Below are 55,057 nucleotides of genomic sequence, written 5' to 3'. Positions count from 1 at the left end.
CGCGGCAAGCTCAAGCCCGATGAAGCCGCCGCCAATGATGGCGATGCGATTTCCGGCGCTGAGATGGGCGCGAATGGCCAGCGCGTCGTTGAAGGTCCGCAGATAGACGCAGCGCCCGCCAAGGCCCGGCATCGATAGCTTGCGCGGCACCGAACCCGTCGCCAGCAGGAGCTTGTCGTAGGCCAGGACGGAACCGTCCGAGAGGCGCACGACATGCGCCGCGCGGTTGATTGCCACGGCCTGAACCGAATGGACATGCCTGACCGATCTTTCGGCCAGGATCGCCTCACTGGCGATCGCCTTGAGCAGGGGCGCGTCAGCGACCATCGCGTCTTTCGACAGCGGCGGCCGCTCATAGGGCAGGTGCGGCTCGTCGCCGACCAGGGTTACCGGGCCATCATAGCCGAGCTCGCGCAGCGCAAGGGCGGCGCGCCCGCCGCACTCGCCGGCGCCAATGATGACCATTCCTTCCCTCATCATCAACCGATCCGGACAAGGACTTTGCCGGCGTCGACTTTGACCGGATAGGTTCTTAGATCGACGCAGACCGGCGCACCCCTGGCAACCCCAGTCTTGTAATTGAAGCGGCCATTGTGCTTCGGGCATTCGATGATATCGTCCATCACCAGCCCGTCGGCCAGATGCACCTTCTCATGCGTGCAAAGCCCGTCGGTGGCGAAATACTCGTCGTCGGGGCTGCGATAGATGGCAAAGGTGCGACCGCCATGGTCGAAGCGCATCACGTCCTCTTCGTCGATGTCCCCGGCGTCACAGGCCTCGACCCAGTCGCTCATTTGCGCCTTCCCCGATTCTTGGTGCCCCGGCATGGGCTTGTCATTCGGCAGCCATCGCAGCGGCAGCGTTATCGTTGTGGAAATCCTCGCGATAGGGCCTCGCCGTCGGCGGCAGTTCGCGCTTGATGAAATAATCCTCATTGCGCAGCTGGCGCAGGAAGGCCGGTATCATCTCGCGGTAGCCGGCCAGGATGGACGGTGTCGGCGCCGGCAGATCGTGCCTGATCAGTTCGTGCAGCCTGGGCAGCGCGTGATAGGGCACCATGGGAAACATGTGATGCTCGACGTGGTAGTTCATGTTCCAGTAGATGAAGCGGCTGATCGGGTTCATGTAGACGGTGCGGCTGTTGAGCCGGTGATCGGTGACGTTTTCAGCCAGGCCGCCATGCTGCAGCAGGCCGACCATGACATGATGCCAGGCACCGTAAAGCCTGGGCAGACCGACCAGCATCAGCGGCAGGAACGAGCCGGTATAAACCGCCAGCGCGACGGTCGCGGCATAGATTGCCGTCCAGATGCGGGCAATGCGGATTGCCCTCGGCCGCTCCTGCTCGGGAATGAAGGTTCCTTCGGCCGGGCTGATGATGCCGGCTGCATTGCGCAGCATGTCGCCTATCGCATGCCAGGCATCGAGAATACCGACGAAGTTGAGCACCACGCGCAGCAGATCGGGCGGCCGCATGACCGAGATCTCCGGATCGCGGCCGACGATGATGGTATCGGTGTGGTGGCGCGTATGGCTCCAGCGCCAGGTCACCGGGTTCCGCATGATCATGAAGCAGGCGATCTGGTAGACCGCGTCGTTCATCCACTGCGTCCTGAAGGCGGTGCCGTGGCCGCATTCGTGCCAGCGTGAATCGGTGGAGGAACCGTAGAGGACGCCGTAGACGAAGAAGAACGGCACGCACCACCAGCTGCCCCAGAACCAGGCGGCGCCGGCGCCGCTGAGGATCATGGTGCCGAGCCAGATGATGGTATCGCGGATCGCCGGGCCGTCGGAGCGCTGCATCAGCTCCTTCATCTGCTTGCGCGGCACGTCGGTGTGATACCACTCGGCCGCCGCCAGCCCGCTCTCGACGGCGAGCTTCGCGTCGCGGCCGATCAGGCTGTAGTCGCGTCGGGACGCTGCTGCGGGGGTCGTGTTCCCGGTTCGGAGTCCAATATCCACCATGGCGGAGGCCTCGATCATATTCGGTCAGCGTTCAAAATAGCGCCGAGCCCTGATAGGCTCAATATCACAAAGATAGTTTCTATCATTTTCCATCAGAATAGTGTAAAGGGAGTCGGAAAGTAGAGCGAGGCAGCGATGGCGAAACGGCCGACAATCACCGACCTGGCACGCATTTCGGGGGTCAGTGTTGCCACCGTCGACCGGGTGCTGAACAACCGTTTGCCGGTGCGCGAGGAAACCGCACGCCGCGTCTATGAGGCCGCGACCAGCATCGGCTATCACGCAGCCGGATTGATCAAGCAGCGGATGCGCCATGAATTGCCCGAATACCGGCTAGGGTTCCTGCTGTTGCGGCGGGAGGATGTCTTCTACAGTGAATTTGCCCGCGAGCTTGAACTGGCTGTGTCGCAGTCGCCGCGCTTTCGCGGCGTGGCGACCATCGACTTCGCCGCTTCGCTGGCGCCGGACGAGATCGTCGAGCGGATGCGCAAGCTGGCGACCAAGTCCAGGGCGGTCGCCCTGGTCGGGCCTGATCATCCGACGCTGACGGTCGCCGTCGAGGCTCTCAAAGCCAATGGCGTACCGGTGTTCTCCCTGCTTTCCGACTTTGCGTCCGGTATTCGCGAGGGCTATGTCGGCCTGGACAATCGCAAGGTTGGCCGCACCGCTGCCTGGATGATCTCAAAGGCCGCAAAGAGACCTGGCAAGGTCGCCCTCTTCGTCGGCAGCCATCGCTTCCACGGCCATGAGCTTCGCGAGATCGGTTTTCGCTCCTTCTTTCGCGAGCAGGCGCCGGAATTCACTCTCCTCGAGACATTGGTCAATCTGGAAGCGAACCAGATCACGCATGATGCAATGATCGAGCTTCTGGCCCGCCACCCCGATCTCGCCGGCTGCTATGTCGCCGGTGGCGGCATGGAAGGCGCGATCTCGGCGCTGAGGGAAGCAAAGCCGGCTGAGATGCCGGCGGTCGTCTGCAACGAGATCACGCCCGACTCGCGCGCGGCGCTGGCGGATAATTTCCTGACGATGGTGATCTCGACGCCACTGGCGGCGCTTTGCCGCGAGCTTGTCGGGCTGATGGCGCATGCCATCGAGACCGGCGCTGCGAACGCGCCGGGCCAGACCTTTCTGCCCTTCGACATTTATCTGCCGGAAAACATCTGACGTCGCGGTCATCGGCGGCAGACATGATGTAATCTATCAGAACACTTTCAGGCCTGACTTGCCAGAGCGTCGGTCTAAAAGTGCTCGAAATGCCGAAAATCCATTCCTCATGGCGAAATCTCGCTTGACGCCCACGCGAAATGGAATAAATATTTCACCAACTGAGCATTTTGGTTCTTTCGTTCCGGAAGATCTGTTTCAGGCAAATGCCTCCGGAACTAAAAATGGCAATCGGGAGAGAATTCCCTGCGAGATCGGGGATTCCGGGTAGATCGGTGCAGCCGGACACCAATGTGGAGGAGAAATAAAATGAAAAAACTGCTTTTAGGCGTCGCGTTCGCGGCGCTGATGAGTTCGTCCGCCTTTGCTGCCAAGATCGGCGTGTCGATGGCGTTGTTCGATGACAATTTTCTCACCGTGCTGCGCAACGGAATGATTGAGCAGGCCAAGGGCATGGACGGCGTCGAGCTGCAGGTGGAGGATGCGCAGAACGACGTCGCCAAGCAACTCGACCAGATCAAGAACTTCGCCGCCTCGGGCGTCGACGCCATCATCGTCAACCCGGTCGACACCTCGGCCACCCAGGCGATGTCGGACGCAGCCGCCGCTGCCAAGATTCCACTGGTCTATGTCAATCGCGAGCCGGTCAACGTCGACACGCTGCCCGACAACCAGGCCTTCGTCGCCTCGAACGAAGCCGATTCCGGCACGCTCGAGACCAAGGAGGTCTGCCGCCTGTTCAAGGAAGCCGGCAAGAAAGAGGCCAACGTCTATGTGATCATGGGCGAGCTGTCGAACCAGGCCGCGGTGCAGCGCACCAAGGACATTGACGACGTGATCGCCACGCCGGAGTGCAGCTTCATCAAGATCATCGACAAGCAGACGTCGAACTGGAAGCGCGAAGAAGCGCAGAACCTGATGACCAACTGGCTGTCGACCGGCAAGCCGTTCGACGGCGTCATCGCCAATAATGACGAAAGCGCCATCGGCGCCATCCAGGCGATGAAGGCCGCCAACATCGACATGAAGTCGGTTGTCGTCGGCGGCGTCGACGCTACCCAGGATGCGCTTGCGGCGATGCAGGCGGGCGACCTCGATGCGACGGTGTTCCAGGACGCGGCCGGCCAGGGTGCCGGCGCGCTTGACGCAGCGCTCAAGCTGGCGAAGGGCGAAAAGGTCGAGCACAAGGTCTACATCCCGTTCCAGCTGGTCACGCCGGCAAATATCGACAAGTTCCTGAAGAAGAACTGAGGCGGACCTGTCCGATACGGAGCGGCGCGCCAAAGTAAGACAGCGCCGCTCCGCTTTTTCCCTCTCGGCCTGAACAGCGCCGAGTGGAGACCGGGGCTGACGGAGGAAGCACGATTGGCACAGACATCTCACGGCGTTGGCGGACTCAGCTATGATGCGAGGCGGCGCGCATGGCCGGCCGAATTCAACGTCTTCCTGGCGCTCGTCATCCTGGTCGGCGCTTTCGAGCTGATCGGCCGGGTTTTCCTGGGCGACAGCTTCCTGTTCAATACCCGCGACAATATCGATGCGATCTTCAACGAAGCGCGCCTGCAGATCATCATCCTGCAGGTGTCGATCGTCGGCATCATTGCCATCGGCGTGACGCAGGTGATCATTACCGGCGGCATCGACCTGTCCTCAGGTTCGATCGTCGGCGCCACGGCGATGATAGCCATGAGCTTCGCCCAGGTGGCGACGGTCAATGGCAACCCGAACCCCAAGGCGATGTTTATCGCCCAGGGCTGGACCGACCTGCCGGTGATCGTGCCGGTGCTGGTCGCGATCGGCTGCGGCCTGCTGGCCGGCCTGGTCAACGGCGCTTTGATCGCCTACACGCGCATCCCGCCGTTCATCGCCACCCTCGGCATGATGGTCACCGCGCGCGGCATCGCTAAATGGTGGTCGAAGGGGCAGCCGATCTCGTTTCCGACCGAGAGTTTCGCCGCCATCGGCAAGGGGCTGATGCCGGTTATCATTTTCATATCGCTCGCAGTGCTGTTCCAGCTGATCCTCAGCTACACCAAATATGGCAAGCACTGTTATGCAATCGGCTCCAACGAGGACGCCGCGCGCATGTCCGGCATCAACATCGCCAACCACAAGATCCTCGTCTACGTCATTGCCGGCGTCCTCGCCGCGCTCGCCGCCGTGGTGCTGAGCTCGAAAAATCTCACCGCCCAGGCCGGCATGGGTGTAATGTACGAGCTCGATGCGATCGCCATGGCGGTTATCGGCGGCGTGTCGCTGTCGGGCGGCCGCGGTTCGATCATCGGGACAGTAATCGGCTCGCTGATCTTCGGCGTCATCATCTCCGGCTTCACCTTTCTGCGCCTCGACGCCTATTATCAGGAGATGGTCAAGGGCGTGATCATCGTCGGCGCGGTCGTTCTCGACCAGTGGCGCCAACGCCTGCGGGCAATGAGGGCTTGATCATGTCGGACATCGTCCTGAAGACCGAAAACCTGACCAAGTATTATGGCGGCGTCCATGCGCTGGAGGGTGCCAACTTCGAGCTGCGCAAGGGCGAGCATGTCGCCATCATGGGCGACAACGGCGCCGGCAAATCGACCTTCGTGCGCCAGATCACCGGCGTCGAGCAGCGCACCAGCGGCAGGATGTGGTTCGACGGCAAGGAAGTGAATTTCGCCGGGCCGATCGAAGCCCGCGAGGCGGGCATCGAGACGGTGTTCCAGAACCTGGCGTTGGCCGACGACCTCGACGTGCCGTCGAACCTGTTCCTCGGCCGCGAGCGGGTGCTGTTCAATCTCGGGCCCTTCTCGATCCTCGATCGCAAGTTCATGCGCAAGGCGACCGAGGCAGCCTTGGTCCGGACAGCGGTCAAGATTCCCAATCTTTCCAATACCATCCGCCACATGTCGGGCGGCCAGCGCCAGTGCGTGGCGATCGCCAGAACCGCGACCTTTGCCTCCAAGCTCATCATCATGGATGAGCCGACGGCGGCGCTCGGCGTGCAGGAGACGATGCAGGTCGAAAACATCATCCGCACGCTGAAGGAGAATGGCGAGCCGCTGATCCTGATCTCTCACAACATGCGCCAGGTGTTCGACCTGGTCGACCGCATCGTCGTTTTCCGGCGCGGCCGCATCGTCGCCAATTTGCGCAAGCAGGACACCGACGGCAACGATATTGTCTCCTACATCACCGGTGCCAAGACCGGGCAGGCAGAACTTGCGGCGTAACGGCCAACGCCGAGCCACAGGCGCTGACACGCCCTCCCTTCCCATCCTCAAAGGAAAATTCTTCATGCCTCTTCGCTTTGCTCTTCTCGGTGCCGGCCGTATCGGCAAGGTCCATGCTCGCGCCGTCGGTTCCAATCCTGAGGCCAGGCTGGTTGCGGTTGCCGACGCCTTCGAGAAGGCGGCGACCGATCTGGCCTCTGCCTATGGCGCCGAAGTGCGTAGCATCGATGCCATCGAGAAGGCCGGGGATATCGACGCAGTCGTCATCTGCACGCCGACCGACACCCATGCCGATCTGATCGAACGCTTCGCCAAAGCGGGTAAAGCGATTTTCTGCGAAAAGCCGATCGACCTCGACGCCGGCAGGGTGAAACAATGCCTGGCCGTCGTCGACAAGACCGGCGCGACCCTGATGGTCGGCTTCAACCGCCGCTTCGATCCGCATTTTGCCGCCGTGCGCAAGGCTATCGACGACGGTGCGATCGGCACCGTCGAAATGGTGACTATCACCTCGCGCGATCCCGGCCCGCCGCCGCTCGACTATATCGGCCGCTCGGGCGGCATCTTCCGCGACATGACCATTCATGATTTCGACATGGCGCGCTTCCTGCTCGGCGAAGAGCCGGTGGCGGTCAGCGCGCACGCTTCGGTGCTGGTCGACAAGAAGATCGGCGAGGCCGGCGACTTCGACAGCGTCAGCGTCATCCTCGAAACCGCCTCCGGCAAGCAATGCGTCATCTCCAATTCGCGCCGCGCCACCTATGGCTACGACCAGCGCATCGAAGTGCATGGCTCGAAAGGCATGATTGCGGCCGAGAACCAGCGGCCGGTGTCGATCGAACTGGCCAATGAGAAAGGCTATACACGGCCGCCGCTGCACGATTTCTTCATGACCCGTTATCTCGACGCCTATGCCAACGAGATTGCTGCCTTCATCGCGGCAGCGACGTCAGGCAAGAAGGCGTCGCCGAGCGGCAAGGACGGCCTGGTGGCGCTCAGGCTGGCAGATGCGGCGCTGAAATCGGCCAAGGAAGGCAGAACAGTGCGCGTCGACTAGTTCACGGGCGAGTGTTTTGAGGAGTTCAGGTTGTCGGTCTCAGGGTTTGGTGATTAGCCGGAACATCCATCACGTCGTCATCCTATGGCGAAGCAAGGAGCGAAGCGACGCGGCGCAGACCATAGGATCCATGCCGTTACATCCGAGCGATGCTAACGGTGCAGAATTCTGCTCGGCTGCTTTCTTCGGCCGGGGTCACGGCATGGATCCTAGGGTCTTCGCGACGGAGCTTCGCTCCTGCTTCGCCCTAGGATGACGACGTTGAGGGCGCCTCGACCGAGTTCTCAACGTTGCGAAGGCGCAAAGAACCGATCGTGAACTCAATGAATCTTTGGAAATCGTTAGTAACTCAAAACACAGGAGCAAGGCGATGAACGGTTCAGCCGGTCGCAATTCCGAAACACGCGCCATCGTCACCGGCGGCGCACAAGGCATCGGCTTTGCCGTCGCCGAAGCGCTGGCCGATGAGGGCTGCCGGGCGCTGGCGCTGATCGGCCGCTCGCAGGAAAAGGGCGACAAGGCTGTCGCCGCTCTCAAGCGCGCAGGCGTCGATGCCATCTTCATCAGCGCCGACGTTTCAAAGGTGGTCGACTGCAAGCGTGCGGTCGAAACGGCGATTGGCCATTTCGGTACCGTCAACGCGCTGGTCAACGCCGCTGCCACCTCGGCTCGCGGCTCGCTGGTTGAGACCTCCGAGGATCTCTTCGACCAGATATTCCAGACCAATGTGCGCGGCCCGTTTTTCTTGATGCAGGGCGTGGTGGCGCATTTGCTGGCGCGCCAGGCACCGGGCTCGATCGTCAACGTGCTGTCGATGTCGGCGCATTGCGGCCAGTCGTTCCTGGCACCCTATTCGTCCAGCAAGGGAGCGCTGGCGACACTGACCAAGAATGTCGCCAATGCCTATCGCGGCAATCGCATCCGCTGCAACGCGGTGCTGCCCGGCTGGATGGACACCGAAGGCGAGGCGATCGTGCAGAAGAAATGGCACGACGCGCCGGAGGACTGGTTGGAGAAGGCCGAAGCCGCGCAGCCGATGGGTCAATTGGTGAAGCCGGCGCAGCTTGCCCGGTTGATCAGCTATATGATCAGCCCGCAGTCCGGCGTCATGACCGGCTCGCTGGTCGACTACGATCAGAGCATCGCCGGGGCGTCACCGGAATAACGCCGGCGAGTACGGAGCTTCGCTCCTGCTTCGCCCAGGGATGACGAAGTTCGGGGGCTTCAGCCAATCGCGAATGGGCTGGAGTAGACGTCCTCCACCAGACGCGTGACAAACCCCTCCGCATCGACTATATCAGCCCTCATGATCAACCCGACCGCCTCGTTCTGGTATTTTAGCAACTCGCTGGCGGCGGGAGGATTGCGCTCGATCTGAAGATTGCAGCAACAACATCCGAACAGCCGCCAGACCTGGCGGCTTTTTTGTTTTAGCCGGCAGGTCTCCCCAATCAGGAGCAGAAAGCCGTGTTGACCACCACAGACGATCTTCGGGTCAAGGAAATCAGAGAACTGAGTACGCCGGACGAGGTGATGCGGGAGATACCCCGCACACTGACGGCGACGCGGACCGTTGCCGCGTCACGCAATTCGATTCACGCCATGCTGACCGGCACCGACGACCGGCTGGTGGTCGTCGTCGGCCCTTGTTCGATCCACGACCCGACCGCTGCCGTGGACTATGCCAGCCGTTTGGCATCGCTGCGTGAAAGCCTGTCGGACCGGCTGGAGATCGTGATGCGCGTGTATTTCGAGAAGCCGCGCACGACGGTCGGGTGGAAGGGCCTGATCAACGATCCCGACCTCGACGGCAGCTTCAACATCGACAAGGGGCTGCGGATGGCCCGCAATGTGCTCGCCGCCGTCAACAATCTCGGCCTGCCGGCGGCGACCGAATTCCTCGACATGGCCACCCCGCAATATATTGCCGACCTCGTCGCCTGGGGAGCGATCGGCGCGCGCACGACCGAGAGCCAGATCCACCGCGAACTGGCGTCAGGCCTGTCCTGCCCGGTCGGCTTCAAGAACGGAACCGACGGCAATTTGCGCATCGCCGCCGAAGCCGTGAAATCCGCCGCCCAGCCGCACCATTTCATGGCGGTGACGAAGGGCGGGCGCAGCGCCATCGCGACGACCACCGGCAACGAGGACTGCCACGTCATCCTGCGCGGCGGCATTGTGCCGAATTATGACGCGCCCAGCATTGCTGCTGCCTGCGCGGAACTCGGCCGGATCGGCGTGGCGCGGCGGCTGATGATCGATGTCAGCCACGCCAACAGCAGCAAGAAGCCGGAAAACCAGCCAGGGGTGGCGGCTGACGTGGCAGGCCAGGTGGCGGCAGGCGACGAGCGCATCATCGGCGTCATGATCGAGAGCAACCTTGTCGCCGGCCGGCAGGATGTCGTGCCCGGCAAGCCGCTCGTCTATGGGCAGAGCATCACCGATGGCTGCATCGACTGGGCAGCCACCGAGACGGTGCTTTACGGCCTTGCCGACGCCGTCGAGCGGCGCCGGTCGGCGCGCCGCGCCATGATCGCCGGCCGGCCAGGAGCGGCCTGAGCACTTCTCCTTCTCCCCTTGTGGGAGAAGGTGGATCGGCGCGCAGCGCCGAGCCGGATGAGGGGTGTTGGAAGAAAACTCGGCGTAAAAATATTGAGGGATTTTAAGCGCTTATTTCTTCGCTGTAGCGATCCGTCCAACACCCCTCATCCGACCGAGCTTCGCTCGGCCACCTTCTCCCACAAGGGGAGAAGGGAAGACCAGCGCGGGCTTACTACCTAACATCCATCCAGCGCTGTTCCGCGAACGAGCGCGCCATCGCGTGCACGGTGCGCTCGATCTCCAGCCCCTCGTCGAAGTCGATGATCCGCGCCGGCTTGCCGGCAAGCCGCGTCAAAAGTTCCCGGCATTCGATGATCTTGAGGTCGTTGAAGCCGAGGCCGTGGCCGGGCGCCGGCAGGAAGGCGTCATAAGGCTTATGGTGCGGCGCCACCAGGATGGTGCGATAGCCTTGCTCGGTCGGCCGGTCGGCTGTCAGATAGAGCTGGAACTCATTCATCCGCTCCTGGTCATACAGGATCGAGCCCTTCGAGCCAAAAATCTGGATGGCGATCCGGCCTTTGCGGCCCCAGGCTGAACGGTTGACCAGCAGCGTGCCGGCGATGCCGTTTTCGAGATGCATCAGGATGTTGGCGATGTCGTAGGTCTCGACCGCGCGGCGCCCGCCCGAGGCGACGCGGCGGTCGGCATAGGGTTTGGCCATGTCGCACATGACGCGGGCAACGCGGCCGAACAGCACGGCGATGAGCGACAGCGGATGCACGGCGAAATCGTCGAGCGCGCCGTAACCGGACGCCGCCTCGTGCTTCCAGAAGAACAGGGCCTCCGGATCGGCCATGAAGTCTTCGTCCATCTCGATACGCAGATGGTTGACGTCGCCGATGATCTTCTCGTCGAGCAGCGCGCCGATATGACGGATCGCCGGGTTCTGGATGTAGTTATAGCCGAGCGCGGCGACCTTGCCGGACTTTTGGGCCGCCGCAGCCATTGCTTGCGCCTCCGCAAAACTCGGCGCCATCGGTTTTTCACACCACAGATGCTTGCCAGCTTCGAGGATGGCGATAGCCATTTCCGGGTGGAACTGGTTTGGCGTGGTCAGCGAGATGACATCGACATCCGGGTCGTCGACGACGGCGCGCCAGTCGCCGGACGCCTTGGCGAAGCCGAATTCGCTAGCACGGCGTTTGGCAAGGTCCTCGCTGACCTCGCCCAGATGGACCAGCTTTGGCTTAGCCACATCGGGAAAGACGGTGCCGACCGCGTTCCAGGCAATGGCGTGGCACTTGCCCATGAAGCCCGTGCCGATAAGACCTACCCCGACCATCTGTCTTGTCTCCGCTGCGTGCAAATTTTGTGTGGATGAATTAGTCCATTTTGTTTGCGAATGGAACGCTTGTCTCATTTTTTATGGTGTTCTTGCACAGGCCCGCTATGATGGGGCACAGAGGGACCAGACGATGAGCCTGGGCGGAGCGACGATGGACGAACGGGTGCCTCGCGATTTCGAAACGCTGCGGGCGACGATCCTGGAGCGGCGCCAGAGCCTGCCGAAACGCATCGCCCAGATCGCCGCCTATGCGCTCGATAACCCCGACGATATCGCCTTCGGCACCGCTGCCAGCATCGCCGCCTCCGCCGGTGTCCAGCCTTCGACCCTGATCCGCTTTGCCCAGCAGCTTGGTTTTGACGGTTTCACCAGCCTGCAGTTGGTGTTTCGCGAGCGCCTGCGCGAGCGCAACTCATCCTATGATGAAAGGCTGGCGGCATTGCGCGCCAAGGCGGAGGAAGGCGCCGGTCACCGCGCGATTTTCGACGGTTTTGTTGCTGCAGCCAGCACCTCGCTCAACGACATTTCGCGCACGCTGAATGAAGACCATTTCGAAGATGCGATCGCCGTGCTGGCCAAGGCGGAAACCATCTATGTGCTGGCCAAGCGGCGCTCCTACCCGGTTGCCTCCTATATCGCCTATGCATTGGGCAAGCTCAAGATCCGCAACCAGCTGATCGAATCGGCCGCCGGCCTCAATGCAGAGATGATCGGCTTTGCCTCTCCAAGGGACGCCGTGATCGCCATCAGCTTTTCGCCCTATGCCCCGGCCACCATCGAGGAGGCGCGCGTCATTTCGGAGCAAGGCGTGCCGATCGTGGCGATTACCGACAGCTCCTTTTCGCCGCTCGCCCAATTCGCCAGGGTTTGGTTCGAGGTCGCCGAGGCCGATTTCGCCGGCTTCCGCTCGCTGTCGGCGACGATGGCTTTGGCCATGGCGCTGACCGTCGCGGTCGGCGAGAAGCGGCGCGACAGCGGCCGCAAGCGCAAGGGCTAGATCACCTCTATTGCCGTTTCGCCTTCTGCCAAAAGCCGCGCTGCGTCGCGGGCAGGCGGCGACCCGAACTGGCGGGCATATTCCCGGCTGAACTGGGAAGCACTCTCATAGCCGACAGCGAAGGCGACACGCGCCACGTTGCCCGGCTGGGCAATCAGCAGATGGCGGGCTTCCAGCAAGCGGATTTGCTTTTGATACTGGATTGGGCTCATGGCCGTCGCCGCCTTGAAGTGACGATAAAACGCAGCACTGCTCATACGGGCGATCTCGGCCAGATCGCCGACCCGGACCGGCTGATGGGGATGCGAACGGATCCAGGCGATCGCCCGGCCAATCCGGGACAGATGGCCATCGGCGCGCGCAAGTTCACGAAGCTTTCCGCCCTGGGGGCCTTGCAGGAGCCGAAACAGCATCTCCCGCTCGATCATGGTCGCGAGCACGGGAATCTCCGCTGGCCGGTCAAGCAGCCGCATCATTCGACGCAACGCGTCAAGCAGATCGTCATCAGCGGGAGAGGTGGAGAAACTGTCGCCACTGAGGGCCGGCGCGTGCTCGACGAGAAGCGCGGCGACGGCCTGCAGGTCAAGGGTCAAGCCAATGGCCAGGTAAGGACGCGCCGCGCTCGCTTCGACTATCTGGCTGATGGTGGGCGTCTCGACAGTGTAGATGAAATAGCTGGCCGGATCGTAACGAAGAGCCCGGTCGCCGATCAGAACCGTCTTCGCGCCCTGCAATACGAATAAGATCCCCGACCCCCACACCCCTGGCAATGGCGCCGTGGCGACTTCGCTGCGGCCTATCGAAACGCGGGGAACCGCCGTTCTTGTCCGTCGCCCGCGCGCATGGCGGCTGGCGATCTCGATCAGCTCCTGCAGCGTTTCGCTCATTGCGCCAGCATCGCGCATTCGTACCGGCCGCGCAACAGCATGAGAGGATTAGGCAAGAGCCGGAGAATTTCCGGCGCGCGGCGCGCGCCGCCTCGGTGCCATTTGTGGGTCTTCCACAAGAAAAAATGGAGACACCGATTATGAGAGCATCGAAAAGCGCGCTGGTGACCGGCGCCAACAAGGGTATAGGCCGCGAAATCGCCCGGCGACTGGCGACCATGGGCTTCAAGGTCTGGCTCGGAGCCAGGAGCGCCGAACGCGGCATGGCGGCGGCGCAGGCATTGCGTGCCGAAGGCCTCGACGTGGAGTGGCTTGAGCTGGACGTCACGCGCGATGACAGTGTGAAGGCGGCAGCCGAGGCATTCAGGCAGGCCGGCTCCTGCCTCGACGTGCTGGTGAACAACGCCGGCGTCGCCATCAATTACGACTTGCCGCCGAGCCAGCAGCGGATCGCCGACATCCAGGCCACCTACGACGTCAATGTCTTCGGCCCGATCCGCGTAACCCAGGCATTCCTGCCGTTGCTGCTGGCGGCACCTGCTGCCCGGATCGTGATGGTGAGCAGCTCCACCGGGTCCATCGGCCGGGCGCTCGATCCCGCCACCGCCAACCACGCCGTCAATTTGATGGGCTACGGCAGCTCCAAGACAGCCTTGAACGCCATCGCCGTGGCCTTCGCCAGGGAGCTCGCGCCCCAAGGCATCAAGGTCAACGCCGCGGCGCCCGGCTACACCGCCACCGATCTCAACGGGTATAAAGGTCACCGCACGGTGCAGCAGGCGGCCGAAATCGTCATTCACCTGGCGACCTTGGATGCCGATGGCCCGACCGCCGGGTACTTCAACGATGATGGCCCGCTTCCTTGGTAAATCAGCAGGTTTCAGTGGTAGACCCTTGACGTTCGTCTGACTTCAAAGTTTCTGACCGCGCGAGCCTTGCACAGCACTTTTCAGCCTTGGGAATGCTCGTTCCATATTGACTATGGATTGGAATTATTATTTCATATTGCCGGCGCCACGCTGCCGCTCGCGCGTGTTACCCAAGACAACAAAGCCGATGGGAGGTTCGAATGGGCGAAGCCGTGGAAGCGAGACATGCGTCGCTCGACATCATCACGATCGGCCGCGCTTCCGTCGATCTCTATGGTCAGCAGATCGGCTCGCGCCTCGAGGACATTACTTCCTTTGCCAAGTCGGTCGGCGGCTGTCCGGCCAACATCGCAGTCGGCACTGCCAGGCTCGGCCTGCGCTCGGCGCTGCTCACCCGCGTCGGCAATGAGCAGATGGGCCGCTTCATCCGCGAGCAGCTGACCCGCGAGGGCGTTTCGGTCCAAGGCCTCAAGACCGATCCGGAGCGGCTGACCGCCCTGGTGCTGCTGTCGGTCGAGGATGAGGGCGTCTCGCCGATGATCTTCTATCGCAGCGATTGCGCCGACATGGCGCTTTCGGAAGACGACATCGATGAGGCTTTCATCGCTTCGGCACGCGCGGTCGTCGTCACCGGCACGCATTTTTCACGGCCCAACAGCGACGCCGCCCAGCGCAAGGCGATCCGTGCCATGAAGGCCAGGGGCGGCAAAGTGGTGTTCGACATCGACTACCGCCCCAACCTCTGGGGTCTCGCCGGCCACGCCGAGGGCTTTGAGCGCTATGTGAAATCCGACCGCGTCTCGGCGCAGTTGAAGACGGTGCTGCCCGACTGTGACCTCATCGTCGGCACCGAAGAGGAAATCATGATCGCCTCGGGCGCAGACGATTGCCTGAGCGCGCTGAAAACCATCCGCTCGCTGTCGGCGGCAACCATCGTGCTGAAACGCGGCGCCATGGGTTGCATCGTCTATGACGGGCCGATCAGTGACGACCTCGAGGACGGTGTCGTCGGCAAGGGGTTTCCGATCGAGGTCTACAATGTGCTCGGCGCAGGCGACGCCTTCATGTCGGGCTTCCTGCGCGGCTGGCTCGGCGAGGAAAGCCTGGCGACGGCGGCGACCTGGGCCAATGCCTGCGGGGCATTTGCCGTGTCGCGGCTGCTCTGCGCACCTGAATACCCGACTTTCGAGGAATTGCAGTTCTTCCTGAAAAACGGCAGCAAGCATCTGGCGCTGCGCAAGGACGAGGCGATCAACCACATCCATTGGGCGACCACGCGCCGGCGCGACATCCCCTCGCTGATGGCGTTCGCCTGCGACCACCGCGTCCAGCTGGAGGACGTCGCGGCAAAAGCCGGCGCCGATCCGTCGCGAATCCCAGCTTTCAAGGTGCTGACAGTCAAGGCTGCGGCCAAGGTCGCGGCTGGCCGCGCCGGCTACGGCATGCTGCTCGACGAAAAATACGGACGCGAGGCGATGTTCGAATTCGCCCACCATTCCTTCGCCTGGCTCGGCCGGCCGGTCGAGTTGCCGGGTTCGCGGCCGCTTCGCTTCGAGTTCTCGCAAGACATAGGTTCGCAACTGACCGAATGGCCGGTCGACCACTGCATCAAATGCCTGTGCTTCTATCATCCCGACGATCCGGCGGCGCTGAAGAGCGAACAGCAGCAGAAACTGCGCGCTTTGTTCGAGGCCGCGCGGAAAGTGGGCAGAGAACTTCTGGTCGAGATCATCGCCGGCAAGCACGGCAGGCTCGACGACATGACGATACCGCGCGCGCTCGAGGAACTCTACGCACTCGGCATCAAGCCCGATTGGTGGAAACTCGAACCGCAGGCATCGGCCGGCGCATGGGCAAAGATCGAGGCGGTGATCCTGAAGCACGATCCGTGGTGCCGCGGGATTGTACTGCTCGGTTTGGAAGCGCCGCAGGACGAACTGGAAGCGGCCTTTGCCGCCACCGCCAAGGCGCCCATCGTCAAAGGTTTCGCTGTCGGCCGCACCATCTTCATCAACGCAGCCGAACAATGGCTTGCCGGCAAGATGTCGGACGATGAGGCGGTTGCCGACATGGCATCTCGCTTCGAGCGACTGACCGAGGCATGGCTTGCCGCGCGCGGCCGCAAAGCAGCATAAGAAGGCGCGGCATAAGGACTGCGGAGGAACCGACATGACCAAGACAATCCGCCTGACGATGGCGCAGGCGCTGACCCGCTTTCTTGCTCGACAGATGACCGAGATGCACGGGAAGAAAGTGCCGATCTTCGGCGGCGTCTGGGCGATCTTCGGCCACGGCAATGTCGCCGGCGTCGGCGAGGCGCTCTACCAGGTGCGCGACGAGCTGCCGACCTTCCGTGCCCATAACGAGCAAGCAATGGCGCATGCAGCGATCGCCTACGCCAAGGCCAATTTCCGCCGCCGCTTCATGGCCGCGACCAGTTCGATCGGCCCCGGCGCGCTCAACATGGTGACCGCGGCGGCACTTGCGCATGTAAACAGGTTACCTGTCCTGTTTCTGCCCGGCGACGTCTTCGCCAATCGCATTCCCGATCCCGTCCTGCAGCAGGCCGAGGATTTTTCCGACGGCACGGCGACGGTCAATGACTGCCTCCGGCCGGTGTCGCGCTATTTCGATCGCATCACGCGGCCGGAACAGATCATGCCGGCGCTCAGCCGCGCCATGCAGGTGCTGACCGATCCCGCCGAATGCGGCCCGGTGACACTGGCGCTGTGCCAGGACGTGCAGGCCGAGGCTTATGACTACCCCGAGAGTTTCTTTGCCGAGCGGCTCTGGACGCCGCGTCGGCAGCGCCCGGACCGCCAAGAGCTAGCAGCTGCAGTGGCGGCGCTGAAGAGCGCGAAGAAGCCATTGGTGATTGCCGGCGGCGGCGTACTCTATTCGCAGGCGTCCGAGGAACTGGCAAAACTGGTGCAAGGCGCCGGTATTCCTGTCTGCGAGACGCAAGGCGGCAAATCCTCGCTCCCGGACGATCATTCCTTGAACATGGGCGCGGTCGGCGTCACCGGCACTTCGGCGGCCAACAGGCTGGCCGAAGAGGCCGACGTTGTGCTTGCCGTCGGCACCAGACTGCAGGATTTCACCACCGGCTCCTGGGCGCTGTTCAAGCATGCCGGCAGGACCATCATCGGGCTCAACGTGCAACCTTTTGACGCCGGAAAGCACCAGGCGCTGCCGCTGGTCGCCGATGCGGCGGAAGGGCTCGCCGAACTCGGCGAGGCGCTGAAGGGCTGGAAGGCGCCTGCCGCCTGGACCGACAATGCGATCACGGGCAAGAAGGCCTGGCAAGCGGAGGCGGGCAAGGTGACGGCGTCGACCAATGCCGCCTATCCGTCCGACGCGCAGGTGATTGGCGCCGTACAGCGCGCCATGGGCTCCGGCGTGATATTGCTCCATGCCGCCGGCGGCCTGCCAGGCGAATTGCACAAGCTATGGCAGGCAGGCGCCCCCGGCTCCTACCACGCCGAATACGGCTTCTCGACCATGGGCTACGAAATCGCCGGCGGGCTCGGCGTCAAGATGGCCAAGCCGGACGAAGAGGTTGTGGTGATGATCGGCGACGGCTCCTATCTGATGCTCAATTCCGAGATCGCGACCTCGGTGATGCTCGGCCTCAAGCTGACCATCGTGTTGCTCGACAACCGCGGCTATGGCTGCATCAACCGGCTGCAGATGGCGACCGGCGGCGCCAACTTCAACAATCTGCTGAAGGACGCCCGTCACGAGACCTTGCCCGAGATCGACTTCGCCGCGCATGCTGCGAGCATGGGTGCGATTGCCGAAAAAGTGGCGTCGATCGCCGGGCTGGAAACGGCACTGGCGCAAGCCAAGAAGAACACGCGAACGACCGTGCTGGTCATCGACACCGACCCGCTGGTTTCGACCGAGGCCGGTGGAAGCTGGTGGGATGTCGCCGTGCCGGAAGTCTCGGCACGGCCGCAAGTGAACGCGGCGCGCAAGAAATACGAGGAAGCGCTGAGCGGGCGGGTTTTTTAGCCATCCGCGAAAGCGCCTCGAAATGCCTGAAACTGGAGTGACGACTTGAAAGCCAAACTGGGCATGTCCCCCATTGCGTGGTGGAACGACGATCTTGCCGAACTCAGCGATGATGTGTCGCTGGAGGAGTGCCTGCGCCAGTCGCGCTCGGCTGGCTTTACCGGCATGGAAATGGGCCGCCGCTTTCCCAACGATCCGAAAATAATGCTGCCGATCCTCAGGCAGGCCGACGTGACGCTTTGCGGCGGCTGGTTCTCGGGGACGCTGGTCGACGAAGACATGGCGAAGAACAAGGATCGTATCCAGCCGATGATCGATCTGTTCAAGGCGGTGAATGCGCCCTGCATCGTCTATGGTGAAGTCGGCCGCTCCATCCAGGGCGACCGCTCGAAACCGCTTGCCAGCAAGCCCAAGCTTTCGGACGAGGAGATGAAAGCCTATGCGAAGCGGCTCACGCAGTTCGGCGAATGGTGTGCAGAGCAAGGAATGCCGCTCTCCTATCACCATCACATGGCGGCGGTGGTCGAGACCGAGCCAGAGCTCGACGCCTTCATGCGCTATTCGGGAGAAGGCATTCCATTGCTGCTCGACGCGGGTCACCTGGCCTTTGCGGGCGGCGACGTGCTGCGCGCTATTGATAACCACCACCGGCGCATCAACCACGTGCATGTGAAAGACGTGCGCAGGGAGGTGATCGATAAGCTGGATCGTAGCACGCAATCCTTCCTCGATGCGGTGGCGCTTGGTGCCTTCACCGTGCCGGGAGATGGCTCGCTGGACTTTGGCTCCATCGTCCAGAGGTTCGCCGACCATGGTTATGAAGGCTGGTTCGTGGTCGAGGCCGAGCAGGATCCGAAGAAGAACCCGCCGCTCAAGATGGCGCAGGTCGGCTACAAGGAATTGATGCGGGTGATGACGGCGGCCGGCTACACGGTGGAGACACAGGGCTTTCCAAATGCTTGAGGCTCGCGAGGAGACGTGTTGATCCGATGAAAGACTCCGAGCACCCGTTTTTCCGGCAGCTGTGGCGGCGCGTTGCCGTTGTCGCGGTCTGCCTGGTCTGGTCGGTGATCGAATTCGCTACCGGAACGCCGTTCTGGGGCGTGATCGCGCTCGGCTTCGCCGGCTATGCCGTCTGGCAATTCTTCTATCTCTACAAGCCGGCTGACGGGGGCAAGGATTCGGCCGAGCCGAAGGAATGACCGGAAATCCATGGCGCAGAAGTTTTTTGTGGATCGATACCGCGTGACTGACAGATCGCATGCGTCGGCAATTGGCCGGAACACCCCTCGCTTCGTCATCCTAGGGCGGAGCAAGGAGCGCAGCGACGCGGCGCAGACCCTAGGATCCATGCCATGACTTCGAAGTGGCATGACGGTGCAGAATTCTGCTCCGCTGTGCCCTTCGGCCAAGGTTACGGCATGGATCCTAGGGTCTTCGCGACGGAGCTTCGCTCCTGCTTCGCCCTAGGATGACGAAGTTGGAAGGCCTGGCCAATCTCTCCAAGATTTCGCGACAGTCCATCGAAATCTTGGCTGCGCCAATCGAGTGTCGAGGAATAGGAGACCCCAGATGTCTAAGCTGCTCGTCAAAGCCAATAAGGGCCACGGCCGCATCGCCCATGTGACGCCGCAAAACGCCGGCTGGACCTATGTCGGCTTCGATCTGCATCGGCTGCGACCCGGCGAGAGCGCTTCCGGGCAAACCGCGGATCGTGAGGTCTGCCTGGTGTTCGTCACCGGCAAGGGTAAGGCGAAGGCCGGTGGCAAGGAACTCGGGCTGCTGGGTGAGCGCATGTCGCCCTTCGACGGCAAGCCGTGGTCGGTCTATGTGCCGCAGGGGTCGGAGTGGTCGGTGAGCGCCGATACCGATCTCGAACTTGCCGTCTGCTCGGCGCCGGGACTGGGCGGCGGTCTGCCGGTCCGTGTCCTCGGGCCCGACAATCTCGGCCAGGAGGTTCGCGGCAAAGGCACCAACACGCGCTACGTCACCAACATCCTGCCGGAGGGTAAGCCGGCCGATTCCTTGCTGGTGGTCGAGGTCATCACACCCGGCGGCCACACATCGAGCTATCCGCCGCACAAGCACGACCAGGACAATCTGCCGGCTGAATCCTATCTGGAAGAAACCTATTACCACCGCCTCAACCCGCCGCAGGGGTTTGCTTTCCAGCGCGTCTACACCGATGCGGACGAGAGCGGTGCTCGTTCGCTCGACGAGGCGATGGCGATCGAGGACGGCGACGTCGTGCTGGTACCCAGGGGTTATCACCCGTGCGCAGCCTGCCACGGCTATGATCTCTATTACCTCAACGTCATGGCCGGACCGAAGCGGACGTGGAAATTCCACAACGCGCCCGAGCACGAATGGCTGATGAAGGCCTGACAGGTTTCGCTTCGCCTTCATCCGCTGGTCCAAGGCGAAAAAATCGTCGGCTAATGACCCGCCTGGACAACTTTGTTATCAGGAGCGATCACCAGCTTCGTCATTTCGTCATGCAAATCGCCTATGGCAGCGGGGCTGACGAGGACTTTCGATGCGCTACGCTATCTATTTCACCCCCCGACAGGACGAACAGCTGGCACGGATCGCCGCCAACTGGCTCGGCCGCGACCCGTTCGGTGCCGCCACAAAGCCGGTCGAGGCTGCGGGCGAACTGTCGGCGGCAGAAGTTGCCTTCCATACCGCCTCGGCGCGCCGCTATGGCTTTCATGCGACGCTGAAGGCGCCCTTTCGACTGGCCCCCAACGAGACCGAAACGTCGCTTTGCACGACACTCGACGATTTTGCCGAGGCGACGCCGGTGCTGACGATCCCGCGCCTGATCGTCAGCCAGATCGACGGCTTCTTCGCGCTGGTGCCGGAAGCACCGCTGCCGGCGCTCAACCGCTTCGCCGATGATGTGGTGCGCGACTTCGACCGCTTTCGCGCGCCGTTGACGGAAGCCGAGATCGAACGGCGCAGCCCCGATTCGCTGAAGCCCGACGAATTCCGCAATCTCTGCCAGTGGGGCTACCCCTATGTCTTCGAGACGTTTCGCTTCCATATGACGCTGTCCGGCCGGGTCTCGTCACAGGAAAGCCCTCGTCTTCGCCTAGCAATCGACAGCCTGTTTGCGGGCGTGCTGCAACGGCCGGTGCCGGTGGACGCGCTGACGCTGTTTGTGGAAACTGAACCGGGTGCGCCGTTCATGGTGCTGTCGCATCATGCGCTCGGGCGCCGCCCGGCCAGAAGAACTGCCTGACCAGAAGAACTGCCTAAATGACTATTTGCTTCAACCGCATTGTGCGACGCCGATTCATTTTCAGTTGGTTGCAAAATGCTCCGAGGACTGCCTGAAATGACCGCCGAGACCGTTCTTCACAATGCCCGCATCGTACTGGCCGACCAGATCATCGAAGGGTCGATCGTGCTGCGCGATGGCGTGATCGCCGACATCGCCCCCGGCGCTGGCCGCAGCGGCGAGGACATGGGCGGCGACTTCATCATCCCCGGCCTGGTCGAGCTCCACACCGACCATCTCGAAGGCCATTACGCGCCGCGGCCGAAAGTGCGCTGGAACCCGATCGCAGCTGTGCTCGCCCATGACGCGCAGGTGGCGACCGCCGGCATCACCACCGTGCTCGACGCCTTGCGTGTCGGCATGGACGAGGATGCCGACCTGACGGCCGCCGACATACGCAAGCTGGCCGACGCGATCGAAGACAGCGTGCAGCAGGACCGGCTCAGGGCCGACCATTTCCTCCATCTGCGCTGCGAGGTTTCGGCGCCGGACTGCCTCACGGCCTTCGCCAATTTCGACGGCGACGAGCGCGTCAGGCTGGCGTCGCTGATGGACCATGCGCCCGGACAGCGCCAGTTCGTCAATTTGGAAACCTACGCTTATTACTACCAGCGCAAGCTGAAGCTGACCGATCGCGATTTCCAGAAATTCTGCGAAAAGCGGATGGCGGAATCGGCGAGGAACTCAAGCCCGAACCGCAGCTTCATCGCTGCTGCCTGCCAGGAGCGCGGCATCGTGCTCGCCAGCCATGACGACGCAACCGTCGGCCATGTCGATGAAGCGATCGAGCAAGGTGTGCGTGTCGCCGAGTTCCCGACCACCGAGGAGGCGGCGCGGGCTTCAAAAGAGGCAGGGCTCGGCGTATTGATGGGCGCGCCGAACGTCATGCGCGGCGCCTCGCATTCGGGCAATGTCTCGGCCCGCGCGCTGGCCGGCGACGGCCTGCTCGACATATTGTCGTCGGACTACATTCCGTTCAGCCTGATCCAGTCGGCCTTCTTCCTCGGCGACGTGGTCGAGGGCATTTCCTTGCCACAGGCGGTGGCGATGGTCTCGAAGAACCCGGCCGAGGCGGTCGGCCTCACCGATCGCGGCGTCATCGAGCCCGGCCGGCGCGCCGATCTGGTTCGCGTGCGGGTCGACGACCATGTTCCAGTCGTCCGCACGGTCTGGCGGCAGGGACGCCGGGTCGCATGATGGTGTCGGCATCGGTCGAGCGTGAATTGTCAGCCGCGGCCTTTCCGATCCGCGACGGCGTCTTCGTCGCCGTCGTCGGGCCGAGCGGTGCCGGCAAGGACACGGTGATCGGCTATGCGCGCGCCGTGTTTGCCGACGAGAGCCGGCTGGAGTTCGTGCGCCGGGTGATCACCCGGCCGAGCGATGCGGCCACTGAGGATCACGATACGCTCGCCGACGCGGCCTTCGTCGAGGCCGAAGCGGATGGCGCCTTCGCCATTTCCTGGGAGGCGCATGGCCTGCGCTATGGCATCCCGGCCGAAGTCGACTGGTCGGTCGCCAACGGCCGCGTCGCGGTCGCCAACGTCTCGCGCGCGATCATCCCGGCGCTGCGGGGACGCTACGCCAATCTGGCTGTCGTCGAGATCACGGCTACGCCGCAGATCCTGGCCGAGCGGCTGGCATTGCGCGGTCGCGAATCGCGCGGTGAAGTGCTGGCACGGCTGGCGCGCAGCGCCAATGTGGCGCTGTCCGGACCGGGTGTCACCTCGATCGACAATAGCGGTCCTCGTGAAGCCGCCGGCGAGCGCTTCGGCGAGGTGCTGCGCAAGGCCATGGCCTTCTCCGACATGTCGGGTCTTATCTAAAGTAGCGCCCATCCGATGCATTCGGGATGGGCGCTACTTGTCTAACCGATATTTTTTTGGAAACCGGTATCCACTTTTCGGGATATGGCCTCATGCGGCGTGCCGGTCCCGACCAGCGTGATGAGTATCCGTGCTAGTGGTTGTCGTAGGCTTCGCTGGTGCATCCGCCGGTGTATCCAGAACTGCAACGTGATGCCGATACACCATTTCCCAGCCCTTCCAGCCGGTGAACAGCAGTATGCAGACCACTATGAACGACAACAGCGCGCCCCACGGTCGGACCGCGGCCTCGGCGCCTTGAGCATAGCGAAGGTAGAAATTGATCAGTGCCACAACGACCGCGGTCAAGTTGCCCAGCATGTGGTACCAGGCGTCGGACAAGGCGCGAATGCGCGGCTCGTTGAGGAAGTCGATAAAACCGGCTGTCGCGGCGAGAAGGGCCATTACTATGGCTGCCCCGATCAGCCACATCGATGCCCGTGCCCAGAAGGCATCGGCAGTCCCCCAGAAAACCAGGTCGGTGACAAACGCACCGACAAGAAACGCGACAGGAAAAGGTATCAGCATCGGGTGGAGGGGGTGAGTTCCTACCTTGGCGGTACTTATTGGATTCGTGGGCATGGGACGCCTCCGCGTAGCAAAGCTTAAACAAACGCTTAGATACGGGTTTCGTTCCAAATAGAGATCAACCTGAACTGCTGTCGCGAAGCTCAGGCTGACCTTTTCATGCCTGCCAATGGCAGTCGGCGTATTTCATCCAGCTATTTTTGCGTCATTCGGCGGCAGCACCCGCCACGCCCTTGCGGGTAGCTTCCAGCATCCGCCGCCGCGCCCTGAACACGCCCCATTGCTGGTCGACCAGCACGCCGATGAGGATCACCCCGCCCATGACGGCGAAGTTGAGCGAGGACGGGATGCCGAGCAGGTTGACGAGGTTCTGCAGCTCCTGCAGCAGCACCGTGCCGAGGAGGACGCCGATCAGCGAACCTTCGCCACCGCGCAGCGAGAAGCCGCCGAGCACCGCCGCCGCGATGGCATAGAGCTCGTAGAACTGCCCGTGGCTCGCCGGCGAGATCGAGCGTGTGTACATGGCGAAATAGATAGCCGACAGCGCCGTCAGCACGCCGCAGATGACATAGGCGGCCATGACGATGCGGCCGGTGCGGATGCCGGAATATTTTGCCGCTTCCTCGTTCTTGCCGATGGCGTAGAGATAGCGACCGAACACCGACCGGTGCAGCACCACCCACATCACGACGGCGATAACGATCAGCGCGATGAAACTGTTCGGTACGCCCCAGGACCGCCCGGCCGTCAGGAATTCGAGTTCCGGGAAGTTCTGCCCAAAGGCAAAGCCGGCGGTGCCGTCGGCGGTGTAGAAGCGCGCCACGCCGCGATAGATCAACAGGCCGCACAAGGTCACCACGAAAGGCTGCAATTTGAGCCGGGTGATCAGCCAGCCATGCATCAGGCCGATGATGGCGCCGAGCGCGATGATCAGCACGAAGGCCAGTGGCCACTCCATCTCCCGCACGGCGATGAAATCGATGAACAGCGTACCGAGTAGCGCAACCACCGAGCCGACCGACAATTCGATGCCGCCGGTGATGATGACAAAGGCCTGGCCAATCGACAGGATGCCGAACAGCCCGATCAGGTTCGAGGTGTTGGCGAGATTGATCGGCAGCAGGAAGCGCGGGTTGATGATCGCCACCACCGCGCCGACCACCAGGATCAGGATCAGCAGGCCGAGATCTTTCTTGCTCATCGTCTTCTCCCAGTGCCTGCGAATTACTTCGGCTGCTTGCCAACGGCCAGCAGCAGCACGTTTTCCTGGCTGAACCGGTCCTTGTCGAGAATGCCGGAGATCTGGCCCTCATGCATGACGGCAATGCGGTCGGAAACGCCGATCACCTCCTCCATGTCGCTGGAGATCATCAGCACGGCGACGCCGGCATCGGCCAGCGCTCGCATCAGCCCGTAGATCTCGGCCTTGGCGCCGATATCGATACCGCGCGTCGGCTCGTCGAGGATCATCACCTTCGGCTTCATCGCCAGCCATTTGGCCAGCACGACCTTTTGCTGGTTGCCGCCCGACAGCGTGCCGGTACGCGTCTGGACGGAGGGCGCCCTGATGCCGAGATCGGTCTTCTGCTTCTGAGCGGTGGCGGCCTCGGCGCTTGTCGAGACCAGCGAGCGCCGCGAATGCGCCGGCAGATTGGGCAGCGAGATGTTCTGGGCAATCGACAGGTCGAGCAGGATGCCGGTCAGCTTGCGATCCTCGGGGACGAGGAAAATACCGTTGGCCACTGCGTCGGCGGCCGAACCAAGAACCAGATCTTTTCCGTCAAGCTGGAACGAGCCGCCAAAGCTCCTGTCGATGCCGAACAGCACGCGCGCCAGCTCCGTCCGGCCGGAGCCGACGAGGCCGGCGAGGCCGAGGATCTCGCCATGCCTAACGTCGAGGTCGACGGGCCGGTCAGGATAGGCGGCGGTGCGAATGGCCTTGACCGACAGCGCGACAGAGCCCGGCGGGCGCGCCGATTCCGCGGCCTTCTCGCGCTCCTTCAGCATGCGGCCGATCATCAGCTTGACCATCTGGTCGTGATTGATGGCGCTCTTCGGCAAGGTTCCGGCGAGCATTCCGTCCCTGAGCACGACGACGCGGTCGGCGACGCGCTCGACCTCGTGAAGGCGGTGCGAGATGAATATGACACTGATGCCGTCTGCCTTCAGCGCCTTGATGACGCCGAGCAGCTTGTCGGTTTCGGCGATCGGCAAGCTCGAGGTCGGTTCGTCGAGGATAACCAGCCTCGCCTCGATCGACAGCGCCTTGGCGATCTCGACCATTTGCTGCTGCGCCAGCGACAGCGCCGACACCGGCGTATCGGCCGAGAAATTGGCGCCTACGCGTTTGAGCAGCGGCGCCGCCTGCGCTCGCAGCCTGGCGCGGTCGACCAGCTTGAGCGGCCCGGCGCGTAGCGGTTCGCGGCCAAAGAAGATATTGGCGGCCACGTCAAGGTTTTCGAACAGGTTGAGTTCCTGGTGGACGAAAGCGATGCCCGAGCCGATGCTGGCCTCGACAGTCAGCCCGTCATGGGCGACGCCATCGACGGCGATGGTGCCGGTGTCCGGCCTGGTCACGCCCCCGAGGATCTTCATCAGCGTCGATTTGCCGGCGCCGTTTTCGCCGACCAGGCCGATGACCTCGCCTGGCCTTACGTCCATCGAGAATCCGTCCAGCGCGACGACGCCGGGATAGGTCTTGCGCACACCGTCGAGGCTCAGGAACGGAGCGTCCGTAGATGCAACGATGGATGGGTCGGAATAATTCATCACGCCTGACAGCAGCCGGTGAGCCGTTTGGTCTCAGACTGACGGGCCTCGCGAAGCCCGTCAATAGAACGCCGGCTCAAGGCGAACCTTGAGCCGGCGCAACCTAATTCGCTCACTTTCCAGCCATCGCCTTGAGGCTGGCGGCGTAGGCGTCGACATCGTCCTTGCCGATGATCTTGGTCGGGATGATGATCAGGCCATCGGCGGGAATGCCCGACTTGTCGCCCTCGAGATAGGCAGCCATCAGCTTCATGCCCTGATAGGCCCATTCGAAGGGTTGCTGCACGACGGTGGCGGCGACGGTGCCTTCCTTGACGCCGCCCAGCGTGATCGGATCGTCATCGAAACCGACGACGGTGATCTGGCCGAGCTTGCCGGCATCGCGCAGCGCTTCATAGATGCGCGGCGTGTTGTAGGAATAGAAGCCGACCATGCAGGTGACGTCGGGGCTGGCGACCAGCGCGTCCTCGACGTTCTTCTTGGCGCGAGCCTGATCGATGTCGTCGCCACGCACGTCGACCAATTCGATCTTGGTGCCGGCGAGGCCGTCCTTCATGCCCTGGATACGTTCCTTGGCATTGTCGGCACCGAGCAGGCCAACGAAGCCGAGGCACTTGCCACCGTCAGGCATTGCCTTCTTGGCGATCTCTGCCGCCTGCTTGCCGGCATCGACATTGGACGAGCCGATATAGGCGACACGCTTGGTCTGCGGTGCGTCGCTGTCGGTGGTGAACAACGCCGTTTGCGAGGCGATCTTGTTCAGTCCGTCGGTCGACGTCTTGGGATCGACGGCCGAGACCATGATCGCCTTCACGCCGGCCGTCACCAGATCGTCCATCAGGCGCTGCTGGATGGCGACCGAGGACTGCTCCGGATATTTGAGTTCCAGATTGTAGTTGGGCAGTTCGCCTTGAGCCTTCTTGACGCCGGCTTCGGCCGCCTTCCAGAAATCGGAAGCGCCGTTGACGACGAAGGCCAGTGTCGGCTTGTCGTCGGCCCGCGCGATTGCGCTGGCGGACAGCCCGAGCAGCAAGGCCGCAGCGGCGACGGACGCATTTCGTATTACAGATTTCATGTTCAACCTCCCATTTGACTCAGTGATTTTCGCTGATGATGAACGTGCCGACGCGGCTTGGACGCCCTCCTCCTCAGGGTTCCGGCAGCGAGGAACGACGCCATTCCAGCCGCGATCATCGACTTTAGAGACTCATTCGCCGTTCGTAAATAGTCCGATTTGTCTGACATTTCTCCGAAACGGCAGGCGAGCTTCGGCTGACGGGAACCGTCCGATACAAAGCTGGCTGGCGTTCCGAACATGCGCGGTCCGATGTCGTCCGGGCCTGACGGATTGACGTTATAGGGATGCCAGATATTAGTAAAGAGTATTACTTGATCGGGATTCTCGCCACAAAGGAGAGGCCTTCCAGTCGTTGCTGCTTGGGACTGGGCGACTGAATTCGCCGAAGAGGGTGGATTATATCTATTAGTAGCGCTTTGCCTTATAAATGCGAAATTCGAGGGACCAACAACATGAACGAACCACTTCGGGATGCGGTCCTTCAGGGTGCCAGACGGCGCAAGCCGTCCGGGAAAAACTCCAAGGGCCGCGTCACCATGACCGACATCGCCAGGGCTGCAGGCTGTTCGCAGGCGACGGTCTCGTTCGTCCTCAACAACACGCCCGGCATCAGGCTGTCGCAGCAAACCCGAGAGCGGGTGATCGAGACCGCACGAACGCTGGGCTATTCGCCGCCGGTGTTTTCTGCCTTGCGAGCCCCTGTTGCCGCATTCGACGGGCTGGATGGCGTGATCGGCTTCGCCGTCGACCAACTGGCGACCAGCCCGGAGGCGGTCGTCGCCATCGAAGGGGCGCGGCAAGCCTCTTGGAACGCCGGCAATGTGCTTTTGGTGGCGCAGACCATGGGCGACGAGGTGATGGAGCCCCGCGCCATCGCGGCGCTGACCAAGCGGGGCATCTCGGCGCTGATCTACATGACCATCTTCACCCGCGAGATCGTCGCGCCGGACTATCTCTACGGCCTCGACATCCCGGTCATCCTGCTCAATTGCTACACCGCCGACTATGCCTTCCCGGCCGTGGTGCCGAGCGAAATCGCCGGCGGGCAGAGCTCGACCCGGCACCTGATCAGCCATGGCCACAGACGTATCGCCACCATTACCGGCGAGCCCTGGATGCAGGCGGCGCAGGACCGCCTGAAGGGTTACCGCCGGGCGCTGGCGACGGCCGACATCCCGTTCGACCCGGCGCTGGTCGTCGAAGGCGATTGGTCGGCGAGCGCCGGCTATGCCGCGACCGTCAAGCTCTTGGCGCTGAAGGACCGGCCGACCGCCATCTTCTGCCAGAACGACCGCACCGCGATCGGCTGCTATGAGGCGCTGAAGGAGGCCGGCCTGCACATCCCCCAGGATATTTCGGTGGTCGGCTATGACGACGAGGAGATCGCCCGGCATCTGTTCCCGCCGCTGACGACGTCGATCCTGCCGCATATGGCAATGGGACAATGGGCGATCGAGCAGCTCGAAGTCCCCGCTGCTCCCGGTCGCGGCCGCTATCCCATCACCAAGCTCGAATGCCCGCTGGTGGAGCGGGAGTCGGTTGGCGCTGTGGCGGGCTGAGGCGAGAGCGCCGGCGATCGACAATGGCACAGGCTTGACATCGGGCCCGGCATATACCCGATTGATTTCATGAGACTGCAAAGCTGCTACAATTTTCAGGACTTCCGCCGGCTGGCAAAGCAGCGCCTGCCAGGCCCGATCTTCAACTATATCGATGGCGGCGCGGACGACGAGACGACGCTGCGGCGCAACACGGCGGCGTTCGAGGCTTGCGATCTCGTCCCCAACGTCCTTGCCGGCGTCGGACAGGTCGACATGTCGGTCACCGTCATGGGCCAGAAGCTGGCGATGCCGGTCTATTGTTCGCCGACGGCTCTCCAGCGGCTGTTTCACCATAGCGGCGAGCGCGCCGTCGCCGCGGCGGCGGAGAAGTTCGGCACGATGTTCGGCGTCTCATCGCTCGGCACGGTCAGCCTGGAGGAAGTCCGCAAGCACAGGACGCCGCAGGTCTATCAGTTCTATTTCCACAGAGATCGCGGCCTGAACCGCGCCATGATGGAGCGCGCCAAGGCGTCCGGCGTCGAGGTGATGATGCTGACGGTCGACAGCGTCACCGGCGGAAACCGCGAGCGTGACCTGCGGACCGGCTTTTCCATCCCCTTTCGGCTTACGCTCGGCGGCATGATGCAGTTCGCGATCAAGCCGAGATGGGCCATCGACTATTTGACGCACGAAAAGTTCAGCCTGCCGCAGTTGGACGGCCACATCGATCTCGGCGGCGGAGCGCTTTCCATCAGCCGCTATTTCACCGAGATCCTCGATCCATCGCTGGATTGGAAGGACGTCGAAGACATGGTCCGCTTCTGGAACGGGGAGTTTTGCCTGAAGGGGATCATGAGCGTCGCCGATGCCAGAAAGGCCGTCGACATCGGCTGCACCGGCATCGTCCTGTCAAATCATGGAGGCAGGCAGCTGGACGGCTCGCGCAGCCCCTTCGACCAGCTGTCGGAGGTCGTCGACGCGGTGGGCGACAAGATCGACGTGATCATCGACAGCGGCGTCCAGCGCGGCACCCATGTGCTGAAAGCCCTGTCGTTGGGCGCCAAGGCCGTCGGCGTCGGGCGCTACTACCTCTTCCCGCTGGCCGCCGCCGGACAGGCAGGCGTCGAGCGGGCGCTCGGCCTGATGCGAACCGAGATCGAACGCGACATGCGGCTGATGGGATGCAGGTCGGTGGCAGAGCTTTCCAGGGGGAATGTGCGGTTTAGGTAATAGGGCCGGGACGTGGCGCACGGCATAAGCTTTTCGAAGTGCGAACACTATACCGACCGGCCGCCGCTCCTGCCGTCCGTGTCGAAGACGGCCTCGCCGGAAACAGCATCCGTATATCCGCCGTCAAGCTGCTGCAACGTATGCCGGAACCGATCAAGATTGCTTAGCATTTTGGGCCTGGCATCGACCATGTGCTGGAAAGTGTCCCACTCTCCAATCGAGAAGAAGGCGCCATCTCCCGATTTGATGAGAGCCATTTTTCGCAATCCCTCGAAATTGCGCGGAGCGCTGCTGAACAGTTCGACGAATTCGTCTTCACTACCCGGCTTGACCCGGAAGCGGACGCTGTTGAATGCCGTCATGTACGTTCCCCCGTGAAAGAACTGAAAACCTCGAATATGCGAAGCCCTAACGCACCTCGAACCCTTCGAACACGTGTACAGGAAAATCGGAAGGTTGGCTTCAGTCACCTCTGGCTGAAAGCCCGTTTCTGGCGCTATTTGCCAGGAAGAGGACGACGCTCGATCTCAATCAGTATGCCCTTCCGACCGGCAATGAAACGCGCTGTTAACGCCGTTCGCGGGTGACAGGATGTTGGCCGCAGTTCGAAGGTATAATCTGCGTCTCGCTGTCAGTTGCGGAGGCGAAAATGAATTTGCTTCGGATTGCGCTCTTGTGCACGGCCATGATCGACCTTGGAATGCCGGCCGTTCGCGCTGAGGATCGGCCTGTGCCGCCGAACAACGAAGCCGCCACAGCGCAGCCGCCCGTTCATTGTGAAGGCCAAAACTGTCTCCCGCCGGCGAACGATCCTGTGCAGGAATGCACCGGCCAAGATTGCACGCCAGTTCCGCCGACTGAACCAGGTCCGGAGGTTAAGCAGGCCGACTGAGCAGCTTCAGCCGACACCGCTCTTTTGGCAGGATGGCGCTCACTCCTCGCGACCTTCCGGCCACCGGCGGTAGATTCTGTTACCTATGTCCCCAGGGTGGGTATGAGTTTAATGGCGCGCCGCACCGGGCAATGGTGAGAACTATGTCTACTCTATTGCCCTCTAGAACCCTCCCAAATGGGGCGTGAGCCAATCGCGCGGGTTTAGATTCTCTCGCTTCATTCCCGATGGCGTAGCGCGTCGACAATGACCTTGAACGCGGGAAGATTCTGACGGCGGCTCGGATAATAGAGGAAATAGCCATCGAAGAAGGGCGACCAGTCGTCGAGGACCTGCACCAGCAATCCTGAGGCGATGTGCCGCTCCACGATGTTCTCGGGAACATAGGCGATGCCATAGCCACTCACTGCGGCGTCGATCATGGCGTAGGTGTTGTTGAAGGTAAGTTGACCGTCCACACGGACACGCAGCGCCTGTCCATCCTTCTCGAACTCCCATGCGTACAGACCGCCGGCGGTTTCGTGGCGCATGTTGATGCAGATGTACCGGACCAGATCCTGCGGATGCACAGGCACACCGTGCGCCGCGAAGTATCGCGGCGAAGCCACGGCGACCAAGCGCCAGTCCGGGCCGATGCGGACCGCGATCATGTCTTTCTCGACGCTCTCTCCAAGCCGGACACCGGCGTCAAAGCCTTCCTCGACGATGTTTCGGAAGGTGCTGTCTAGGATCAGTTCGACGCCGATGTCGGGATAGGCGCTGAGGACCGGCTTAAGCTTCGGCCAGACCACGCTTTCGAGCGCGTGGTCGGACAGGGTCAACCTGATCGAGCCTGACGGCTTTTCGCGGAACGCCATCAGCGCTGCGATCTCGTCTTCGATTTCACCAATGCGCGGAGCGATCGTCTGTAGCAGCCTTTCGCCTGCAACGGTCGTCGCCACATTACGCGTCGTGCGGGTCAGAAGGCGTATGCCCATGCGTGCTTCGAGCTGCTTGATCGTGTGACTGAGCGTCGATTGCGCGACGCCGAGTTTTGCCGCTGCCTTGGTGAAGCTGCGCTCCTCGGCGACGGCCTGAAACCACGTCAGTTGATTGAGATCGGTTCTGGCCATGAGCTTCCTTCGTTTGCCATCTCGCAACAGATTATTCGATGTAGTCGATTAGTTCATGCCAATTTCGACGGGTAATCGTTTTATGTCAAAACCATTAGGTTTGCACTGCAACAACGCATTACCGCGATGTCGGTGATTTGGATGACATGGATGTCGCAAAATGCGGACGATGCGCCCGAGGCCGCCGGCAGCCTGATGGTCGTGGCGATCCAGCTTCGATCCTTCTGGGCGCGATAGTCGGAGGGGTGCTGCTGGATGGCCTGACGATCTCCGCGACCTTTATCGGCAGCTTGGTTCTGGCCGGCTTTGCAATCGCGCTGATCGGCACCGGCCGGCGTCTGATGACGGAGAGAGGACTGGCCAAGGCGGCGAGTGGCTCAATTCAACCCAAACCTACAGGAGATCGGAAATGCCTATGAATACCCCTGATACGAAAACATCAGAGCGTGAAATCCACCGGCGCGAGCTTTTGAAGCTGACCGGTGCCGGCGCAGCCGCTTTCAGTGCGGCGTCACTCTTCAACATTCACTTCGCAAAGGCTCAAGACATGTCGAACGGTGCAAACAATTTCTACACGAGCGATCAGGTGACGCTCGAAAAGGTCGCCTTCAAAAGCCAATACCAGATGAATGTCGCGGGGAATCTGCTCGTTCCCAAGAACCTTGACCGCAATGCACGTCATCCGGCCATCGTCGTCGGCCATCCAATGGGCGCGGTGAAAGAGCAAAGCGCGACCCTCTATGCCACCAAGATGGCCGAGCAGGGCTTCATCGCCATGGCGATCGATCTGCCATTCTGGGGCGAGAGCGAGGGCGAAGCCCGACAGATCGTTTCACCGGATGTCTATGCCGAGGCGTTCAGCGCGGCGGTGGACTTCCTCGGGACACGCGCGTTCGTCGACCGCAACCGTATTGGCGCGATTGGTGTCTGCGGCAGCGGCAGCTTCGTCATCAGCGCCGCCAAGATCGACCCACGCATGCGCGCCATCGCCACGGTAAGCATGTATGACATGGGCGCGGCGAACCGAAACGCACTCAATCACTCGCTAAGCGTCGAGCAACGGAAGCAGATCATCGCGGCGGCCGCCGAGCAGCGCTACTCCGAATTCGAAGGCGGCCAGATCCAGTATACGGGCGGAACCGATCTCGAACTGACCGCGTCGACGCATCCCATCCAGCGTGAGTTCTACGATTTCTATCGGACACCCCGCGGAGAGTTTACCCCGGCGGGTGTCTCCGACCAGATAACGACCAAGCCGACGCTGACCAGCAACGTCAAGTTCATGAACTTCTACCCGTTCAACGACATCGAGACGATCTCGCCGCGCCCGATGCTGTTCATCAGCGGCGATCAGGCGCATTCGAAGGAATTCAGCGAGGAAGCCTACAGACTGGCAGCCGAGCCGAAGGAAATGGTTTGGGTCCAGGGCGCCGGTCACGTCGATCTCTACGACCGTGTGGACCTGATTCCGTTCGACAGGCTTACCAGCTTCTTCGGTCAGCATCTGGCTGCATAACAGGGCCGTAGCATCGAAGGGTGCGGCCGTGTGCCGGAACAATGGGCATGGCCGCACCGATTGGGAGACCTTAAATGACACGCGACGCATGGCTTTCAAGCCGCACCTTGCTGGCAAGCGCTGCCGGCTTCGCGCTTCCCTCGTCGGTGCGCTCTCAGACCTCCACAACCCAGGGTACGAAAGGAGCCCCGATGCGCCTGAGATTTGTTTTTGCAGATCAGGATTTCACGGCGACGCTGGAGAACAATCCTTCCGCGCACGATCTGGTCTCGATGCTGCCGCTGGACCTGACGATCGACGACTATTCGTCCAACGAGAAGATCGCCTATCTGCCGCGCAAGCTCACCGAGGAAGGCAGCGGTCGCTTCGGGAACGAGGCAGCTGGCGATCTTTGCTACTACGCCCCCTTGGGCAATCTTGCGATGTTTCATGGTCCCTATCGCTGGTCGCGCGGCCTGATCCGGCTTGGGCGACTAGACCAGGGACCGGCGCCGCTTCTGATGCGCGGAGAACATCCGCTGCGCGTCGAAATGCTGTCCTGAACCTGGAAGGCCGCTGCGCATCAGGACAATGCCGCAGGTGTAGGAAAAACCCGCATCATTCATCGTGAACAGCAAGAAAGCTGAAACGCAGAAGGAGACGAATATCAAGAAGATTCTCGCTGCCGCTGCAATCAGCACGGCCGGCCTAACGCCGGCCGAGGCCGAGACCATCGAAATCCGCACGAACGGCAGCACGCCGGCCGTGATCGGAACGGCGGACAACTTCACCGGGCAGGCGGTCATCAGCCCGCTCTATCCGCCTACCGACATTACGCGGGCGAGCACCGGACTGGTGAACTTCGCGCCCCGGGGCGCGGACGGTCTGGCACACCCATCCGGCAGGCCAGATGCTTATCATCACGAGCGGTCAAGGCTGGGTGCAGGAAGAGGGCAAGGAGCGGCGCGGCATCAATCCTGGCGATGTGGTCTGGATTCCGGCCGGCGTGAAGCACTGGCATGGAGCGACCGCGATCAGCCCCATGGCGCATATCGCCTTGAGCTACATGGACGACGGCAAGAACGTCGACTGGCACGAACCTGTTTCCGACGAGCAATACCGCTGACGGGATAACTGAACGAAAGGCTTCATCATGAAAACCTCCACCGTTCTGGCTCTCGCTCTTTCCATGGGAGCCGTCGACACCGCCGCGCAAACCGGATCGCAGACCGGCAGCCTGTCCCGCGAAGACGTGCGAACCGTTTCGCCCGCGCTTGAGCGCTACGCCGATGAGAAGCTTGCAAATGGCCTCTGGAAGAGGCCGGGCCTGTCGCTGCGGGATCGCAGCATCGTCACCGTCGCTGCCGTGATCACGCGCGACCAGGGCATTCTCCTGCCGGAGCAGGTGAATCTCGCACTCGACAATAGGGTGAAGCCGGCCGAAATCTCAGAGATTATCACGCATCTCGCCTTCTATGCCGGCTGGGGCGGTGCGCTTGCCGCGACGGGCATCACGAAGGAGGTGTTCGCGGCGCGCGGTGTCGGACCCGACCAGCTCCCCAAGGCCATGGTTGATTTCCTGCCGCTGGACGAAAAAGCCGAGGCCGATCGCGCCGCCCGCGTCGCGCAAGGCACGGGACCGGCATCGCCGGGTCTGGTGAGGGATACGACCGACGTATTGTTTCGCGACCTGTGGCTGCGGCCCGATCTCGCCCCGCGCGATCGCAGTCTGGTGACGGTCAGCGCCCTGATCTCGGCCGGCCAGGTCGAGCAGATTCCCTACCATCTCAACCGGGCGATGGATAACGGACTGATGCGCATGGAAGCCTCCGAAGCCATCAGCCATCTCGCGTACTACGCCGGATGGCCGAACGCTTTCTCGGCGGCCGCTGTTGCGCGCTCCGTGTTCGAGAAACGGTCCGCCAACTGAACGCTGCTGGTCGCAATGACTCCTTTGCCCTCATCGTCCAGACCGCCGCCCTCGGCCGCCGTGACGTTGCTGCCGATCATGGCGGCCGTGTTGGCCGGCTTTCTCGTCATCGGCGCGGCCCTGCCGGTGCTGCCGCTGCATGTGAATCAGGATCTCGGCTTCGGAACTTTCGTCGTCGGCCTGGTTGCGGGCTAGCAATTTGCCGCGTCTCTGGTCACGCGCATATGGTCCGGCACCTATTCGGATGCGAATGGCGGCAAACGCAGCGTCGTGCTCGGCCTGATCGCCGCCGCCGGTGCTGGATTGCTGTATCTCCTGTCCTTGACCTTCGTGAGTTCGCCAACCCTCTCGGTTGCGATTCTTCTGGTGGGACGTGCGGTGCTCGGTGGAGCCGAAAGCTTCATCATCACCGGGGGCGTGAGCTGGGGATTGGCAATGGTCGATTCCGGCCATGCGGGGAAGGTCATCGCCTGGGTCGGCACGGCCATGTTCGCGGCGCTCGCCTTCGGCGGTCCGCTCGGCACGATGCTCTTTGTACCGTACGGCTTTGCGGCGATCGGTCTTATCACGACCTTGGCACCACTCCCGCTCTTTGCGCGGGCGTAGTCTGATGGGAATCGGGCTATATCGTGCGATCGGTGGGTATTTGGCGCGCCCGAAGAGATTCGAACTCCTGACCCCCAGATTCGTAGTCTGGTGCTCTATCCAGCTGAGCTACGGGCGCGCAACAGGCCATGCTTTGCATAGCCCCCGCGATCCGATCCTGGCGACCGGCCGCGATGTGACGTGTTCCCTAGCGACTGAATTTGCGAAAAGCAAGCCGATCCTGGCCAAAAGTTTTTCAGTCATGCTTTGCCGTCATGCGCCGGCCGGCGAAGGCAAGATCGCGTCACGCGGCGGCCGAGCCCGATAGCCCGTAGTCTCGGACCAACCATTTGCGAATTGAAACGATCCGTAACGAAACGGTTCGTTACGCCGGCCGGCGCAGGCCGTTGCGGGCCTGGTCGAGCCGGACCGGCTGGTCGGGAATGGTGACGGCGAATGTGGTGCGGCCGCCGATGCTTTCGACCAGCTCCACCGTGCCGCCATGGGCGCGGATCAATTCGTGGGCGATCGCCAGGCCAAGGCCGGTGCCGCCGCTGCGGGCGGAGCCGCGAAATGCCGCGAACAGGTTTTCTCGCGCCTTCGGCGGCAGGCCGGGGCCGGTGTCGGTGACGACGATGCGGCTGACGCTGCCGATGCGCTCGGCCGATATGGTCAGGCGGCGCACCACCGCGCTCTCGGTGTCCGCCGCCATCGCCTGCACGGCGTTGCGGCTAAGATTGGTGAGCACGCGGAACAGCTGGTCGGAATCGGCGTCGACCTCGAGCACCGGGTCGACGGCGTTGACGAATTCGATACCGCATTCGATGTCGAGCAGGCCCTGGACGTCTTCGACCAGCTGGCGCAGCCGCAGCCTGCGGCGCGACGGCGGCGGCTCCTGGGTGCGGCCATAGGCCAGCACGCCCTCCGAATAGGACACCGCACGGTCGAGCGCGCGCAGCAGTTTTGGCGCGAAGGCCTGCACGGTCGGGTCCTTGACCTGGCGCAGGCGGTCCGACATCAGCTGCGCCGAGGCGAGGATGTTGCGCATGTCGTGGTTGATCTTCGACACGGCCAGGCCGAGATCGGCCAGGTGCTTCTGCTCGGTCAGCATCTTTTGCAGCCGCTCCTGCATCTGCGACAGCTCGCGTTCGGCGACGCCGATCTCGTCGCCCCGCGCGGCGGGGTGAATGATGCGACCGGGATCGTCGGGCGCCTCGGAAAAGGACAGCATCGAGCGTGTCATCGTCCTGATCGGGCCGATCATGATCAGGTCTATCGCGGCGTAGACCAGCATGGCGGTGAACAGCGAGATCAGCAACGAGACGAAGGCGACGTTGCGCGAATAGATCAGCATGGCATTGCGCAGGCGGTGGTCGGGCATGATCAGCTCGAATTCCTTGTCGCTGTCGCCGACCGGGCCGAAAACGCGCAGCATGCGCTTGCCGCCGAAAAACAGCGTGTCCAGCGCGCCGGTCATGCCCTTGATCATGCCGACATTGGCGATATCGATATGCTCGTCGACCTGCGGCGGCATTTCGGCCACGACCAGAAGCCGCGAGACGCCGCCGTCGCGCACGGCGATCGCCTTGGCGCCGATCGCCATCAGCACGTCGTTCTGGGCGGCACGCGACAGCGAGGCAGGTTCGCCCTGCACCAGGACGATTGAAACCGCGGCGGCCGTGCTCAGCCTCTCCTTCAGCCAGCTCAGCCTGTAGCTGGCAATCCAGGGCACGAAGATGAGGATTTCGGCCAAGAGCACGAAGACGATGGTGAGCAGCAGCAGCTTGGTCGACAGGCCGCGCGCCAGCGGCACCCTGCGGGTCGCCGCCTTCGCCTGGGCGATGCTTTCCTCGGTTGCTGGGACTTCACTCATGCTCGTCGTCACGGCTGCCTGTCATCACGGCTGCTTGTCTTAAGGACTGCTCGTCTTCACGATCGCTTGATCGGGTGAGATTAGGCGATTGCGGCTTTTTTGCCAAATTCATCCTTGGTCGAAGCCGGACAAAGGGCCGCAAGGCTTCCCTGCCGGGTCCGACAATGCCGGCCCGACGCTGGATTGACTTCCAAAACCCTTCTTTCTATAAGCCCGCTCACGCTCGGGCCATTCGTCCCGGCGCGGTTTCGATCGCGCCAAAACCGGCCCGGCAAAGCTCCTGTTACAAAGTGACAGAATCAAGAAGGGCCGCACCCCGCGGTATTTAAACAAATGAAGCGTACTTACCAGCCGTCCAAACTCGTCCGCAAACGCAGGCACGGTTTCCGTGCCCGCATGGCCACCAAAGGTGGCCGCGGCGTCGTCGCAGCCCGGCGCAACCGCGGCCGCAAGCGTCTCAGCGCCTGAGCACCAAGCGAGAGACAAGATCGTTGCCCGCAACCGGCAAGCCAACGGGTCACCATCCCAAGCGGCTTCTGAAGCGCGCGGAATTCCTGGCTGTCCGCCGTGGTGAAAAGCGCCGCGGGCGGCTTTTCCTCGTCGAGGTCCTGGGCCGCGACGACAGCGAGGCGCCGCGCGTCGGCTATACCGTCACCAGGAAGGTCGGCAACGCCGTCGTTCGCAACCGCATCCGGCGGCGGCTGAGAGAGGCCGTGCGCACGCATGCCGCGGATGACATGGCGCCGGGCAATGATTATGTCATCGTCGGGCGCGAAGACGTGCTTACCACTCCTTTCGGCCAGCTGAAGGCCGAACTCTCCCGCAGATTGCGTGGAACACGATAGGCCAAGGGCTTCGATGGAAAACAACCGCAACTTCTTCATCACCATCGCACTGTCGGTGCTGATCCTGGCGCTTTGGCAATATTTCTATGTGATGCCGCGCAGCGAGATGCAGCGCGAGGCCGCCCGCATCGAAGAGCAGCGCGTGGCGGAGCAGAAGAAGGCCGCCCAAGGCACCAGCCCGGGAGCCAGCGAAACACCGGTGCAGCCCGGCGCCATTCCGAGCGCGCCTGGCGGCGACGCGGTGACGCCGGCCGGCCGCGACCAGGCGATTGCCTCGACCAGCCGCGTCAAGATCGACACGCCGAGCCTCGAAGGCTCGATCAACCTCACCGGTGCGCGCCTCGATGACCTCCGGCTCAAGCATTACAGGGAGACGGTCGACAAGACCTCGCCCGAGATCGCCCTGCTCAACCCGGCGTCCCTGCCGAACGGCTATTTCGCCGAGATCGGCTTTTCTGGCGCGCCGGATGTGGGCACGCTGCCCGGCCCAGACACCGTCTGGCAGACCGATGGCAATGCGGCGCTGACACCGGCGACGCCGGTCACGCTGACCTTCACCAATGACAAGGGCCTGACCTTCAAGCGCACCTTCTCGGTTGACAGCCAATATATGTTCACCGTGTCCGACACGGTCCAGAACGACGGCTCGGCACCCGCGACGTTGTCGAACTATGGCCGCGTCACCCGTTTCGACAAGCCGGCTATCGCCAGCACCTATGTGCTGCACGAGGGCCTGATCGGCGTCACCGGCAGCGAAGGCCTGCAAGAGTACAAATACTCCAAGGTCGAATCGGAGAGAGAATTCAAGCCAGGCAAGTCGACCGACGGCTGGCTCGGCATCACCGATAAATACTGGGCGGTGACCCTGGTGCCGCCAGGCGGCCGCGAATTTCAGCCCAAATTCTCTTATTTCGAGTTCAAAAGCGGGCCTCACCCGCATAGCTACCAGTCCGATTTCCTGTCGGATCCGGTCACGATCGCTCCCGGGCAGTCAACGACCGTGGAGTCGGAGATATTCGCCGGCGCCAAGGAAGTTTCGACGATCAACGCCTACGAAAAGGACCGTCATATTCGCCAGTTCGACCTGCTGATCGACTGGGGCTGGTTCTATTTCATCACCAAGCCGATGTTCTGGCTGATCGACACGCTTTACAAATTCTTCGGCAATTTCGGCCTGGCGATCCTCGCCACCACCGTCATCGTCAAGGCGCTGTTCTTCCCACTCGCCAACAAATCCTATGCGTCGATGGCGAACATGAAGAAGGTGCAGCCCAAGATGCTCGAGATCCGCGAGAAATACGCGGACGACAAGATGAAGCAGCAGCAGGCGATGATGGAGCTCTACAAGACCGAGAAGATCAATCCGCTCGCCGGCTGCTGGCCGGTGGCGTTGCAGATCCCGGTGTTCTTCTCGCTCTACAAGGTGCTCTACATCACGATCGAGATGCGGCACGCGCCGTTCTTCGGCTGGATCCAGGATCTGGCGGCGCCGGACCCGACATCGATCTTCAACCTGTTCGGGCTGATCCCCGTTACCTTGCCGCACATGCTGATGATCGGCGTCTGGCCGCTGATCATGGGCGTGACGATGTTCCTGCAGATGCGCATGAACCCGGCGCCGCCGGACCCGACGCAGGCTGCGATCTTTACCTGGATGCCCGTGATCTTCACCTTCATGATGGCGGGTTTTCCGGCCGGCCTGGTCATCTACTGGGCCTGGAACAACACGCTGTCGATCCTGCAGCAGGGCGTGATCATGAAGCGGCAAGGCGCCAAGATCGAATTGTGGGACAATCTGGTCGCGCTGTTCCGCAAGAAACCGTCGCCGGCGGAATAGCCGGCGCTCCGATGATGCGAAACCAGAAAGCCCCGGTTCGTCCGGGGCTTTTTGCACAAGCTGCCCCCCTTGACCAAGCGAGCCTGGATTAAGCGATTGGTACTGCCGGACGGATCGCGCTATTTTGACCTGGCTGGCAGTTGCCCGACGGAGCTCGATATGACCGGACCCAATCCATCGATCAAGCATCCGATCCCGTTGCACACGCGCGTCGGCTTTCTGAAGCCGCTGGTGACGGCGCCGAATATCGAGATCGGCGACTTCACCTATTATGACGATCCGGACGGACCCGACAAATTCGCCGAAAAATGCGTGCTGCATCATTATCCGTTCATCGGCGACAGGCTGGTCATCGGCAAGTTCTGCGCCATTGCCGAAGGCGCGCGCTTCATCATGAACGGCGCCAATCACGCCATGTCCGGGTTTTCGACCTATCCGTTCAACATCTTTGGCCACGGCTGGGAGGAAGGCTTCGACCCGGCGACATGGTCGAAGGAGGTGCGCGGCGACACAATCGTCGGCAACGACGTCTGGATCGGCATGGAAGCGGTGATGCTGCCGGGCGTGAAGATCGGCGACGGCGCCATCGTCGCGGCAAAGTCGGTGGTGACGCACGATGTGCCGGCCTATGCGATCGTCGCCGGCAATCCGGCCAAGGTGGTGAAGATGCGCTTCGATGAAAGGACCATCCGGCGGCTGCTGGCGCTGGCGTGGTGGCACTGGCCGGTGGAAAAGATCAGCCGCAATCTCGATGCCATTCGTGGCAGCAATATTTTTCTTCTGGAGGCAGCGGTTTGAACGCGTTGAACAAGACCACGATCGGCATCGAATTGTTCACGCGAGCCTGGATCTTCATCCGCGGCGTGCCGGCGATGAAATTCCTGCCGCCGGAGGGACCGCCCGAGATCGCCTTTGCCGGCCGCTCCAATGTCGGCAAATCGTCGCTGATCAACGCGCTGGTCAACCAGAAGGGGCTGGCGCGCACCTCCAACACGCCGGGCCGGACGCAAGAGCTCAACTATTTCGTGCCGGGCGGATTTTCAGGAGAAGGCGCCGACCTGCCGCCGATGGCGCTGGTCGACATGCCGGGCTATGGCTACGCCACGGCGCCCAAGGAAAAGGTCGACGAGTGGACGAAGCTCGTGTTCGACTATCTCAAGGGCCGGGTGACGCTGAAGCGCGTCTACGTGCTGATCGATGCCCGCCATGGCATCAAGGCCAAGGACGACGAGGTGCTGTCGCTGCTCGACAAGGCGGCAGTGTCGTATCAGATCGTGCTGACCAAGACCGACAAGATCAAGGCGGCGGGGGTACCGCAGCTGATCGAGGAAACGCTCCAGACGATCAAGAAACGCCCGGCGGCATTTCCCTTCGTGCTCGCCACGTCGTCGGAAAAGAGCGAGGGCCTCGAGGAATTGCGTGCGGCGATCGTGCTCGCCGCCAATGGCGGATAGGCCACCGACCTTGGCAGCCTGTTAGGCGAGGCTGGAGGCCCGTTCCTGCTCTGCAAGCTGTTCGGTGCCGTAGGCCTTCAGGAACACGTCGACGCCCGACCTGACGATATGTTCGATCTCGGCCGCACTTGGCGCCTTGGTGCGATAGGCGAATATGCACTGGCGGAAAAGACCGGCCAGGCACAGCTCGGTGAACTGATAGGCGGCAAGCTCGACGTCGTCGATCTTCAGCAGGCCGCGTTCGATAGCCATGTTGAGGAAAACGACGACCCTGTCATGGCCGCGCTTCGGCCCGCGTTCGTAAAATCGCGCGCCAAGCTCCGGAATGCGTTCCGACGCGCCGATCACCGTACGCTGCGCCAGGATGACCCTCGCCGAAGTGATCTTCATGGACAGCACGATGCCGAACTTCACCAGCGTCTGGCGAAGGTCGCCGATCTGGTCGAGCACCTCGTACATGTTCTTGAAGATCGTGCCGCGCTCTTCCTCGATCAGCGCTTCGAACAGCTCTTCCTTATTGGCGAAGTAGACATAGATCGTGCCCTTGGACACGCCGGCCTCACGGGTGATGTCGTTCATCGACGCGGCTTCGAAGCCCTTGTCGATGAAGACACGGCGCGCACCGTCGATGATCTGGCTGCGCTTGACCGGGTCTTGCCCCGCGGCCGGGCGGCCTCGCGGCAGACTGTCCAGCAGATCGCACTGGTCCTTGCCAGCGCTGGGCAATGGGCCTGAATCAGGCAAAGGAGCGGCCTTGGGGGCTTCGGCCATAATGTCACACCTCGTAAAATAATTCGAACCATCCGGTTCGATTGCTCTTGATATGGTCCTCTTTAAGCGCTAAGTCAACGTCTAGATCGAACCGAACGGTTCAGTCTGATGAAGTTCAGCGTCAGTTAATTTAGAGAGATATCATGTCCTCGAACGCGCCCACCAGTGCCGAAGTCCGCCCTTTCCCCAACGCCAAGGTCCAGCCTGCGATCGAAGCGCCGGAAGCCCCTCTCAAGCCCGCCGACGTCACCCCGCTGGCTCCCGCCAAGAAGAAGCGCTCGATGCGCTCCATGTTGTTGCCCATCATCGGCCTGGCCCTGCTGGGCGCCGGCGCCTGGTATGGCTATGATTACTGGACGGACGGGCGCTTCATGATCGCGACCGACGACGCCTATGTCCAGGCCGACACGGCGTTCATCTCGCCAAAAATCTCGGGCTATGTCGATCAGGTCAAAGTGACCGAGAACCAGCAGGTGAAGGCCGGCGACCCGCTGCTGATCGTCGATGACGGTGACTACAAGATAGCCGTTGCCCAGGCCGAGGCGCAGATCGCCACGTTGAGCAAGACGCTCGACCGCATCGATGCCCAGACCGAGGCGGCGCGCGCCTCGCTCAAGCAGGCGCAGGCGCAGAAGACCGCCGACCAGGCCGCTGCCGATAATGCCAAGCGAGCTCAGGTTCGTGCCGCCCAGTTGCTCAAGACTCGCGTCGGTACCCAGGCCCAGTTGGACGATGCCCAGACGGCGGTCGAGCAAGCCAATGCCGCGCTTGCCGGCGCCGACGCACAGATCGCGGCGGCTCAAGCCAATATCGGCGTGCTCCAGGCGCAGCGCGCGGAATCGGCCAGCACGCTGGCCTCGCTGCAGCTTGCCCACGACAAGGCGGTGCGGGATCTGTCCTTCACCGTGTTGCGCGCACCCTATGACGGCGTGGTCGGCAACCGCTCGGTCGAGCAGGGCGACCTGATCAGCCCCGGACAGAAGCTCGCCGTCATCGTGCCAATGGACAAGCTCTACATCGTCGCCAATTTCAAGGAGACCCAGCTTGCCCGGCTGGTGCCTGGTGAAAAGGTCAGGGTGTCGGTCGACGCTATCGACGGCCAGGACATCGAGGGTACCGTGTCGTCGCTGGCGCCGGCTTCGGGAGCAGTGTTCTCGCTGCTGCCGCCGGAGAACGCCACCGGCAATTTCACCAAGGTGGTGCAGCGCGTTCCGGTTCGCATCGACGTGCCCGCGGATGTGCTGAAGACGGGCAAGCTGCGCGCCGGCCTGAGCGTCGTCGTCGCTGTCGACAGCCGCACCGCGCCTTCGGCATCGAAGTAAAGCGGAACGACCGGGAGCAAAGGTCATGGCGACCGCAACCCTGACTGCAGGATCGACACCGGCGCCAGCCATGCCGGTGCCGGTCGACCACATCTCGACACGCCGCGTCATCGCCTTCCTGGCAATGGTGTTCGGCATGTTCATGGCCATCCTGGACATCCAGATCGTCTCGGCCTCGCTGGCCGAGATCCAGGCGGGCCTGAGCGCCAGCTCGGACGAGATTCCGTGGGTGCAGACGGCCTATCTGATTGCCGAGGTGGTGATGATCCCGCTGTCGGGCTTCCTCAGCCGGATGCTGTCGACGCGCGTGCTGTTCACGATCTCGGCGGCAGGCTTCACCGCGGCCAGCGCGCTGGCGGCGACCGCAACCAATATCGACCAGATGATCGTCTACCGGGCCGTGCAGGGCTTCATCGGCGGCGGCATGATCCCGAGCGTCTTTGCAGCCGCCTTCACCATCTTCCCGCCGTCGCGCCGTGCCGTCGTCTCGCCGATGATCGGCCTGGTGGCGACCTTGGCGCCGACCATCGGCCCGACCGTCGGCGGCTATATCAGCCATGCGATGTCCTGGCACTGGCTGTTCCTGGTCAATGTCGTGCCCGGCATTCTGGTGACGACGGCCGCCTGGTCGCTGATCGACTTCGACAAACCCAATCTCAAGCTGTTCAGCAAGTTCGACTGGTGGGGGCTCGCCGGCATGGCCGCCTTCCTGGGCTGCATGGAATATGTGCTGGAAGAAGGTCCCAACAACGACTGGTTGCAGGATCAGGCGGTGCTCGTTTGCGCCATCATCATGACCTTCGGCGCGGTGCTGTTCTTCTGGCGCGTGTTCACCGCCGAGGAGCCGATTGTCGATCTGAGGGCCTTCAGCAATATCAATTTTGCCTTCGGCTCGCTGTTCTCCTTCGTCGTCGGCATCGGCCTCTACGGTCTGACCTATCTTTATCCGGTGTTCCTGGGGCGCATCCGCGGCTACGATTCGATGATGATCGGCGAGGCGCTGTTCGTCAGCGGCCTGGCCATGTTCTTCACCGCGCCGATCTCCGGCATCCTGTCGAACAAGATGGACCCGCGCATCATGATGATGATCGGCTTCTTCGGCTTCGCCACCGGGACCTGGTGGATGACGCATCTCACCGCCGACTGGGATTTCTATGAACTGCTGATCCCGCAGATCCTGCGCGGCTGCTCGATGATGCTTTGCATGGTGCCGATCAACAACATTGCGCTCGGAACCTTGCCGCCGGAGCGCCTGAAGAATGCGTCTGGCCTGTTCAACCTGACCCGCAATCTCGGCGGTGCCGTCGGCCTGGCCGTCATCAACACTGTGCTGATCGACCGCAATGCCTTCCACTACGCCAGGCTCTCCGAGCACGTGCAATGGGGAAGTGCCGCTGCGCAGCAGAAGCTGCAGAACATGACGGTCAACTTCGAGCAGACCGCTGGGCTCGACGCCTCCAAGGCGGCCATCTCCAAACTGTCAGGCATGGTCCAGCAGCAGGCATCGCTGCTGTCGTTCATGGACGTATTCTTCATGCTGACGGTTTTGTTCGCGACGCTTGGGCTCTTCACCCTGGTGATCCGCAAGCCAGCCGCTCAGGGCGGCGGTGGCGGAGGCCATTGAGGCGCGCCGGATCCCCCGCCTGGCGCCCTCGCGCATGACCCCGAAAAGCGATTTTCGGGGTCATGCGCAAATCAACCATTATGAAGTCTTGGAGCGGCGGACACTCCACCGCTCCAACTTTTTGTTTGAGCATCGGATTTTCCCAAAACCGCTTCGCACTTTTGGGTCCGATGCTCTAGCGCGCTCCGACAAAGTCAGGGTCGCAGCCGTCCTCACGCCGTCGCCGGCTTGAAGGTCAAGGCGACGCCGTTGATGCAATGCCGCAACCCGGTCGGCGGCGGGCCGTCGTCGAAGACGTGGCCGAGATGGCCACCGCAGCGGCGACAATGGACCTCGGTGCGGGTCATGCCCAACGACCTGTCCACGGTCTTGCCGATGGAATTCGGGATTTCCTGCCAGAAGCTCGGCCAGCCTGTGCCGGAATCGAACTTGGTCTCTGACGAATAGACCGGCAGGCCGCAGCCGGCGCAAGCGAAGATGCCTTTGCGGTGCTCGTTGAGCAGCGGACTGGTGCCGGGATATTCGGTGCCCTCCTTGCGCAGCACATTGAAGGCCGCGTCGGACAGGATGGCGCGCCACTCGGCTTCGGTCTTAGTAACCTCGAAAGTCTCGGCCGCGCGTGCATCCTGGGCTCCGCCCATACGCAGCGCGGTGGCGCCTGCGACAACGCCAATGGCTGCCGCACCACTCAAAAGAAGCTCGCGACGGTTCATGGCCATTCCTCCTGTTACTGCTTGTGCCAAATTCGACCGCCACACGGAAATCAAAAGCCGGTGACGATCGCTGTCCTCAAAGCGGGACTCCGCGCCTGTCCACATCTTGCGTGAACGGCGCGGAGCGTGCGCAGGGAGGCCCTTAGCGATATCTTCGCCGGCAGCGTGCGTTTGTTACATCTTCGGCAGGAGAACCTTGTCGACGACGTGGATGACGCCGTTGGACTGCTCGACGTCGGCGATCGTCACGTTCGCGACGTTGCCGTTCTCGTCGGTCACGGTGACCTTGCCGCCGTCGGCCTTGAGCGACAGTTCGCAACCACCGACCGTCTTGACCTTATGGGTGCCGCCGTCATCCTTGACCATCTTGGCGACGTCGGCGGCCATCGCCTTGGCGCCGATGACATGGCAGGTCAGTATCTTGACGAGCTTGTCCTTGTTTTCAGGCTTGAGCAGCGTCTCCACCGTGCCGGCCGGAAGTGCCGCAAAGGCCTCGTTGGTCGGCGCGAATACGGTGAAAGGGCCGGCGCTCTGCAGCGTGTCGACCAGGCCGCCTGCCTTGACGGCAGCGACCAGCGTCGTGTGGTCCTTCGAGTTGACCGCATTTTCGACGATGTTTTTCTGGGCATACATGGCGGCGCCGCCGACCATCGGATTTTGGGCATAGGCAATGGTGGCGAGCGCAGAAATGGCGACCGTGCCGGCAAGCAAAAGGGTGGCGAATTTACGCATGATTTCAATCTCCTCGGGTTATCGTTCCCCTCATTCGGGAACGCAAGGAGATACGCTATAGAAAATTCCGGAGTTTCGTCCTCTCCGCAAAAAAATATTGTGTCGCTGAAATTTGCCCGGCGCGGATCAACAGCTGCCAACACGCTTTGCAGGCGTTTAAATCGTGGGAGATAGATTTCAGGTCTGCTTCCACAGATGAGAAGCGGTCAGATGCTCTTCAGATCGCCCGCTGCGACCACCGGTCCAGTCGGCTGGCCGGTCGGTGAACCGCCGGCAGGCTCAACGCTGACCGCAAGCACGGCGCCTTGCGCCAATTTCTCCTGGACGGCGGGCGGGATGGCCAAATGCGCGGTGGCACCGGCCGGGATGACGCCCATCGACACCGGCGCCTTCTTGCCTTCGATCATCCACAATTCGAAGTCCTTGCCGGCGGCCCGCTCGCCGGAGACGTGGGAAAGGCCGACCTCGTGACGGACGGCATCGTAGACGACGAGATATTTGACGTCGCTGCCTTCGGCCGCCAGCGAGGCGACAAGCCGCGTCTGCGGCAGTTCGGTAGGCGGGCGGAAGTAGGGCACGGCGATGTAGATCGCCAGCGCCGCAATGGCGGCGGCGGCAAGACCGCGCCAGAAGCCAAGGCTCGACCAGAGGCCGGCGCGCGGCTCTGCAGCGAACAGCCGGCGGTCCAATGCTTCCTTGACCCTGATCGGAGGCTCTGTCTCCGAATAGGCGGCGGCCATCGGCGAAAGATGCGCCTCCCAGGCATCGACAAGGCGTGCGAAGGCGGCGTCCGCATCGATGCGGCGCGACGCGATCTCGCGTTCATCGGCGGCCAGCACGCCAAGAACGTATTCGGCGGCGAACAGGTCGTCGCCCCCACGTTCCGGTCCATTGTCGTCAGCCAGCGTCATCTTTCCAGGCATTCTCTCAATTTCAACAGGCTGCGACGCAGCCAGGTCCGCATCGTGTTCAGCGGTACGCCATAGCGCTCCGCCAGCTCGGCATAGCTTTTGCCATCCAGATAGGCGCCCCGGACGGCCGCCGCCCGGTCCTTCTCCAATTCCTCGAGACAATGGTAGATGCGTCCGGACTCACCGCCCGCCACGGCCATGGCCTCCGGCCCCGGCGCCGGATCGGCCACGTCGAGCGCGGCATCGATATAGGCGGCAGGCTCTCGCCGCGCCCTGATCCGATCGATCGCATGATTGCGCGCAATGGCCACCAGCCAGGAGATCGGGCTCAGATCCGAAACTGCGAAACGGTCCGCCTTCGTCCATATCTTGACGAAGACCTCTTGAAGCGCCTCTTCTGCATCTCCCCGATCCTTCAATACACGAAGGCAGACGCCGAAAAGTTTCGCGCTGGTCTGCCGGTACAGCAGATCGAACGCAGCCCGGTCCTTCATCGAAGTCCGGACAATCAGGTTGCTGATGTCCTGCGGCGTCATCGGCCGCCAAATTAGGCGATTGCAATGTATTTGCAACGACTGAAATGGTCTTGCGCACCGGCAGCGCCAGCGTCGATTGCCAATGAAATCGCCGCCCGCTAGCTTGCCATGAGCGGGAGGGCGACCATGTCGATCGAGCGGGTTCTGTGGGAGCATGACGCGACCGGCCAGGCCGCACTCGTGCACAAGGGAGAGATCACACCGCAAGATCTCGTCGACGCGGCGATCGCCCGGGCCGAGGCCACCCGGCCGGAGATCAACGCCATCGCCGAACCGCTCTATGAGGCCGCGCGGGCGCGAGCGAAAACCGTCGACCACAAGCTGCCGCTTGCCGGAGTGCCCTTTGCGCTAAAGGACCTCGGCATCGCCATGAAGGGCGTGCCGACGCATGGCGGCAGCCGCATCCCAGCTTTCACCCCCGATTTCAACTCGGTGATGACGGAACGCTACCTGGCTGCAGGCCTGATCCCGATCGCCACCAGCACCGCACCCGAACACGGGTTGAGGCTGGTGACCGAATCGGTGGCTTACGGCGTCACCCGCAACCCATGGGACACCGCGCACACGACCGGCGGTTCCTCGGGCGGTGCGGCTGCCCTGGTCGCGGCCGGCGTCGTGCCGGTGGCGCACGCCTCGGACGGCGGCGGCTCGATCAGGGTGCCTGCCGCTTGTACCGGGCTGGTCGGGCTGAAAACCTCGCGCGGCCGCGTGCCCTTGACGCCGCTCGTCACCGAAAGCTGGTATGGCTTCGTCGTCGACCATGCGTTGGCCCGCTCGGTGCGCGATACGGCCCTGCTGCTCGACCTGACCCACGGGCCCGACCCGCTGTCGCCCTACGCGGCACCGTCGCCGAACGGCAGTTTCGCCGCGGCGGCCGGGCGCGATCCGGGCAAGCTCAAGCTCGCCTTCTACCGAAAATCGCCGCTCGGCCTGCCGATTTCGGAAGAAACCTTGAAAGCTCTGGATGCGGCAATTGCGTTGGCGCGCGAGGGCGGGCACAGCGTCGAGGAGATCGACCTGCCCTATATCGATCGCGATTTCATCGCCGATTTCGCCCGAACCGTCGCCGCGGCGGTGGCCGGCACGATGCGTGGCGAGGCCTTGCGCGTCGGCCGCTCCATCTCAGGCGACATCGAACGCGCCACGCGCGTGATGAGCCGGTTCGGTGAAATCCTCTCGGCCGGCGAAATCTATGCCGGCCTGCAGCGGCTGCACGCAACCTCGCGCCGGCTTATCACCGAAACCGCGCATTATGATGCAGTGCTGATGCCTGTCATCGCGCACCCGCCGCTCGCCTGCCGCACCATGGACCCGAAAGGCGCCGACGAATTCATCGAGAATGTCCTGGACAGACTGCGCCTCGCCGGCCTGCTGAAGTTCAAGCCGCTATTCGACCAGCTGATGGACAAGAGCCTCTGGTTCACCCACTGGCCGGCGATCCAGAACGTCAGTGGGCAACCGTCGATCACGCTTCCGGTTTACGTGACCGATGCCGGCCTGCCGCTCGGCGTCCAGGCCGCCGGCCGACCCGGCGACGAGGAGACGCTTTTGTCGTTCGCCGCGCAGATGGAAAAGATCTCCGGATGGCTGGGCCGGCGCGCGCCGCTGCAGGTGCCGGCATAGACCATGATCCCGAAAGGTGGGAACCGGTTTTCGGACAAGATCATGGTCAAACAAATAGTAGTACCGATTTGACCGATCATGACAGCAAAGCCGTTTGCCCCCTCGCCCAATTCCCGCTAAGACGCCGCCGTTCATGCCAAGCTGGGAACCACGCCGATGACGGATGTCGCCGCCACCGCCGAAATGCAGGCCGCGCTGCTTTCAAGGGCGCTGCCCTACATGCAGCGCTACGAGAACAAGACGGTCGTGGTGAAATATGGCGGCCACGCGATGGGCGACATCGCGCTCGGCAAGGCTTTTGCCCGCGACATCGCACTGCTCAAGCAATCCGGCGTCAACCCGATCGTCGTGCATGGCGGCGGGCCGCAGATCGGCGCCATGCTCAGCAAGATGGGCATCGAATCCAAATTCGAGGGCGGCTTGCGCGTCACCGACCAGAAGACCGTCGAGATTGTCGAGATGGTGCTGGCCGGGTCGATCAACAAGGAGATCGTCGCGCTGATCAATGCCGAGGGCGAGTGGGCGATCGGCCTGTGTGGCAAGGACGGCAACATGGTGTTTGCCGAAAAGGCGCGCAAGACCATGATCGATCCGGATTCCAACATCGAGCGGGTGCTCGACCTGGGCTTCGTCGGTGAACCTATCGAGGTCGACCGCACATTGCTCGACCTCCTGGCACGATCCGAAATGATCCCGGTGCTGGCGCCGGTGGCGCCCGGCCGCGACGGCCATACCTACAACATCAACGCCGACACTTTTGCCGGCGCCATCGCCGGCGCCTGCCAGGCGACGCGCCTGCTGTTCCTCACCGACGTGCCCGGCGTGCTCGACAAGGACAAGAAGCTGATCGACGAGCTGACCGTGGCCGAGGCCAAGGACCTGATCAAGGACGGCACGGTCTCGGGCGGCATGATCCCCAAGGTCGAGACCTGCATCGAGGCAATCGAGCGCGGCGTCGCAGGCGTCGTCATCCTCAACGGCAAGACGCCGCATGCGGTGCTGCTCGAGTTGTTCACCGAACACGGCGCCGGCACGCTGATCGTGCCGTGAGGCCGGGTGTCTGAGGGGTTCAAGCGTTTGGCGATCTAGCTCTGGAGATTGGCCGGCTTCAGCAGTTTGTGTGCAGGCTTTCCGCAGAAATGCCTATCGTCTGAGATGTGCAAGCGGGACATGGCCGGGCCCCTTGATGTTCTGCAGCACAAGCTGGGTGTGGACGTCGCGCACGCCTTCGAGCCGCATCAGCCGGTGCATGACGAAGGCATTGAGCTCGTCGACCGACGGCACCATGACATGCAGCAGGAAATCATGGTCGCCGGTCATGGTCCAGCATGAGGACACCTCGTCCATGCGCTGGACCGCGGCGATGAAGCTCTCGGGCGAGCCGTCGCTGTGGCTGGTCAGGCGCACCTGGATGAACACCTCGACCATCAGCCCGACGGCGCGACGGCTGAGCACCGCGGCGAAGCGCTTGATGATGCCCGCCTGCTGAAGAGCCTCGAAGCGCCGCGCGCAAGGTGTCGTCGACAGGCCGATCTGCTGCGCCAGTTCCGATACCGGCTTGCGCCCGTCGCGCTGCAGGATGTCGAGCATCTTGATCTCGAATTCGTCAAACTGAGGCATTTTCACTCTCCCAAAGCTTGATCGTGGAGTCTTTTACCTCCAACCCCGCATTTGAGCCACCATCAAAGCTGATTTGCCTCGCGCGATCCGGCTAAAATTGCCGACAATTCGCTGATCATGATTTCCAGGGAGAGCAGCCATGACCATGAACGTTGCCGATTATGCCCGCGAATGCGCGGCGCGAGGCCTTCGCGGCGATTATTCGGTCTGCCGTGCCGATTTCACCGTGGCGCAGGGCTACAATTATAGCGACGAAGAGCAGGCGGTATGGCGCACGCTGTGCGACCGCCAGACGAAGCTGACCAGGAAGCTCGCCCACCATTCCTATCTCGATGGCGTTGCGGCGCTCGGCCTTCTCGACAAGATCCCGGACTTCGGTGAAGTCAGCGAGAAGCTGCGCAAGCTCACAGGCTGGGAGATCGTCGCCGTGCCGGGGCTCATCCCCGCCCAGCCGTTCTTCGACCACCTCGCCAACCGCCGGTTCCCGGTCACCAACTGGCTGCGAACCCAAAAGGAGCTCGACTACATCGTCGAGCCCGACATGTTCCACGATTTCTTCGGTCACGTGCCGATCCTGACGCAGCCGGTCTTTGCCGACTTCATGCAGATGTATGGCAAAAAGGCCGATAGCGTGATTGCGCTCGGCGGCGACGAGATGATCACCAGGCTTTACTGGTACACCGTCGAATACGGGCTGATGCGCGAGCCGGGCCAGCCGCTGAAGGCTTTCGGCGCCGGGCTGATGTCATCCTTCACGGAGCTTCAGTTCGCGGTCGAAGGCGGCGAGGCGCACCATGTCCCCTTCGACCTGGAAACCGTAATGCGCACCGGCTACGAGATCGACAAGTTCCAGCGTGCCTATTTCGTGCTGCCGTCGTTCGACGCCCTGCGTGATGCATTCGAGACCGCCGATCTTGCGGCGATCGTGGCACGCCGCAAAGGCGAGCCGGCGCTCGACCCGGCGAGCCTATAGGCTGTCGGTTGTTTCCAACGCTTCGGTCTTCAGCCGGGCCAGCTGGTCGCGCTGAAGGTCGAGCGACGCCGTAACGAAGCGCAGGATCGTGGCGAGCTCCGTGTCGCTAAATGTGGCGATCACCTTTTCCCCCTCCTGCGCGATCGCGCCATAATAGCGCGTCGATAGTTCTCGCGTGAGTTCGGTCGCCTCTATGACCACCTTGCGCCTGTCCTCAAGGCTGCGCGTTCGTGTCAGCAGGCCGCGCGCCTCCAGCCGGTCGATCAGCGCGGTGACCGCGGCCGGCGTCAACCCTGTTGCGGCCGCGACCTCGCCAGCCGATCGCGGGCCGCCATAGAGCAGCGCCAGGCAATGGCGTTCCGCCATGCTCAGCCCAAGCCTGCCGCCCACTGCCTCGTCATAAGCCTGCGTCGCGTCCTGCCAGCCCATAATGGCAAGGCCGATGGCGGTCTTCATGTCGGCCCGATTCATGCTTGACGAATTTATTTCGACCATCTAACTATCAATCCGCCTAACATTATTGCCCTTATAGTAATATGCTGCATAAGGCGCAAGGCAAGGCCTGTCGCAGCCTGCAAGGAGTGAAAAATGAATCAGACCCCGACGCGCGGCCCACTCACACCGGCCGAGGAGTTCAAATACGCCAAGCTGGCGATGGAGTGGTATGGCTGGGGCTCTCCCATTGGCCTTGGCATCGCTCTGGTCGCGCTGGCGGCGGCCGCCCTGCTGTTCCGCATCGCCATCTTCGGATTTTGACAGTAGCCACGGCGCGGTTGAATGCAGGTGGGGTGGAACTCTCCTAGCAGAAGGCGTAGGGCCGAGCTCAGGCGGCTTCGGAAATATCGCGGTCGATGATCGACAGATTGCGGCCGCGATGCTTGGCCTCGTAAAGCCGCTGGTCGGCGGCGCGCATCAGCTCCGACACTGCGGCGTCCCTGCCGCAGGTGATGCCGCCAATACTGACCGTCAGCGGAACCGTTCGTTCATCGACGGGCCGGAAACGGATACGCTCGACTTCACGGCGGATGCGCTCGGCGACGCGCCTGGCCTCGTGTTCGGTGGCGCCGAAGGTTGTGGATAAACCTCCTGTTGGAAAGATCGTTTCGTGCCATAAGGACGGTATGACCACACTTCCCGACCCCGCCCGCTTTGCCCATGTCACCGACTGGGTGTTCGATCTCGACAACACGCTTTATCCGCATCATTCGAATCTGTTCTCGCAGATCGATGTGAAGATGACCGCCTACGTCGGAGAATTGCTGACGCTGCCGCGCGAGGAAGCACGCAAGCTGCAAAAGGAGCTCTACCGCGAATACGGCACGACACTGAACGGATTGATGACGCGCCATGGCATCGACCCCGATGATTTTCTCGAGAAGGTCCACGACATCGATTATTCCTGGCTGGTTCCAGATCCCGTCCTCGGCACCGCCATACGCCAGCTTCCCGGCCGTAAATTCATCTTCACCAACGGGGATCGCCGGCATGCCGAACGCACCGCGCGGCAACTAGGCATTCTCGAGCATTTCGACGATATTTTCGATATCGTCGCAGCCGGACTGAACCCCAAGCCGGCGCGGCAATCCTACGAGAAATTTGCCGAACTCCACGCCGTTACCGGGCAAAATGCTGTGATGTTCGAAGATCTCGCCCGCAACCTGTCGGTGCCGAAATCGCTGGGCATGACCACGGTGCTGGTGGTGCCGCGCAATTTCGAGCCAACCTTCTCGGAAATCTGGGAACGCGACCCGGCCAACGAGGACGATGTGGACTTCGTCACCGACGATCTCGCCGGCTTCCTCACGGCGATAGTCGTTAGGGGAGTAGGGGAGTAGGGGAGTAGGGGAGTAGGGGGAAATTGACC

General features: G+C 62.5%; 56 protein-coding genes, 1 tRNA gene and 2 pseudogenes (1 of these 59 cut by a window edge). 38 read left to right on the top strand and 21 right to left on the bottom strand.

The genetic code is table 11. From position 1 onward, the window contains the following. The 3 genes in view from AC0L2X_RS12810 to AC0L2X_RS12800 are tightly spaced (at most 40 nt apart) and all read right to left on the bottom strand, a layout consistent with a single transcriptional unit that may run on beyond the window. A protein-coding gene (locus tag AC0L2X_RS12810) for an NAD(P)/FAD-dependent oxidoreductase (RefSeq protein ID WP_473599932.1) crosses the window boundary here: on the bottom strand, positions 1–477 show its 5' end (the start). 753 nt of this gene lie to the left of the window's left edge; 477 of the gene's 1,230 nt are visible here — the first part of the coding sequence; its start codon is at positions 475–477; its stop codon lies off the left edge, out of view. 2 nt (positions 478–479) lie between these two features. Continuing rightward, positions 480–794 (bottom strand): MocE family 2Fe-2S type ferredoxin, encoded by a 315-nt coding sequence (locus tag AC0L2X_RS12805; protein WP_473599858.1) that lies wholly within the window; start codon positions 792–794, stop codon positions 480–482. Between the two features lie 40 nt (positions 795–834). Further along, entirely contained in the window at positions 835–1,965 is a 1,131-nt protein-coding gene (locus tag AC0L2X_RS12800) for a fatty acid desaturase family protein (protein WP_473599931.1), read from the bottom strand. Between the two features lie 135 nt (positions 1,966–2,100). Between AC0L2X_RS12800 and AC0L2X_RS12795 the strand changes: the two genes are divergently transcribed. From AC0L2X_RS12795 to AC0L2X_RS12765, 7 genes are all read left to right on the top strand, one after another. Then, positions 2,101–3,132, top strand: coding sequence for a LacI family DNA-binding transcriptional regulator (locus AC0L2X_RS12795; RefSeq protein WP_473599857.1), 1,032 nt, complete (start codon positions 2,101–2,103; stop codon positions 3,130–3,132). 309 nt (positions 3,133–3,441) lie between these two features. Then, positions 3,442–4,383 carry a sugar ABC transporter substrate-binding protein gene (locus tag AC0L2X_RS12790; RefSeq protein WP_352490485.1) on the top strand — a complete coding sequence of 314 codons (942 nt, stop codon included), beginning with the start codon at positions 3,442–3,444 and terminating at the stop codon, positions 4,381–4,383. Positions 4,384–4,497: 114 nt separating this feature from the next. After that, entirely contained in the window at positions 4,498–5,574 is a 1,077-nt protein-coding gene (locus tag AC0L2X_RS12785) for an ABC transporter permease (RefSeq protein WP_473599856.1), read from the top strand. A gap of 2 nt (positions 5,575–5,576) precedes the next feature. Then, positions 5,577–6,344, top strand: a complete 768-nt coding sequence (locus tag AC0L2X_RS12780; RefSeq protein ID WP_254815918.1) for an ATP-binding cassette domain-containing protein — start codon at positions 5,577–5,579, stop codon at positions 6,342–6,344. Between the two features lie 64 nt (positions 6,345–6,408). Further along, positions 6,409–7,401 carry an inositol 2-dehydrogenase gene (gene iolG / locus AC0L2X_RS12775; protein WP_473599855.1) on the top strand — a complete coding sequence of 331 codons (993 nt, stop codon included), beginning with the start codon at positions 6,409–6,411 and terminating at the stop codon, positions 7,399–7,401. Positions 7,402–7,771: 370 nt separating this feature from the next. Continuing rightward, a complete protein-coding gene (locus AC0L2X_RS12770) occupies positions 7,772–8,566 on the top strand; it encodes an SDR family oxidoreductase (protein ID WP_473599854.1) in 795 nt (264 codons plus the stop codon). A gap of 302 nt (positions 8,567–8,868) precedes the next feature. Next, complete coding sequence (locus AC0L2X_RS12765; protein ID WP_473599853.1) at positions 8,869–9,960, top strand: 3-deoxy-7-phosphoheptulonate synthase; 1,092 nt, start codon at positions 8,869–8,871, stop codon at positions 9,958–9,960. A gap of 214 nt (positions 9,961–10,174) precedes the next feature. On the opposite strand, the gene AC0L2X_RS12760 is transcribed toward AC0L2X_RS12765, so the two are convergent. After that, the gene (locus AC0L2X_RS12760; RefSeq protein ID WP_473557050.1) at positions 10,175–11,284 is read right to left on the bottom strand and encodes a Gfo/Idh/MocA family protein; all 1,110 of its coding nucleotides are present in this window, start codon (positions 11,282–11,284) and stop codon (positions 10,175–10,177) included. A 154-nt stretch (positions 11,285–11,438) separates the two neighbouring features. Here AC0L2X_RS12760 and AC0L2X_RS12755 point away from each other — a divergent pair, with 154 nt between their 5' ends. Continuing rightward, entirely contained in the window at positions 11,439–12,284 is an 846-nt protein-coding gene (locus tag AC0L2X_RS12755) for a MurR/RpiR family transcriptional regulator (protein WP_352490569.1), read from the top strand. Here the strand turns inward: AC0L2X_RS12755 and AC0L2X_RS12750 are convergent. Next, positions 12,281–13,171 (bottom strand): AraC family transcriptional regulator, encoded by an 891-nt coding sequence (locus AC0L2X_RS12750; protein WP_473599852.1) that lies wholly within the window; start codon positions 13,169–13,171, stop codon positions 12,281–12,283. The genes AC0L2X_RS12755 and AC0L2X_RS12750 overlap by 4 nt on opposite strands. A 140-nt stretch (positions 13,172–13,311) precedes the next feature. Between AC0L2X_RS12750 and AC0L2X_RS12745 the strand changes: the two genes are divergently transcribed. The 9 genes from AC0L2X_RS12745 (at position 13,312) to phnN (ending at position 23,160) form a co-directional block, all read left to right on the top strand. Further along, the gene (locus AC0L2X_RS12745; protein WP_473599930.1) at positions 13,312–14,040 is read left to right on the top strand and encodes an SDR family oxidoreductase; all 729 of its coding nucleotides are present in this window, start codon (positions 13,312–13,314) and stop codon (positions 14,038–14,040) included. Positions 14,041–14,240: 200 nt separating this feature from the next. Then, positions 14,241–16,175 carry a bifunctional 5-dehydro-2-deoxygluconokinase/5-dehydro-2-deoxyphosphogluconate aldolase gene (locus AC0L2X_RS12740; RefSeq protein ID WP_473599851.1) on the top strand — a complete coding sequence of 645 codons (1,935 nt, stop codon included), beginning with the start codon at positions 14,241–14,243 and terminating at the stop codon, positions 16,173–16,175. A gap of 34 nt (positions 16,176–16,209) precedes the next feature. After that, positions 16,210–18,054, top strand: a complete 1,845-nt coding sequence (iolD, locus tag AC0L2X_RS12735) for a 3D-(3,5/4)-trihydroxycyclohexane-1,2-dione acylhydrolase (decyclizing) (protein WP_473599850.1) — start codon at positions 16,210–16,212, stop codon at positions 18,052–18,054. A gap of 45 nt (positions 18,055–18,099) precedes the next feature. Further along, positions 18,100–19,017: a myo-inosose-2 dehydratase gene (iolE, locus tag AC0L2X_RS12730; protein ID WP_473599849.1), complete on the top strand. Its 918-nt coding sequence runs from the start codon at positions 18,100–18,102 to the stop codon at positions 19,015–19,017. 26 nt (positions 19,018–19,043) lie between these two features. Further along, positions 19,044–19,256 carry a DUF3329 domain-containing protein gene (locus AC0L2X_RS12725; RefSeq protein ID WP_473599848.1) on the top strand — a complete coding sequence of 71 codons (213 nt, stop codon included), beginning with the start codon at positions 19,044–19,046 and terminating at the stop codon, positions 19,254–19,256. Between the two features lie 370 nt (positions 19,257–19,626). Next, positions 19,627–20,439, top strand: a complete 813-nt coding sequence (gene iolB / locus AC0L2X_RS12720; protein WP_473599847.1) for a 5-deoxy-glucuronate isomerase — start codon at positions 19,627–19,629, stop codon at positions 20,437–20,439. A gap of 151 nt (positions 20,440–20,590) precedes the next feature. Next, positions 20,591–21,298 (top strand): DUF1045 domain-containing protein, encoded by a 708-nt coding sequence (locus AC0L2X_RS12715; protein ID WP_473599846.1) that lies wholly within the window; start codon positions 20,591–20,593, stop codon positions 21,296–21,298. A 96-nt stretch (positions 21,299–21,394) separates the two neighbouring features. Beyond that, positions 21,395–22,534, top strand: coding sequence for an alpha-D-ribose 1-methylphosphonate 5-triphosphate diphosphatase (locus AC0L2X_RS12710; RefSeq protein ID WP_473599845.1), 1,140 nt, complete (start codon positions 21,395–21,397; stop codon positions 22,532–22,534). Further along, positions 22,531–23,160, top strand: a complete 630-nt coding sequence (gene phnN, locus AC0L2X_RS12705) for a phosphonate metabolism protein/1,5-bisphosphokinase (PRPP-forming) PhnN (RefSeq protein WP_473599844.1) — start codon at positions 22,531–22,533, stop codon at positions 23,158–23,160. The genes AC0L2X_RS12710 and phnN overlap by 4 nt, the downstream gene beginning before the upstream one ends. A gap of 90 nt (positions 23,161–23,250) precedes the next feature. On the opposite strand, the gene AC0L2X_RS12700 is transcribed toward phnN, so the two are convergent. From AC0L2X_RS12700 to AC0L2X_RS12685, 4 genes are all read right to left on the bottom strand, one after another. Then, entirely contained in the window at positions 23,251–23,781 is a 531-nt protein-coding gene (locus tag AC0L2X_RS12700; RefSeq protein WP_352490500.1) for a DUF2231 domain-containing protein, read from the bottom strand. 151 nt (positions 23,782–23,932) lie between these two features. After that, complete coding sequence (locus tag AC0L2X_RS12695; protein WP_352490501.1) at positions 23,933–24,928, bottom strand: ABC transporter permease; 996 nt, start codon at positions 24,926–24,928, stop codon at positions 23,933–23,935. A 23-nt stretch (positions 24,929–24,951) separates the two neighbouring features. Next, on the bottom strand, positions 24,952–26,496 hold the full coding sequence (locus tag AC0L2X_RS12690; protein ID WP_473599843.1) for a sugar ABC transporter ATP-binding protein: 1,545 nt from the start codon (positions 26,494–26,496) through the stop codon (positions 24,952–24,954). A gap of 112 nt (positions 26,497–26,608) precedes the next feature. Next, entirely contained in the window at positions 26,609–27,571 is a 963-nt protein-coding gene (locus AC0L2X_RS12685) for a sugar-binding protein (RefSeq protein WP_473557021.1), read from the bottom strand. A gap of 455 nt (positions 27,572–28,026) precedes the next feature. Here AC0L2X_RS12685 and AC0L2X_RS12680 point away from each other — a divergent pair, with 455 nt between their 5' ends. Further along, complete coding sequence (locus AC0L2X_RS12680; RefSeq protein ID WP_473599842.1) at positions 28,027–29,133, top strand: LacI family DNA-binding transcriptional regulator; 1,107 nt, start codon at positions 28,027–28,029, stop codon at positions 29,131–29,133. 69 nt (positions 29,134–29,202) lie between these two features. Continuing rightward, on the top strand, positions 29,203–30,345 hold the full coding sequence (locus AC0L2X_RS12675) for an alpha-hydroxy acid oxidase (protein WP_473599841.1): 1,143 nt from the start codon (positions 29,203–29,205) through the stop codon (positions 30,343–30,345). A 47-nt stretch (positions 30,346–30,392) separates the two neighbouring features. Here the strand turns inward: AC0L2X_RS12675 and AC0L2X_RS12670 are convergent, their stop codons facing one another. Next, the gene (locus AC0L2X_RS12670) at positions 30,393–30,707 is read right to left on the bottom strand and encodes an antibiotic biosynthesis monooxygenase family protein (RefSeq protein WP_473599840.1); all 315 of its coding nucleotides are present in this window, start codon (positions 30,705–30,707) and stop codon (positions 30,393–30,395) included. Positions 30,708–31,455: 748 nt separating this feature from the next. After that, on the bottom strand, positions 31,456–32,349 hold the full coding sequence (locus tag AC0L2X_RS12665; RefSeq protein WP_352490507.1) for a LysR family transcriptional regulator: 894 nt from the start codon (positions 32,347–32,349) through the stop codon (positions 31,456–31,458). 146 nt (positions 32,350–32,495) lie between these two features. Here AC0L2X_RS12665 and AC0L2X_RS12660 point away from each other — a divergent pair, with 146 nt between their 5' ends. The 7 genes and pseudogenes from AC0L2X_RS12660 (at position 32,496) to AC0L2X_RS12630 (ending at position 36,380) form a co-directional block, all read left to right on the top strand. Next, entirely contained in the window at positions 32,496–32,768 is a 273-nt protein-coding gene (locus tag AC0L2X_RS12660; protein WP_352565650.1) for a hypothetical protein, read from the top strand. Next, positions 32,759–33,865: an alpha/beta hydrolase gene (locus tag AC0L2X_RS12655; protein ID WP_352709345.1), complete on the top strand. Its 1,107-nt coding sequence runs from the start codon at positions 32,759–32,761 to the stop codon at positions 33,863–33,865. The genes AC0L2X_RS12660 and AC0L2X_RS12655 overlap by 10 nt, the downstream gene beginning before the upstream one ends. 74 nt (positions 33,866–33,939) lie before the next feature. Continuing rightward, the gene (locus AC0L2X_RS12650) at positions 33,940–34,407 is read left to right on the top strand and encodes a cyclophilin-like fold protein (protein ID WP_352709346.1); all 468 of its coding nucleotides are present in this window, start codon (positions 33,940–33,942) and stop codon (positions 34,405–34,407) included. A gap of 103 nt (positions 34,408–34,510) precedes the next feature. Beyond that, positions 34,511–34,970 (top strand): annotated as a pseudogene (locus AC0L2X_RS12645) ((R)-mandelonitrile lyase). A 27-nt stretch (positions 34,971–34,997) separates the two neighbouring features. Beyond that, positions 34,998–35,774, top strand: a complete 777-nt coding sequence (locus AC0L2X_RS12640) for a carboxymuconolactone decarboxylase family protein (RefSeq protein WP_473599839.1) — start codon at positions 34,998–35,000, stop codon at positions 35,772–35,774. A gap of 66 nt (positions 35,775–35,840) precedes the next feature. Next, on the top strand, positions 35,841–35,969 hold the full coding sequence (locus tag AC0L2X_RS12635; protein ID WP_473599838.1) for a hypothetical protein: 129 nt from the start codon (positions 35,841–35,843) through the stop codon (positions 35,967–35,969). Between the two features lie 75 nt (positions 35,970–36,044). Continuing rightward, entirely contained in the window at positions 36,045–36,380 is a 336-nt protein-coding gene (locus AC0L2X_RS12630) for a hypothetical protein (protein WP_473599837.1), read from the top strand. A gap of 41 nt (positions 36,381–36,421) precedes the next feature. On the opposite strand, the gene AC0L2X_RS12625 is transcribed toward AC0L2X_RS12630, so the two are convergent. After that, positions 36,422–36,498, bottom strand: a tRNA-Arg gene (locus AC0L2X_RS12625). A gap of 246 nt (positions 36,499–36,744) precedes the next feature. Further along, positions 36,745–38,232, bottom strand: a complete 1,488-nt coding sequence (locus AC0L2X_RS12620) for a HAMP domain-containing sensor histidine kinase (protein WP_352490511.1) — start codon at positions 38,230–38,232, stop codon at positions 36,745–36,747. Positions 38,233–38,565: 333 nt separating this feature from the next. On the opposite strand from AC0L2X_RS12620, the gene rpmH reads away from it, so the two are divergent. From rpmH to yihA, 5 genes are all read left to right on the top strand, one after another. Beyond that, the gene (rpmH, locus tag AC0L2X_RS12615) at positions 38,566–38,700 is read left to right on the top strand and encodes a 50S ribosomal protein L34 (protein WP_008833937.1); all 135 of its coding nucleotides are present in this window, start codon (positions 38,566–38,568) and stop codon (positions 38,698–38,700) included. A gap of 23 nt (positions 38,701–38,723) precedes the next feature. Beyond that, on the top strand, positions 38,724–39,077 hold the full coding sequence (gene rnpA, locus AC0L2X_RS12610) for a ribonuclease P protein component (RefSeq protein WP_352490512.1): 354 nt from the start codon (positions 38,724–38,726) through the stop codon (positions 39,075–39,077). A 13-nt stretch (positions 39,078–39,090) separates the two neighbouring features. Next, on the top strand, positions 39,091–40,914 hold the full coding sequence (yidC, locus tag AC0L2X_RS12605) for a membrane protein insertase YidC (RefSeq protein ID WP_352490513.1): 1,824 nt from the start codon (positions 39,091–39,093) through the stop codon (positions 40,912–40,914). A gap of 159 nt (positions 40,915–41,073) precedes the next feature. Beyond that, complete coding sequence (locus AC0L2X_RS12600; RefSeq protein ID WP_352490514.1) at positions 41,074–41,712, top strand: CatB-related O-acetyltransferase; 639 nt, start codon at positions 41,074–41,076, stop codon at positions 41,710–41,712. After that, the gene (yihA, locus tag AC0L2X_RS12595; protein ID WP_352490515.1) at positions 41,709–42,368 is read left to right on the top strand and encodes a ribosome biogenesis GTP-binding protein YihA/YsxC; all 660 of its coding nucleotides are present in this window, start codon (positions 41,709–41,711) and stop codon (positions 42,366–42,368) included. Before AC0L2X_RS12600 ends, yihA begins: the two co-directional genes overlap by 4 nt. 21 nt (positions 42,369–42,389) lie before the next feature. Here the strand turns inward: yihA and AC0L2X_RS12590 are convergent, their stop codons facing one another. Further along, entirely contained in the window at positions 42,390–43,139 is a 750-nt protein-coding gene (locus tag AC0L2X_RS12590; protein WP_352490516.1) for a TetR/AcrR family transcriptional regulator, read from the bottom strand. A 143-nt stretch (positions 43,140–43,282) separates the two neighbouring features. Between AC0L2X_RS12590 and AC0L2X_RS12585 the strand changes: the two genes are divergently transcribed. Both AC0L2X_RS12585 and AC0L2X_RS12580 read left to right on the top strand, forming a co-directional pair. Continuing rightward, positions 43,283–44,461, top strand: a complete 1,179-nt coding sequence (locus tag AC0L2X_RS12585) for an HlyD family secretion protein (protein ID WP_352490517.1) — start codon at positions 43,283–43,285, stop codon at positions 44,459–44,461. Between the two features lie 70 nt (positions 44,462–44,531). Beyond that, complete coding sequence (locus AC0L2X_RS12580; RefSeq protein WP_352490571.1) at positions 44,532–46,085, top strand: DHA2 family efflux MFS transporter permease subunit; 1,554 nt, start codon at positions 44,532–44,534, stop codon at positions 46,083–46,085. A gap of 212 nt (positions 46,086–46,297) precedes the next feature. Here the strand turns inward: AC0L2X_RS12580 and msrB are convergent, their stop codons facing one another. The 4 genes from msrB to AC0L2X_RS12560 form a co-directional block, all read right to left on the bottom strand. Continuing rightward, positions 46,298–46,798, bottom strand: coding sequence for a peptide-methionine (R)-S-oxide reductase MsrB (gene msrB / locus AC0L2X_RS12575; protein ID WP_352477048.1), 501 nt, complete (start codon positions 46,796–46,798; stop codon positions 46,298–46,300). Between the two features lie 174 nt (positions 46,799–46,972). Next, on the bottom strand, positions 46,973–47,530 hold the full coding sequence (locus tag AC0L2X_RS12570) for a fasciclin domain-containing protein (RefSeq protein WP_352565646.1): 558 nt from the start codon (positions 47,528–47,530) through the stop codon (positions 46,973–46,975). Positions 47,531–47,736: 206 nt separating this feature from the next. After that, entirely contained in the window at positions 47,737–48,441 is a 705-nt protein-coding gene (locus tag AC0L2X_RS12565; RefSeq protein ID WP_473557205.1) for an anti-sigma factor, read from the bottom strand. Next, positions 48,438–48,977: a sigma-70 family RNA polymerase sigma factor gene (locus AC0L2X_RS12560; RefSeq protein ID WP_023718207.1), complete on the bottom strand. Its 540-nt coding sequence runs from the start codon at positions 48,975–48,977 to the stop codon at positions 48,438–48,440. The genes AC0L2X_RS12565 and AC0L2X_RS12560 overlap by 4 nt, the downstream gene beginning before the upstream one ends. Before the next feature lie 126 nt (positions 48,978–49,103). Between AC0L2X_RS12560 and AC0L2X_RS12555 the strand changes: the two genes are divergently transcribed. Further along, complete coding sequence (locus AC0L2X_RS12555; RefSeq protein ID WP_473599836.1) at positions 49,104–50,600, top strand: amidase; 1,497 nt, start codon at positions 49,104–49,106, stop codon at positions 50,598–50,600. Positions 50,601–50,756: 156 nt separating this feature from the next. Further along, positions 50,757–51,650: an acetylglutamate kinase gene (argB, locus tag AC0L2X_RS12550; RefSeq protein WP_473556982.1), complete on the top strand. Its 894-nt coding sequence runs from the start codon at positions 50,757–50,759 to the stop codon at positions 51,648–51,650. Positions 51,651–51,743: 93 nt separating this feature from the next. Here the strand turns inward: argB and AC0L2X_RS12545 are convergent, their stop codons facing one another. After that, positions 51,744–52,220, bottom strand: a complete 477-nt coding sequence (locus AC0L2X_RS12545; RefSeq protein ID WP_292655879.1) for an Lrp/AsnC family transcriptional regulator — start codon at positions 52,218–52,220, stop codon at positions 51,744–51,746. A gap of 139 nt (positions 52,221–52,359) precedes the next feature. On the opposite strand from AC0L2X_RS12545, the gene phhA reads away from it, so the two are divergent. Further along, positions 52,360–53,193: a phenylalanine 4-monooxygenase gene (phhA, locus tag AC0L2X_RS12540; protein ID WP_473599835.1), complete on the top strand. Its 834-nt coding sequence runs from the start codon at positions 52,360–52,362 to the stop codon at positions 53,191–53,193. Here the strand turns inward: phhA and AC0L2X_RS12535 are convergent. Further along, the gene (locus tag AC0L2X_RS12535) at positions 53,188–53,688 is read right to left on the bottom strand and encodes a MarR family winged helix-turn-helix transcriptional regulator (protein ID WP_473599834.1); all 501 of its coding nucleotides are present in this window, start codon (positions 53,686–53,688) and stop codon (positions 53,188–53,190) included. The genes phhA and AC0L2X_RS12535 overlap by 6 nt on opposite strands. A gap of 93 nt (positions 53,689–53,781) precedes the next feature. Here AC0L2X_RS12535 and AC0L2X_RS12530 point away from each other — a divergent pair, with 93 nt between their 5' ends. Beyond that, on the top strand, positions 53,782–53,949 hold the full coding sequence (locus AC0L2X_RS12530) for a hypothetical protein (protein ID WP_023677478.1): 168 nt from the start codon (positions 53,782–53,784) through the stop codon (positions 53,947–53,949). Positions 53,950–54,016: 67 nt separating this feature from the next. Here the strand turns inward: AC0L2X_RS12530 and AC0L2X_RS12525 are convergent. Then, positions 54,017–54,259: pseudogene (locus tag AC0L2X_RS12525) on the bottom strand (diguanylate cyclase); the annotation flags it as partial. A 55-nt stretch (positions 54,260–54,314) separates the two neighbouring features. On the opposite strand from AC0L2X_RS12525, the gene AC0L2X_RS12520 reads away from it, so the two are divergent. Continuing rightward, entirely contained in the window at positions 54,315–55,028 is a 714-nt protein-coding gene (locus AC0L2X_RS12520) for a pyrimidine 5'-nucleotidase (protein WP_473599833.1), read from the top strand. The last annotated feature ends 29 nt before the right edge of the window (positions 55,029–55,057 follow it).

It is taken from the genome of Mesorhizobium sp. WSM4828, from assembly GCF_055811175.1.
Note: the sequence above shows the minus strand (reverse complement) of the source record. Positions and strands in the feature narration are given on the sequence as shown.

What these genes read in the sequence shown, in the direction of transcription:
- AC0L2X_RS12805 (WP_473599858.1), bottom strand. Translation starts at nt 794, where the DNA reads ATGAGCGACTGGGTCGAGGCCTGTGACGCCGGGGACATCGACGAAGAG.
- AC0L2X_RS12800 (WP_473599931.1), bottom strand. Translation starts at nt 1,965, where the DNA reads ATGGTGGATATTGGACTCCGAACCGGGAACACGACCCCCGCAGCAGCG.
- AC0L2X_RS12795 (WP_473599857.1), top strand. Translation starts at nt 2,101, where the DNA reads ATGGCGAAACGGCCGACAATCACCGACCTGGCACGCATTTCGGGGGTC.
- AC0L2X_RS12790 (WP_352490485.1), top strand. Translation starts at nt 3,442, where the DNA reads ATGAAAAAACTGCTTTTAGGCGTCGCGTTCGCGGCGCTGATGAGTTCG.
- AC0L2X_RS12780 (WP_254815918.1), top strand. Translation starts at nt 5,577, where the DNA reads ATGTCGGACATCGTCCTGAAGACCGAAAACCTGACCAAGTATTATGGC.
- iolG (WP_473599855.1), top strand. Translation starts at nt 6,409, where the DNA reads ATGCCTCTTCGCTTTGCTCTTCTCGGTGCCGGCCGTATCGGCAAGGTC.
- AC0L2X_RS12770 (WP_473599854.1), top strand. Translation starts at nt 7,772, where the DNA reads ATGAACGGTTCAGCCGGTCGCAATTCCGAAACACGCGCCATCGTCACC.
- AC0L2X_RS12760 (WP_473557050.1), bottom strand. Translation starts at nt 11,284, where the DNA reads ATGGTCGGGGTAGGTCTTATCGGCACGGGCTTCATGGGCAAGTGCCAC.
- AC0L2X_RS12755 (WP_352490569.1), top strand. Translation starts at nt 11,439, where the DNA reads ATGGACGAACGGGTGCCTCGCGATTTCGAAACGCTGCGGGCGACGATC.
- AC0L2X_RS12750 (WP_473599852.1), bottom strand. Translation starts at nt 13,171, where the DNA reads ATGAGCGAAACGCTGCAGGAGCTGATCGAGATCGCCAGCCGCCATGCG.
- AC0L2X_RS12745 (WP_473599930.1), top strand. Translation starts at nt 13,312, where the DNA reads ATGAGAGCATCGAAAAGCGCGCTGGTGACCGGCGCCAACAAGGGTATA.
- AC0L2X_RS12740 (WP_473599851.1), top strand. Translation starts at nt 14,241, where the DNA reads ATGGGCGAAGCCGTGGAAGCGAGACATGCGTCGCTCGACATCATCACG.
- iolD (WP_473599850.1), top strand. Translation starts at nt 16,210, where the DNA reads ATGACCAAGACAATCCGCCTGACGATGGCGCAGGCGCTGACCCGCTTT.
- AC0L2X_RS12725 (WP_473599848.1), top strand. Translation starts at nt 19,044, where the DNA reads ATGAAAGACTCCGAGCACCCGTTTTTCCGGCAGCTGTGGCGGCGCGTT.
- iolB (WP_473599847.1), top strand. Translation starts at nt 19,627, where the DNA reads ATGTCTAAGCTGCTCGTCAAAGCCAATAAGGGCCACGGCCGCATCGCC.
- AC0L2X_RS12715 (WP_473599846.1), top strand. Translation starts at nt 20,591, where the DNA reads ATGCGCTACGCTATCTATTTCACCCCCCGACAGGACGAACAGCTGGCA.
- AC0L2X_RS12710 (WP_473599845.1), top strand. Translation starts at nt 21,395, where the DNA reads ATGACCGCCGAGACCGTTCTTCACAATGCCCGCATCGTACTGGCCGAC.
- phnN (WP_473599844.1), top strand. Translation starts at nt 22,531, where the DNA reads ATGATGGTGTCGGCATCGGTCGAGCGTGAATTGTCAGCCGCGGCCTTT.
- AC0L2X_RS12700 (WP_352490500.1), bottom strand. Translation starts at nt 23,781, where the DNA reads ATGCCCACGAATCCAATAAGTACCGCCAAGGTAGGAACTCACCCCCTC.
- AC0L2X_RS12695 (WP_352490501.1), bottom strand. Translation starts at nt 24,928, where the DNA reads ATGAGCAAGAAAGATCTCGGCCTGCTGATCCTGATCCTGGTGGTCGGC.
- AC0L2X_RS12690 (WP_473599843.1), bottom strand. Translation starts at nt 26,496, where the DNA reads ATGAATTATTCCGACCCATCCATCGTTGCATCTACGGACGCTCCGTTC.
- AC0L2X_RS12685 (WP_473557021.1), bottom strand. Translation starts at nt 27,571, where the DNA reads ATGAAATCTGTAATACGAAATGCGTCCGTCGCCGCTGCGGCCTTGCTG.
- AC0L2X_RS12680 (WP_473599842.1), top strand. Translation starts at nt 28,027, where the DNA reads ATGAACGAACCACTTCGGGATGCGGTCCTTCAGGGTGCCAGACGGCGC.
- AC0L2X_RS12675 (WP_473599841.1), top strand. Translation starts at nt 29,203, where the DNA reads ATGAGACTGCAAAGCTGCTACAATTTTCAGGACTTCCGCCGGCTGGCA.
- AC0L2X_RS12670 (WP_473599840.1), bottom strand. Translation starts at nt 30,707, where the DNA reads ATGACGGCATTCAACAGCGTCCGCTTCCGGGTCAAGCCGGGTAGTGAA.
- AC0L2X_RS12665 (WP_352490507.1), bottom strand. Translation starts at nt 32,349, where the DNA reads ATGGCCAGAACCGATCTCAATCAACTGACGTGGTTTCAGGCCGTCGCC.
- AC0L2X_RS12660 (WP_352565650.1), top strand. Translation starts at nt 32,496, where the DNA reads ATGGATGTCGCAAAATGCGGACGATGCGCCCGAGGCCGCCGGCAGCCT.
- AC0L2X_RS12655 (WP_352709345.1), top strand. Translation starts at nt 32,759, where the DNA reads ATGCCTATGAATACCCCTGATACGAAAACATCAGAGCGTGAAATCCAC.
- AC0L2X_RS12650 (WP_352709346.1), top strand. Translation starts at nt 33,940, where the DNA reads ATGACACGCGACGCATGGCTTTCAAGCCGCACCTTGCTGGCAAGCGCT.
- AC0L2X_RS12640 (WP_473599839.1), top strand. Translation starts at nt 34,998, where the DNA reads ATGAAAACCTCCACCGTTCTGGCTCTCGCTCTTTCCATGGGAGCCGTC.
- AC0L2X_RS12620 (WP_352490511.1), bottom strand. Translation starts at nt 38,232, where the DNA reads ATGAGTGAAGTCCCAGCAACCGAGGAAAGCATCGCCCAGGCGAAGGCG.
- rpmH (WP_008833937.1), top strand. Translation starts at nt 38,566, where the DNA reads ATGAAGCGTACTTACCAGCCGTCCAAACTCGTCCGCAAACGCAGGCAC.
- yidC (WP_352490513.1), top strand. Translation starts at nt 39,091, where the DNA reads ATGGAAAACAACCGCAACTTCTTCATCACCATCGCACTGTCGGTGCTG.
- AC0L2X_RS12600 (WP_352490514.1), top strand. Translation starts at nt 41,074, where the DNA reads ATGACCGGACCCAATCCATCGATCAAGCATCCGATCCCGTTGCACACG.
- AC0L2X_RS12590 (WP_352490516.1), bottom strand. Translation starts at nt 43,139, where the DNA reads ATGGCCGAAGCCCCCAAGGCCGCTCCTTTGCCTGATTCAGGCCCATTG.
- AC0L2X_RS12585 (WP_352490517.1), top strand. Translation starts at nt 43,283, where the DNA reads ATGTCCTCGAACGCGCCCACCAGTGCCGAAGTCCGCCCTTTCCCCAAC.
- AC0L2X_RS12580 (WP_352490571.1), top strand. Translation starts at nt 44,532, where the DNA reads ATGCCGGTGCCGGTCGACCACATCTCGACACGCCGCGTCATCGCCTTC.
- msrB (WP_352477048.1), bottom strand. Translation starts at nt 46,798, where the DNA reads ATGAACCGTCGCGAGCTTCTTTTGAGTGGTGCGGCAGCCATTGGCGTT.
- AC0L2X_RS12570 (WP_352565646.1), bottom strand. Translation starts at nt 47,530, where the DNA reads ATGCGTAAATTCGCCACCCTTTTGCTTGCCGGCACGGTCGCCATTTCT.
- AC0L2X_RS12565 (WP_473557205.1), bottom strand. Translation starts at nt 48,441, where the DNA reads ATGACGCTGGCTGACGACAATGGACCGGAACGTGGGGGCGACGACCTG.
- AC0L2X_RS12560 (WP_023718207.1), bottom strand. Translation starts at nt 48,977, where the DNA reads ATGACGCCGCAGGACATCAGCAACCTGATTGTCCGGACTTCGATGAAG.
- AC0L2X_RS12555 (WP_473599836.1), top strand. Translation starts at nt 49,104, where the DNA reads ATGTCGATCGAGCGGGTTCTGTGGGAGCATGACGCGACCGGCCAGGCC.
- argB (WP_473556982.1), top strand. Translation starts at nt 50,757, where the DNA reads ATGACGGATGTCGCCGCCACCGCCGAAATGCAGGCCGCGCTGCTTTCA.
- AC0L2X_RS12545 (WP_292655879.1), bottom strand. Translation starts at nt 52,220, where the DNA reads ATGCCTCAGTTTGACGAATTCGAGATCAAGATGCTCGACATCCTGCAG.
- phhA (WP_473599835.1), top strand. Translation starts at nt 52,360, where the DNA reads ATGACCATGAACGTTGCCGATTATGCCCGCGAATGCGCGGCGCGAGGC.
- AC0L2X_RS12535 (WP_473599834.1), bottom strand. Translation starts at nt 53,688, where the DNA reads ATGGTCGAAATAAATTCGTCAAGCATGAATCGGGCCGACATGAAGACC.
- AC0L2X_RS12530 (WP_023677478.1), top strand. Translation starts at nt 53,782, where the DNA reads ATGAATCAGACCCCGACGCGCGGCCCACTCACACCGGCCGAGGAGTTC.
- AC0L2X_RS12520 (WP_473599833.1), top strand. Translation starts at nt 54,315, where the DNA reads ATGACCACACTTCCCGACCCCGCCCGCTTTGCCCATGTCACCGACTGG.